A 57,515-nucleotide genomic window follows, 5' to 3' on the forward strand; every position below is an offset into this window, starting at 1 on the left:
GATGAACGTGAAAACGGACTGCGCGCCTTGCTGAATCTGGGCCATACTTACGGCCATGCTATTGAAGCAGAAATGGGTTACGGTAACTGGTTACATGGCGAAGCTGTGGCAGCTGGAATGGTGATGGCTTGTTATACGGCCCATCGCCTGGGGCAGTTCAGTCTGGGTGATATCGCCCGGGTGAAAGCCCTGCTGACCCGCGCAGGTTTGCCTGTGACGGGCCCCGAAGTTATGGACGCGCAGTCTTATCTGCCGCACATGATGCGTGATAAGAAAGTACTGGCTGGCGAGCTGCGTCTGGTTTTACCGAAAGCAATTGGTCAGTCTGAAGTACGCTCCGGCGTATCGCATGAAATGGTGCTGGCTTCGATTGAAGATTGCCGTTAAGACTGTGGCCATAATGATGGCCAGATAACGACCGATTTTACGTTTGCCAGCAAAGCTTTATATTTTTAGTCAGGATAGTTGCTCCGCGTAAAGCCTCTTGAGGCTTTTGCCGGGTTGGAGGTTTTAGATGGATGATTTAACACCGGAAGACGATCTCAAACCAGACACCAGCGATCGCCGCCCACCGCGCGCGCGCAAACCGTCTCCTTCCATTCCAAAAGTCGCTGTATCCCGTCAGTACGTGATGATCGGCATCGGGATTGTGGTGCTGGTATTGCTGATTGTCGGTATCGGCTCAGCCATGAAGTCACCTTCCTCCAGCCAGCCTGCTCAGCAGACCAATGGTCCGAAAGACATCAGTCTCTCAGGTAACGATGCTGCGGCACCTGCTCAACCTTCTGCTCAGGCTCAGGCTAATACGGCGCAAGCCGTAGACGGTCAACAGCCAGCTGATGGCCAGCAACCGAAGAGTATCGGTTTACCGCCAGTTTCCCCGACACCAACCGAAGCCGAGCCTGTTCCCAATAATGGTCAGGCGAAAGAACGTGTCGATTTGCCGGGTGATATGAGCGATGCGCTTTCTTCCCAGCAAAATCAGGTCGATGGCGTGGCACAAGGCAGTATGGCACCTGCGGCTCAGTCACTGACTTCTTTGCCGACCGCACCAGCGACCGTCAACGGTTCAGCTCATACTCAGGCGCCGGCAGGTTCTCAGCCGTCAGCCACCCATGTACGTCCGGCACAGTCTTCGCGTAATGCGCAGCCTGCTCATACCTCGAAACAGGCTGAGCATAAGACATCAGCAACGGCGTCGCATACCGCGAAAACGCCGGCAACCAAATCCTCCGCGTCACCTGCTCCGGTTGCCTCTGCACCGGCAACAGCTTCTGGCAGCACATCTGCCATTAAGTCTGCGCCAGGTACGCACTTTACCCTGCAACTGAGCGGCGCTTCTCAGTCCAATACACTGAATGCGTTTGCAAAACAGCAGGGCCTGAAAAATTATCTGGTTTATCAGACCGCCCGCGACGGGAAGCCGTGGTTTGTACTGGTGAGTGGTAACTACGCTTCTTCTGCAGAAGCCAAACGTGCTATTTCCAGCTTGCCTGCGGAAGTTCAGGCGAAAAAACCGTGGGTCAAGCCTGTACATCAGGTACAGCAAGACCTGAAAAAATGAAACTGATCTCAACGCGATTTGCTGTCTAAAAACAGGATACAATCCGCGGCTGTGAATTGTATATAAGTAGCTAACTGACGGCATGAAGAAGAACCGCGCGTTTTTGAAGTGGGCTGGCGGCAAATACCCGCTGATTGATGACATCAAACGTCATCTTCCTGTGGGAGATTGTCTGATTGAGCCTTTTGTTGGCGCGGGCTCCGTATTTTTGAATACCGAGTATGACGCTTATATTCTGGCGGACATCAATAGCGACCTGATCAATCTCTACAACATTGTGAAGACACGCACTGAAGAATTCGTGCGTGATGCTCACGTGCTTTTTACGCCAGAGTTTAACGAATCAGATTGTTTTTACGGCCTGAGGGCTGAGTTTAATGCCAGCAGCGATACTTATCGTCGCTCGGTACTTTTCCTCTATCTTAACCGCCATTGTTACAACGGCCTGTGTCGTTATAATCTCAGTGGCGCGTTTAATGTGCCTTTCGGGCGTTATAAAAAGCCTTATTTTCCTGAAGAAGAACTCTACTGGTTTGCTGAAAAAGCGAAGAATGCAGTATTCGTGTGTGAGCATTATCAGGACACGTTGCTGAAAGCGCAGTCTGGCTCGGTGGTTTATTGTGATCCGCCTTATGCCCCGCTTTCTGCGACAGCAAATTTTACGGCGTACCACACCAACAGTTTTAGTATGGATGATCAGCGTAATCTGGCTCGTCTGGCGTATCAGCTTTCCAATGAGAACGATGTGCCGGTGCTGATTTCCAACCACGAAACACCACTTACGCTGGAATGGTATGCACAGGCGAAACAGCTGCACCGCGTGTCAGCGCGCCGCACTATCAGCAGTAAAGTTGCCCAGCGCAGCATGGTGAATGAACTTTTAGCGCTATATCGCTGATTACCGGCCAAGCGGTGATCATCGGATAAACCTATCGTTTGGAGAAGCGGATGAAACAGTTTTTGATTGCACCGTCCATTCTGTCTGCTGACTTTGCCCGTTTGGGCGAAGACACAGCGAAAGCTCTGGAAGCGGGCGGAGACGTGGTCCATTTTGATGTGATGGATAACCACTACGTCCCCAATCTGACGATGGGGCCAGCCATTCTTAAATCGCTGCGTAATTACGGCATTACCGCGCCGATCGATGTTCACCTGATGGTCAAACCGGTTGATCGTCTGATCCCGGATTTTGCCGAAGCCGGTGCCTCTTACATTACTTTCCATCCCGAAGCGTCCGAGCATGTCGACCGCTCACTGCAGCTGATTAAAAGCCATGGCTGTAAAGCCGGTCTGGTGTTTAACCCGGCAACCTCCCTGAGCTACCTCGAATACGTGATGGATAAACTCGACGTGATCCTGCTGATGTCGGTGAATCCTGGCTTCGGCGGGCAGTCGTTTATTCCAGGCACACTGGATAAACTGCGTCAGGTTCGCAAGATTATTGATGCCAGCGGTTATGACATTCGTCTGGAAGTAGACGGTGGTGTGAAAGCCGAAAATATCGGCGAAATCGCCGCTGCCGGTGCAGATATGTTTGTCGCCGGTTCCGCTATCTTCAATCAGCCGGATTACCGCACGGTGATTGACCATATGCGCAGTGAACTGGCTAAGGTCTCCCATGGCTGACATCCTCGCCGCCCGCGGTTTAGGTTTTGACCTCGACGGTACGCTGGTCGACAGCGCGCCGGGGCTCTCTGAAGCCATGGATATGGCGCTGCGTGATTTCAATTTACCTGTCGCAGGCGTTGAGCGTCTCAGTACCTGGATTGGCAATGGTGCTGACGTGATGGTTCAACGCGCCGTTCGCTGGGCCGAAGGCGATTTGTCGCCAGAGTTTCTGCAGAAAGTGCGCGATAAATTCGATCACTACTATGCCGATACTGCCGCAGGTGGCAGCCGTTTATACCCGCAAGTCAAAGAGACGCTGGCTGCACTGGCCGCTACCGGGCTGCCAATGGGGCTGGTGACCAACAAACCCACGCCTTTCATCGCGCCTTTGTTGCAATCGTTGGGTATCGACAGCTATTTCACGGTCGTGATTGGCGGCGACGATGTTGTGGCGAAAAAACCGCATCCGGCACCGGTCTACATGACCCTGGCACTGCTCGGATTGCGCGCCAGTGAAATGGTTTTTGTCGGTGATTCTCGCAATGATATTCATGCTGCGCAGGCCGCTGGTTGTCCGTGTGTGGGCATGACTTACGGCTATAACTACGGTGAAACTATCGCGCTGACCAAACCCGATCGCGTACTGGATAATTTCGCCGACCTTTTGCCCACTTTAGGGCTGTTATCTTTAAAAGATCAGGAAGCATAAAATGAGTAAACCCATCGTATTTAGTGGCGCACAGCCCTCAGGCGAATTGACCATTGGCAACTACATGGGTGCGCTGCGTCAATGGGTCAAAATGCAGGACGATTACGAATGCATTTACTGCATCGTCGATTTGCACGCGATCACCGTGCGTCAGGATGCGGAAAAGCTGCGCAAAGCGACGCTGGACACCCTGGCACTGTATCTGGCGGTCGGCATTGATCCGAAGAAAAGTACCATCTTCGTGCAGTCTCATGTTCCTGAACATAGTCAGCTAAGCTGGGCGCTGAATTGCTACACCTATTTCGGTGAGCTGGGTCGTATGACGCAGTTTAAAGACAAATCAGCGCGCTATGAAACCTCCAACAGCGAAAGCATCACCGCTGGCCTGTTTGATTATCCGGTGCTGATGGCGGCGGATATTCTGCTGTACCAGACCAATCAGGTGCCGGTTGGTGAAGACCAGAAACAACATCTGGAACTGAGCCGCGATATCGCCGCACGTTTCAACGCGCTTTATGGCGATGTGTTTACCGTGCCGGAGCCGTTCATTCCGAAATCCGGTGCACGCGTGATGTCATTGCAGGAACCGACCAAGAAGATGTCAAAGTCGGATGACAACCGTAAAAACGTGATTGGCCTGCTGGAAGATCCGAAAGCGGTGACCAAAAAAATTAAAAGCGCGATGACGGATTCTGAAGAGCCGCCTGTCATCCGTTACGATATTAAAAACAAACCAGGCGTTTCTAACCTGCTGGATATCCTTTCTGGTGTGACGGGCAAAGCCATTCCTGAGCTGGAAGCTGAATTTGAAGGCCAGATGTATGGTCATCTGAAAGGTGCCGTTGCTGAAGCGGTTTCAGGCATGCTCACTGAAGTGCAGGAACGTTTTAACCGTTTCCGCAGTGACGAAGCTTATCTGCAACAGGTCATGAAAGAAGGGGCTGAGAAAGCCCGTGCCCGTGCCAGCGTGACGCTGAAGAAGGCCTACGAAGCTATTGGCTTCGTCAGCTACGAATAAGTCAAGCCCGGCACTCCATCAAAAAGCCACGTCTTTTAAGACGTGGCTTTTTACTTTCAGGATTTCACGAGCCGGTGTTGAAGTTATAGGTAAAGGTCGCGTTATAGCGCCAGTCGCGGGACGAACTGTCGAGCGGCACATCGCCAATCGGTCTGGCGGCTTCCACGGATAATGAATAGTGACGGTTATCGCCAAACATCACGCCAATGGCGTAAGACGACAGATTTTGTTTGGGCAGCCCCGGCTGGTTAAATCCGGTATGTGCGGCATCTACCACGGCGTAAGGCTGAATGGTTTTCAGCCACACTCCCTGTTCCAGTGTATGGATATAACGCATTTCCACTTGTCCGCCGACACCGTAATCCCCCTGGGCATCACTGTCCGGATAACCGCGCCCGTAATGCAGGGCACCGAAATTCACCCGCTCCGGTTCAGGTAAATCATTATCCGACCAGTCACCTTCCACGGATGAACTTAACCGCCATTTTTTATCGAACAGATAGGCCGCATCGCCGTTAAATTTCCAGCGGGTAAACGTCAGATCTGCATTGGGTGTGGAGTTCGTCGCCCCCAGACCGTCGATCCCCTGACGGACATTGAAGGTGGTATTCCAGTAAGCCTGATCATATTCCCGGTAGCCGGTCAGTGACAATTCTGCGGCCGGATAGCGGATCCGCTGGCTGACCTGCGGCAGGTCAATCTGCCGATTGCCCAGCCTTGCCCGCAAATCGTATTGGTATTTTTTATCGAGATAATCCAGACCGCCGCTGACCGTCCATTGTTTTTTCCGCGTCAGCTGCAACGGATAGCTGAATACCACGCCGCCGTTATATTGTGTCTGGGTGTTTTGCGCCCCGACGTCGATGCCGTTGGGCAGCAGTAATATGCTGTTGTAATCCTTATCTTTCTGCTGGTAATAACTGCCTTTCAGCTGCATCAGCAACCCGTCGTCGCCAAGATATTGCTGATAGTTCAGACCGGCGTAGGTCTTACGGGTATCGCTTTCCAGCGGGATTAAGGTCGCAATGCCGAACTGCTCGCCGTAGGTGCTCAGGCCGCTTAGCGTGGCGTTAACCACGGCAGAACTGTCACCTTTGCGGGTATCGACCGCTGTCGCAATATTCCAGTTCCGCTGGCGTACCGCGTCGACATTCAGCGTGGTCGCGCCGTAAATGTTGTTCGGATTATTGGCCGAGGCGCTGACTTTGGTATCCGGCGTGCGTCCCATCAGAAGGGTGTACCGTTCAAAGGCATCCTGCGTCAGCGGCTTCTCCGCCATGATGTGCTGCGATAATTTACTCAGCCAACGGCCCACCTGCTGATTGTCGCTGCGGATTTGCGTACCGGAAATGTATCCCTCCACCAGACCGATGCTGAGCACGCCCTCTTTAAAGTTATCGGCCGGAATATAGGCGTAAGAGAGAATAAAACCGTCGCGGTGATAGCGTTGGGTGATCGTGTCGGTGGCCGCCAGTAATGCCGAAAGCGGCACCTGTTTGCCGATAAAGGGGGCGAAGGGCGCGGCCAGTGAATCCAGCGGATACTGAGTGCCGCCGACAAACTGAATGTGTCTGACGTCAATCAGGGTCTGGGGTGTCAGGCTGGGAGGAGACTTTTGTGCGGGTAAGGCGATATTTTGCGTTTTGGCCGGAGGCTGGGAAATCGGCTGCGCCAGTTTGGCCGGGTTATTCGGGTCGATCAGGGGAGGAAACATATCTGCCGAGCTGTAGCCAATGGCAGAACCCAGTAAAGCCACTATGCAGGATTTTATTCTCATAAACATTCCTTTGAACGCACAGGGAAAAGTTACCACTCAGAGATGCCAGCCCGCTCTCCGCCAGAACCGGAGAGCGGGCTTTTTCTACCAACGCTCATTAACAGATTTACGGCGTGGTTTTGACTTTCAGACCCAGGCCGCCGGTCAGTCCTCCCACTGTGGTGCCTACCCCGGCCAGTAAACCGCCGGATTGCGTGACGGATGCGCCAGCGCCCGCCGAAATGCCGCCGGAATTGCTGGCGGTAGAGGTGGTCGTGCTGCTGGCAGGAACCAGAATGGTCCCGGTTTTAGACACGGCCTGTCCGGTGCCGGTGACCACCTGTCCGAGACCAGCCAGCGCCGGTGTGGTGGTTGCCAGTTGCGTCCCTGCGCCGCTGACGGTAGTGCCCACCTGATTCAGCAAGCCATTAACCGGTGCGCCCAGCCCTGTTGCGCCGCCGACGGCTTGTGTGGTGCCCTGAACTTTGGCGACAACGGGCGTCACGATACCGGTGGTCGCCGTGGTGACTTTAGAAAGCTCACCGGTTTGCACGTTTGTCGCTAATCCGTTACCCGTTGTGGTGACCACTTTCCCGACGTTATTGACCAGCCCGCCTGCTGCGGATGTCACGCCGCTGACCGGTGTTCCTGTGGTATTGGCAGCCAGCGAAGTCCCCAGCCCTGACACGCCGGTGCCCAAATCCGCCACGGCAATGGGGACGCCGGCGACGGTGGTGCCGACGGCGTTCGGATTGGTGCCGAGTTGTCCCAGCCCGTTTTTCACGCCGCTGCCCACGTCAGTCACCGCTTTACCGGTACTGTCGATGATGGTCACGACGCCAGTCCCGGCGACCGGAATATTACTGATCGGTGTCTGGGTGGCGATGCTGCTGACCTGCGTACCCAGACCACTGACCGCGGTGCCTGCGCTGCTCAGGATCGTCGCGCTGGCAAGCGTGGTTGACGGTGTTGTCCCTGTTCCGCCGCCAGTCCCGGTTCCTCCACCGCTACCGGTGCCTGCCCCGGTACCCGATCCTGTGCCGCTTCCATTCCCGGCGGTGGAGGTTCCGTCACCGCCCGTTGAAGTCCCGGTCCCTGAACCTGTGCCATCGCCGGTGGTTGCTGATCCGGTAGTGGATGTTTTTGCCGTATGAGAAGAACCGCCGCCGCCGCTGCCGCTACAGGCAGCCAGTGACAGGGCGACTAAGATTGCCAGGGCAATCTTGTTAACATGACCAACATGAATGGTATGGCGCATGATTTGACCCTCCACGGGAGATTACGCCACAGTTGGCGTAATTAAAGTTTAAGTTGAAGATTCTGAATATTCCATTTGAGTGCAGTGATTATTTTGAATTTTGACTGATTCAGGTGAGATAACAGGAATTATGTTCTGTTATAAGATTTATCTTATAAGTGCGGGGAGAGAAGTGAATCTGAATTCACTTCTCTGAATTGATTAATAAAATAAATGGAGTTTTTTTGAACAGAAGGGCATCACAGACAGGTGTCGCTGGCAAACCAGTTGAGTTTCTGACGTAAGCTCACCACGCTGCCGACAATAATCAGACTGGGGCTTTGCACCTTTTTCGCCAGATTTTCGAGCTCTGTGAGCTTCCCTGTCACCACTCGTTGTTGCTGGCTGGTGCCGTTTTCTACCAGTGCGACAGGCGTTTCTGCTGCCAGACCATTCTCCAGCAACCGGCGCTGGATCTCTCCGGCCTGCGTAAGCCCCATATAAAACACCAGTGTTTGCTGAGTTTGCGCCATGCAGGCCCAGTCTAAAACTCCATCCTGCTTCGCATGGCCGGTGATCAGCCGCACGCTTTGCGCGTGGTCGCGGTGGGTCAGCGGAATACCGCTGTAAGCGGAACAACCGGAGGCCGCCGTGATGCCAGGTACCACGGAGAACGCGATGCCTGCGGCTTTCAGTGCTTCCAGTTCTTCGCCGCCACGACCAAAGATAAACGGATCGCCCCCTTTGAGACGGACAACGCGTTTGCCCATCTGCGCCTGTTCCAGCAGGATTTCATTGATGCGCTCCTGCGGCACACAATGGTGTCCGGCACGTTTGCCCACGAAAATCCGCTCCGCGTCGCGACGTGCCAGATTCAGCACGCTGTCAGAAACCAGCCGGTCGTAAACCACCACGTCGGCCAGTTGCATCTGTTGCAAGCCTTTGAGCGTCAGTAATCCGGCATCCCCCGGTCCGGCGCCGACCAGAATCACTTCGCCATGTTTGTCCACAGGTTCGCGGAATAACTCTTCAAGATATTCGTGGCTTTGCGCGTTGTCATTGTTCGCCAGCGACTGCGCCAGGCGATGATGATTAAACAGTTTTTCCCACCAGCGACGGCGCTCAGAAGCATCAGGAAAATGTGTTTTGACCCTCGCCCGCAATCCGCCCGCGACCTGTGCCAGTTTGCCCAGATGCTGCGGCAGAATGGATTCCAGACGTTCGCGCAGCAAACGCGCGAGTACCGGCGCATTACCGCCGGAAGACACCGCGATCATCAGCGGAGAACGGTCAATGATCGACGGCATGATCACGCTGGCACTTTCCGGCGCATCGACCACGTTGCAGAACACGCGGCGGTGATCTGCGGCTTCGCTGACTTCCTGATTCACCAGATCGGAATCGGTCGCAGCGATCACCAGCCATTTTTCATCCACCAGCAGCGGTGAGAATTCACCGCGTAACAGGCGGACTTTGCCTTCATCTGCCCAGATCTGAAATTGCGGCGTAAAGGTGAGGGCGTTCACCGTTAGTTTTGCGCCAGCTTCCAGCAGCAAACGCGCTTTACGCTCTGCAACATCACCGGCACCGACCAGTAAGCAGGCTCTGTTTTTTAACTGACAAAAAAGGGGCAGGTAATCCATAGATAATATTCTCTGAGGCGGCGTTCTTTGAAATAGCGTTCTTTGGAATGAATAATAACGCCGCCCGGAGGCGGCGTGGAAGGCGCGGAGTTTAGCCGATTTCAGCCCGAAGCCTGGCGGTGTTGATTTCCACATTTCCGTTCTGTACGCGGACCTCGTAAGCCGGAATCGAATACTGCTCGTCTTCCATGCAGACACCGTCGGTCAGGCGGAAATGCTGTTTTTTCAGCGGACTGGCTACCCAAAGCTCGCCCTGATGTTCAGCGATAATCCCGCGTGACAGCACGCTGGCCTGTGCGAAAGGGTCGATGTTCGACAGCGCAAAAATCTGCTCATCAGCATAAGGACGAAACAGCGCGACCTGCTGATCGCCTGCCAGTGCGCAAACACCGCAGGCAGGCAGGATCTGGTCGACAGAACAAAGCGTTAACCATTGGCTCATAATACTTCCTCCCCGTCGGCGATTTGTCTTACCGGGATACGTTCGTCAGGACGCGCCGGACGATGCTGCTGACGCTCACCGACGAACTGCACGTTCGGGTCACGCTGGCTGCTGTTGATAAAGTGACTGAAGCGGGTTTGCGCCGCCGGATCGTTCAGCGTTTCCTGCCATTCACAAACCGCTGAGTCGCGCAGGCGTGTCAGTTCGGCTTCAAGCTGGTCGTTAAGTCCCAGTTTGTTATCGATGATGACTTTACGCAGGTAGTCGATACCGCCTTCGAGATTGTCCATCCAGACCGAGGTACGTTGCAGTTTATCGGCAGTGCGGATGTAGAACATCATGAAACGGTCGAGATAACGCAGCAGGGTGTCGTTATCCAGATCGGCGGCCAGTAAATCACCGTGCCGTGGTTTCATGCCGCCGTTGCCGCAGACATACAGGTTCCAGCCGTTTTCCGTCGCGATAATCCCGACATCTTTGCCCTGTGCTTCCGAGCATTCACGGGTACAACCGGACACGCCAAATTTCATTTTGTGGGGCGTGCGGATGCCTTTGTAGCGGTTTTCCAGGCTGATGCCGAAACCGAGGCTGTCGCCCACGCCGTAACGGCACCAGGTGCTGCCGACGCAGGTTTTTGCCATACGCAGGGCTTTGGCATAGGCCTGACCGGTTTCGAAGCCGGCGTTAATCAGTTTCTGCCAGATGGCGGGTAAATCGTCCTTTTGCGCGCCGAACATGCCGATACGCTGCGAGCCGGTAATTTTGGTGTAGAGATTATATTCAGCTGCGATTTCACCAATTGCCTGCAAGCCTTGCGGTGTGATTTCACCGCCCGGCGAGCGCGGTATAACGGAATAGGTACCGTCTTTTTGCATGTTAGCAAGGAACACATCGTTGGTATCCTGCAATGGCGTGTGCTGCGGTTTCAGCACGTAATCGTTCCAGCAGGAAGCCAGCAGCGATCCGACGGTCGGTTTACAGACTTCACAACCGTAGCCTTTGCCGTATTTATTCAGCAAATCGTCGAATGAGCGGATACCTTCCACGCGGATCAGGTGATAAAGCTCCTGGCGCGAATAGGCGAAGTGTTCGCACAGATGATGGTTAACTTCGATGCCTTGTTTGCTGAGTTCAGCATTTAGCACCTGCGTTACCAGCGGGATACAGCCGCCGCAACCGGTACCGGCTTTGGTCGCCGATTTCAGTGCTGCCACAGTGTGACAACCGCCCTGAACCGCTTTGATGATATCGCCTTTGGTGACGTCAAAACACGAACAGATTTGCGCGCTTTCCGGCAGGGCATCGGTGCCAATCACCGCGCCACCGCTGCCTGCGTGAGCGGGCAGGATCAGCGCATCGGGATTTTCCGGCAGTGGAATACTGTTCAGCACCAGTTGCAGCAGATTGCCGTAATCGCTGGTATCACCGACCAGCACGGCACCGAGCAGCGTTTTATTGTCTTCGCTGACCACCAGGCGTTTGTACAACGCTTTGGTTTCATCCAGATAAACGTAGCTGCGTGCGCCCGGCGTGCGGGCATGCGCGTCGCCGATACCGGCCACATCCACGCCTAACAGTTTCAGTTTGGCGCTCATGTCTGCGCCGGTGAAGGCGTTATCGCGACCGAGTAAATGATCAGCGGTGACCTGCGCCATTTTGTAGCCCGGTGCCACCAGACCGAAAGTACGCTGATTCCACGAAGCACATTCGCCGATGGCGTACACATCCGGGTCACTGGTCTGGCACTGGTCGTTAATCACAATGCCACCGCGCGGAGCGATCTCTAAATCACACTGGCGCGCCAGTTTGTCCTGCGGACGGATACCGGTGGAGAATACGATGAAATCGACTTCAAGGAAGGTGCCGTCGGCGAACTCCATCGTTTTACGGGCAGACGTGCCGCCCTGAACAATCTGTTGAGTATTTTTGGCGGTGTGGACGCGTACGCCCATGCTTTCGATTTTCTGGCGTAGCTGGCTGCCGCCCTGCGTATCGAGTTGTTCCGCCATCAGGCCGGGGGCGAATTCTACCACGTGGGTTTCAACCCCGAGGTTTTTCAATGCACCGGCGGCTTCGAGGCCGAGTAAACCGCCGCCGACCACGGCACCGCGTTTGCTACGACGGGCGCAGGATTCGATGGCATGTAAGTCTTCAATGGTGCGGTAAACGAAGCAATCCTGACTGTCAGAACCCGCGATCGGCGGCACCCACGGGTAGGAGCCGGTGGCGATAATCAGTTTGTCGTAATACACCGTGCGGCCGCTGCTGGAATGAATGACTTTTTCACTGCGGTTGAGCGTAATCGCCCGTTCGCCAATCAGCACATTGACGTTATGTTTTTCGTAGAATCCTTCGCGAACCAGCGACAGTTCTTCGGCAGTATGATGTGAAAAATAAGAGGAAAGATGGACGCGGTCATAGGCCACGCGCGGCTCTTCACAAAATACCGTGATATCGAACTGGCCCGGTTCTGCTTTATCCAGTAAATCTTCGATAAAGCGATGGCCGACCATGCCGTTGCCAATAATCGCGATTCTGACTTTGCTCATAATTGCCTCAATATTGATTTTCTGAGGCTAAACATAACCCGCGCGTAACAGGGGGTATTGATGCAAATCAAGCCAGTTCCAATATACTCCTTAGGGGGTATTTGACTGATTTTATTGGGTTTTTGCGTAACCTTTCGATTTATAAACACTTTCAGGCTATTGTTCTAAGATTGGCTTTAACATCACCGACAACGCAGTCTTACTAAAAATGATGAGGTAACGCGTGACGAAAACTCTTTTGCGTACCGTGAAAAATGTACGGTTGCCTGACCGGGAAGGGTTGTGGCAGATAGATATCGAAGGCGGCGTGATACGCCAGATTGTCCCTCAATGGGATAATGCCGACTATGGCGAGCATATCCTGGATGCTGAAGGGGGGTTGGCAATCCCTCCTTTTATCGAGCCGCACATTCATCTCGATACCACTCAAACCGCCGGTCAGCCAGCATGGAATCAGTCCGGTACGTTATTTGAAGGCATTGAACGCTGGGCAGAACGCAAGGCGCTGTTGTCGCATGAAGACGTCAAACAGCGCGCCTGGCAGACGCTGAAGTGGCAGATAGCCAACGGCATCCAGCATGTGCGCACCCATGTGGATGTGTCTGATCCGACGCTGACGGCACTCAAAGCCATGCTGGAAGTGAAAGCTGAAGTCGCGCCGTGGGTCACGCTGCAAATTGTGGCGTTTCCGCAGGAAGGCATCATGTCGTACCCGAACGGCGAAGCCTTGCTGGAAGAGGCGCTGAAGCTGGGCGCTGACGTCGTCGGTGCGATTCCCCATTTCGAGTTCACCCGCGAATACGGTGTGGAATCGCTGCATAAAACCTTCGAACTGGCGAAAAAATACGACAAGCTGATCGACGTCCATTGCGATGAAATTGACGATGAGCAGTCGCGTTTTGTCGAAACTGTGGCCGCGCTGGCCTTGCGTGAAAATATGGGCGCGCGCGTTACCGCCAGCCATACCACCGCGATGCATTCCTATAATGGCGCGTACACTTCGCGTTTATTCCGCTTGCTGAAAATGTCAGGTATCAACTTTGTCGCCAATCCGCTGGTCAATATCCACCTGCAGGGACGGTTTGACACCTATCCGAAACGCCGCGGTATTACGCGTGTGAAAGAAATGCTGGAGGCGGGGATCAACGTCTGTTTCGGCCATGATGATGTGTTTGACCCGTGGTATCCGCTCGGCACCGCCAATATGTTGCAGGTACTGCACATGGGGCTGCATGTCTGTCAGCTGATGGGATATCAGCAAATTAATGACGGGCTGAAGCTCATCACCACCTACAGCGCCCGCACGATGAATCTGCAAGGTTACGGTCTGGAAAGTGGCTATGCTGCCAGCCTGGTGATCCTGCCTGCACAAAATGGTTTCGACGCGGTGCGCCGCCAGACACCGGTACAATATTCTCTGCGCGAGGGCGTACTGATCGCGCAAACACAGCTGGCAAAAACCCTCATCCATCTTGATGAAGATCACGCTGTGGATTTCAACAGCTAAGGCAGTGAAAAATATGATGTAATATTCTGAAATAATTGGAATATTTATTCCCAAGCGTAAATAAAGGTAAAGGTCTGGCGCTAAGCGTAAAGCCTCTTTAGAATCAGTGGGATCTGTTGTTTGTATTCTGAAGAAAGGAACCGTCATGTTTAAACGTACTTTAGTGGCCCTGACTGCGCTGCTATCCCTGACTGCAATGGAGCCTGTTCTTGCGGCCGCCCAAACCCATGTCATGCTGACCACTTCAGCAGGGAATATCGAATTGGAACTCGACAGTGCGAAGGCACCGGTTTCTGTGAAGAATTTCGTTGATTACGCTCAGAGCGGCTATTACAACAACACCATTTTCCATCGCGTGATCCCGGGCTTCATGGTGCAGGGTGGCGGTTTTACGGCTGACATGCAGCAAAAAGCGCCCAAAGAGCCGATCAAGAACGAAGCGGACAATGGCCTGCGTAACCTGCGCGGCACCATCGCCATGGCGCGTACTGCCGATAAAGACAGCGCGACCAGCCAGTTCTTCATCAACGTGGCAGATAACGCCTTCCTCGATCACGGTCAGCGTGATTTCGGCTATGCCGTATTCGGTAAAGTCATTAAAGGGATGGATGTGGTAGACAAAATGTCTCAGGTCAAAACGGATAATGTCGGGCCTTACCAGAACGTGCCGACGACGCCGATTGTGATCCTGTCTGCGAAAGTGCTGCCTTAATTTTTCAGCCCTTCCTCCAGAATACTGTTTTTCTAAGCCTCCGGTTCCGGGGGCTTTTTGTTGCCTATTTATTGACGCTCCTTTGATGAGACTTATAGTTTTATAGAAAGCTCCCCGCCTCCCACTTTCAAGGACAATGAAATGAGTGAAGCCCGTCTGATTGCCAAAGCCATGAATGAAGGTAAACCGGTACAGGATCTGGTGATCCTTCCTGCGCTGGCGAACCGACATGGACTGATTACCGGCGCGACCGGTACCGGTAAAACCGTCACGCTGCAACGAATGGCCGAGCAGTTTTCCCGTATCGGTATTCCGGTTTTTCTGGCCGATGTGAAAGGGGATTTATCCGGTATTGGTGCTGAAGGTGTGGCGTCGGAAAAACTCGCCGCGCGGTTGAATGATATTGGCGTGACGGACTGGCAGCCGCAGGCATGCAGTATTATCCCGTGGGATATCTTTGGTGAAAAAGGCCATCCGATCCGCGCGACGATTTCTGACCTCGGGCCGCTGCTGCTGGCGCGATTGCTCGATCTTAATGACGTGCAAAGCGGCGTGCTGCAACTGGTGTTTAAGATTGCCGACGACAACGGCTTGTTGCTGCTCGATATGAAAGATTTGCGTGCCATGGTGCAGTTTACCGGTGATAACGCTAAACAGTTCCAGACGCAGTACGGCAATATTTCTTCCGCTTCCATCGGCGCCATTCAGCGAGGCTTGCTGACGCTGGAAGGTCAGGGCGCAAATCAGTTCTTCGGTGAGCCGATGCTGGATATTAATGACCTGATGAAAACCGACAAGAAAGGCCACGGTATTATCAACCTGCTGGCCGCGGATAAGCTGATTAATCAGCCTAAACTCTACTCCGTTTTCCTGCTGTGGCTGCTGGCTGAACTGTTTGAGCATCTGCCGGAAGTCGGTGACCCTGAGCAGCCCAAACTGGTGTTCTTCTTTGACGAAGCTCATCTGCTGTTCAATGACGCCCCGCAGGCGCTGCTGACAAAAATTGAACAGGTCGTGCGGCTGATCCGCTCCAAAGGCGTGGGAATTTACTTCGTGACGCAAAACCCGCTGGATATTCCTGACAGCGTGCTCGGACAGCTCGGTAACCGCGTACAGCATGCCTTACGCGCCTTTACGCCGCGTGATCAGAAAGCGGTCAAAGCGGCGGCGCAAACACTGCGCGCGAATCCGGCTTTCGACGCTGAAACGGCGATCACTGAACTGGGCGTTGGCGAGGCGCTGGTGTCATTTCTGGATGAAAAGGGGCGTCCTGAAATCGTTGAGCGGGCGATGGTGATAGCGCCGGAATCGAAAATGGGCATGACTGGCGACGACGAACGTAACAAAGCGATCAACCAGTCGCCTCTGTATGGTCGCTATGAAGACAGCATAGACCGTGAATCTGCCTACGAAAAAATCACCGCACAAGGTTTCGGCACGATCAACACGCCGCAATCCACAGGCCCGGCCAAACCGGCGGCGCAAACCCCTTCCGGCGGTGGGCTGATGGGTGGACTGAATGAAATATTGTTCGGCAGCACCGGACCACGGGGGGGTAAACGTGACGGTGTGGTACAGGTTGCGGCAAAAAGCATGGCGCGTGATTTAGGACGTCAGATCCTGCGTGGGGTTCTCGGTTCCATTATGGGAGGCCGTAAAAAGTAACATCCTTCTGCTAACGCGCATGAGCTGAAACGCATCAGCTTATGCGCGTCTCTTCCTGCCTGATATCTCAGTTTCATTTGCAATTTCTCTCTGAAATTACGATTTTTTGCGAGGTCTGGCACGTTACTGCCTGTCATTTAGCATAAAAACCGCCCAACTTGAAGGCTGTCACGTTTTTCGCCTGCCGGACTTTGTAGGCTGAATTGCTTTTGGGCTAAATCAATTCAGCAAAAAGGGGTTATTGTGAAAAAATTACTCGTTACCGGGATCGTTCTGGGGCTTTTTTCGTGGCAGGCCACTGCACAAACCATCGTGCTGACGGATGCTGAAGCCGGTACAGAACTGGGAAACTGGAAGACTGACAACAAAAAGCTGAACATCGCGGGCGCGGATTTCAGCATCGAACAAAAAGTGCTTCACGGTGGCAAACAGGAAGGGTCAAAAGTCATTACTATTACCAGCAAAGGGCTGACGATTGCACTGAGCCCGACGCGCGGGATGGATTTACTGCACGTGACCGGCGATAACATCCGCTTAGGTTGGGATTCTCCGGTTCAGGAGGTGGTGAATCCGGCCTATATCAACCTTGAAAGCCGTAACGGCGTGGGCTGGCTGGAAGGTTTCAACGAAATGATGGTGCGTTGCGGCTTTGAATGGACCGGACATCCTGTTACTGCTGACGGCATGATTTACACGCTGCACGGTCGGGCGGGCAATACACCAGCCTCGAAAGTGGTGGTTGATATTGCCGATAAAGCCCCTTATGAAATCACGGTGCGCGGCTTGCTGAAAGAAGACACCTTTAAGAAAGCCAAGCTGGAAACCTGGACTGAGCTGCGTTACGTGCCGGGTAGCCATTCGTGGACCATCCACGACACCCTGACTAACCAGTCGGATTATCCACACGACTACCAGATTATTTATCACAGTAATTTCGGTCAGCCGATCCTTGAGCAGGGCGCCCGTTTCATTGCGCCGCTGAAATCAATTTCTCCGTTCAATGATTACGCCAAAAAAGGTTTAGCAGACTGGCAGACTTACGCCGGGCCAACCAAAGGCTTCGACGAGATGGTCTTTAACATGGTTCCGCTGGCGGATGCACAGGGTAAAACCATTGCTGGCGTAGTGAACAAAGCGGGCAACAAAGGAGCATCGATTGAATTCGATACCCATCAGTTGCCGCTGCTGACGCTGTGGAAAAACACCGACACTCTGAAGCAGGGTTATGTTACGGGTATTGAACCGGGCACCAACTATGCGTATCCGGTCACTATCGAACGTAAACAAGGCCGCGTGAAACAACTGCAACCCGGCCAGAGCACGGTGTTTGAACTGAAATATTCACTTCTGCCGGATGCGCAGGCGGTGAAACAGCTTGAGGATCGCGTGAAAACGCTTCAGGCAGATCATAAAACAGACGTGAACGAAACCCCTATCGCTGTTGAATAATCCGAGTTTAGGGCGCTGAAGCTGGCGCCCTTTTTTCTCTGTCTATACTTAACTCCACAAGGTATGTGCCCGAATGGCTGTACCCGGGGAGGAAATAATGGCGAAGAAACTGACACTCAGGCAGCAGGAAAAACTTTTTCGCGAACGTCAGCGGCAGAACTTTCAGGCCAGTAGCGCGCTGGATGGTTTGCAGGTTGAGGTTATCACGTTAGACAACGAACAAATTTCACAACGTCTCACCGAACTGAGGAAGCACTATGAACGATAAACTCGTGCCCGGTGCCGACCCTTACTATTATACCGGCATCAATGTGCTGAAAAACCGGCAGGAAATCCGTGAAGAACATCGTCTGTTGCAGGCCGAACTCGCATTTACTGCCCTGCGCGCGTCAGCGATGCCGCTTGGGCCTGCGGTGATGGGACTGCCGCATCTGTGTGCGGTGCATCTGTCTTTGTTCCAGGATATTTACGCCTGGGCAGGCGAGTTCCGTGAAATCGATATCTACAAGGATGACACTCAGTTTTGCCATTTCGAATACATCGAAAAAGAGGGCAACGCGCTGATGCAGGAGCTTGAAGAAGAAGAGTTTCTGGTCGGGTTACCCCTGGATAATCTCGGTGAGCGTCTGGCTCACTATTACACCGGCCTGAATCTGCTGCATCCGTTCCGCGAAGGTAACGGACGTGCGCTGCGGATCTTCATCGAGCAACTGGTCATTCATGCTGGCTACGATATTGACTGGTCCAAAGTGGATCGTGAGCGCTGGCTGGCGGCCAATAAAACGGCGGTGTTTGGTGATGAATCCGGGCTGGTGGCAATTTTTAATACTGTTGTCAGTGAAATCCCGGAAGAACATTGATCGACAAAATACTGAGCCCGAGCTGAAAAATGCGTAGAATTGCCCGGTAAATTTTCCGACTTTTACCGGGTACACTATGCTGCTGCTGATCGACAACTACGATTCCTTCACCTACAACCTCTATCAATATTTTTGCGAGCTAGGTGCAGAGGTGAAAGTGATGCGTAATGATCAGCTGACGCTCACCGACATTGAACAGCTTTCCCCCTCACATCTGGTGATTTCTCCCGGCCCGTGTACGCCTGATCAGGCTGGCATTTCCCTGCAAGCGATTGCCCATTTCTCCGACCGTTTACCGATACTTGGCGTGTGCCTCGGGCATCAGGCGATGGCGCAGGCGTTCGGCGCGAGCATCGTCCGCGCCCGGCAGGCCATTCACGGCAAAACATCCCCTGTCCGCCATACCGGCAGGAGTGTCTTTACCGGGCTGAATAATCCGCTGACCGTGACGCGCTACCATTCGCTGGTGGTCGCGCCACAGACGCTGCCCGATTGTTTCGAGGTTACTGCATGGACAGAACGGGATGGTGGTCGTGACGACATTATGGGCATCATGCACAAAACCTTGCCGCTGCATGGCGTTCAGTTCCATCCTGAAAGCATTTTGAGCGAGCAGGGGCATCAGCTTTTGGATAATTTCCTTAAAATCTAATCAGTTAATATTGCTGAAAAAATTACTTACCCATCAGATGCGATTTCTGTTTGCCTGTGTGTGATTTTTTATGCATATTTTGTGATTATATTTTCATATCAATGGTCGTGAGGGAGAAGGGTAATGGCGGAAAAATCATCGGTAGATCGGGGCACATTCGATAAAGTTATTTTGCCGGTTTATTCACCTGCGAAATTCATTCCCGTGAAAGGTAAAGGCAGTCGCGTGTGGGATCAGCAAGGGAACGAGTACGTTGATTTCGCCGGGGGTATCGCTGTGACGGCGCTTGGACATTGCCATCCGGCACTGGTGAAAGCGTTGCACGAGCAGGGCGAAACCCTGTGGCATGTCAGTAACGTATTTACCAATGAACCCGCCCTTCGACTGGCGCAGAAGCTGATCGACGCCACCTTTGCCGACCGCGTATTCTTCGCCAACTCCGGCGCTGAAGCCAACGAAGCGGCCTTTAAACTGGCGCGCTATTACGCCTCGCACCGTCACAGCCCGTACAAAAGTAAGATCATCGCTTTCCATAATGCCTTCCACGGTCGCACGCTGTTCACGGTTTCCGTGGGTGGCCAGCCGAAATACTCCGACGGCTTCGGCCCGAAACCCGCTGATATTGTGCACGTGCCGTTCAATGATCTGGATGCCGTAAAAGCGGTGATCGACGACCACACCTGCGCCATTGTTGTCGAGCCTGTGCAAGGGGAGGGCGGTGTCACACCTGCGACCAAAGCGTTTCTGCAAGGTCTGCGCGAGCTTTGTGACAAACATCAGGCGCTGCTGGTGCTGGATGAAGTACAAAGCGGCATGGGGCGCAGCGGCAAGTTGTTCAGCTACATGCATTACGGCGTGACGCCGGACATCCTGACCACTGCCAAAGCGCTCGGCGGCGGTTTCCCGGTTTCCGCCATGCTGGCAACCGAAGACGTGGCCTCGGTGATGGAACCGGGCAAACATGGCACCACCTACGGCGGTAACCCGCTGGCCTGCGCCGTCGCTGAAGCCGCGCTGGATATCATCAATACGCCAGACGTGCTGGCCGGGATCAACGAGCGCCGCGAGAAATTCATCAGCGCGCTGGAGGCCATCAACCAGAAATATCACATCTTCAGCGAGTTCCGCGGTCAGGGGTTGCTGATCGGCGCCGAGCTTTCTGATGCGTATAAAAACCGCGCCGGAGAATTCCATGCCGCTGCAGCAGAATTCGGGTTGATGATGCTGGTCGCCGGACCGAATGTCATGCGGTTTGCGCCATCGCTTGTGATCGACTTCGCGGATATTGAAGAGGGGATGGAAAGGTTTGAGAAAGCAGTGGGGAAAGTTTGTGGGGGGTGAGCCCCACGGCCCCGTCTTTAAACGCTTGATCGAGACAATTTCGGTTTCTCACTAACATTTATCACATGGCCTCTCGCGCCGAAACCGACCAAGAGGGAAAAGTGCTTTTTCCCTCTTGGATCTCCCTTCGCTTTTTCACTGCGCGCTGTCGCGGGCACGGTGGACATGTTCTGGCTCATTAGTGTGTGGCGCAAAATGTCATCGCTGCGCGATTCCCGAATTTCAGGCTTCGAGCCATAGGTCTCGAACCGTTCATTCGGTGCCATTTTTGAGCACGCCAATCGACATTTCTAAAAGATAAAACCATTCTGCTTTGAATTTAGAATCCTGCGGGCGATTCAGAAATCTTGCCGAACGGAGCGGCCTGAAGACCCAGGGCTTCAGGACCGAGAGAGGGAACCGCAACGCGGCAAGATTTCAAGCCTGTCACCGCGGTTGCTGAAACATAGCCAGCAAGCGGAGCGCGTGTTGAAAAAGCGAGGAGGAATCCAAAGGAGGAAAAGCACTTTCCTCCTTTGGTCGGTTTCGGCGCGGTGAGTTAAGCGAACACGGCAATTGAGAAACCGAAACTTTCTCAATCCGTTTAAAAGAACGCCAGTACACGGCATCCGTACTTGAGAAACCGAGATATTCGCAATTTCAAAAAGCAGTCTGGCTGCAAGCCAGTAAAACGGGGATTTGAAAGGGGCATCCCCCTTCACGCCCGCCGCGTCAGCCAGATCCCATGATGCGGCCTCTGCTTCCACGCCAGTGACGAGATGGTATGCATCACGCTGAGATGTGAAATTACGCGCCGCAGATGGCGTTCCATTTCGGTCAGTGGCATATCCGGGTGAAGTTCCGGCGCATTAAACAGGTTGTTCTCGCTGCCCGGCCCGTCGTAGAGCAGTCGTTGCTGACAGCTTTGCAGCGCGATTTCGCAGGTCTGTAAATACTCCGTCGCCAGTTTTTCCGGCAGCATGTAATGCTCGCGGGCGAGGATCGTCATCGCGTTGATATGCTCAACCACAAACTGACTGTGCGTCACCCACAAACGCATATCCGCCAGATAATGTGAGTTAAAACCCGGCTCCTGCATCGCCTGATTTAGCGAAGTGAACAGCTTATTGTGCGCCTGATTGACCTGCATACGGGTGTACGCCAGTTTGGCGGTGTCGGGGCTTTCCTCAAGCAGCAGGCGGATAGCGTCCTGATAGATTTCCAGCGCCTGGTGTGCATTCTGGCGCAGCAAACCGCTTTGCCATTGCGGCCACAGCCAGATAGTGCCACCAAAGGCCAGCGCGCAGCCGATCAGGGTATCCACCAGTCGTGGTACCAGAAAATGCACGCCGTTCATCGCCAGCAATTGCAGGGTATACACTGCAGTCACCGTCATGCCGACCATCGCCAGTCCGTAGTTTTTGCGCAGAACGGTATAGGACAACAGGGTGATCAGCAACATGCACAGCAGCGTGGTGCCTTCCGGCAGTTCCAGTTTGAGCAAGCCTGAGGCAATCAGCAATCCGGCCAGCGTACCGAGTGCACGGTGCTGGATCCTCACCCGCGTGGCGTTATAACCGTTCTGGCTGACCAACATGATAGTCAGCAAGATCCAGTAGGGTTTGGGCAAATTGAAGAACAGACCCAGACTGCTGCCAATCGCCAGAATAATGCCCAAACGTGCGGCATTACGCAGTGCCACGGATTTGAAGGAAAGATAGCTTTTCAGCGCGGGCCAGAAGGGCAAACGCGGCTGGGTGTTCATCAGGTCACGTTTGTACAACGGCCGCTGTGTGCGTAACAGACGGGCAATGCGGCTGAAATGGTAATAACAAAACTGACCTACCGGATTGTCCGGGTTACGCGCGGCGATTTTCTCCAGCGCGGTCAGCTCATTGGCCATCGTAAAGCGCCCGGATAAACGATGATAAAGAATATCGTCGGCAATCACCCGAAGACGGGTGGAAATCACCTGCGCATTTCGGCGGATAACCGCTTCGGCATGGCTTTCCTCCACCAGTTTCTGCACTTCTTCCGGCTGATGCAGGCTCACTGTAATGTGCTCCTGCAAATCGAGCGCCACCTGAAAACGCTGAAACAGCCGTTTATGGTGATGATGATGTCCGTGCTGGGGCAACATGTGTAATTGCTGATAAAGCAGGGCAATCAGGTCGATAACCTGCTGCTGGCGGGTTAGCAGTGGGGGTAACGCAGTTTCGGGATCGGTGTGTTGCGTCAGCAGGCTGTACTTGGCTTCGAAATAATCCGCGAGTTGCAGATAGAGCTGGCTGAGCGTTTCGCGCATCGGCTGTTCTTCCGAAATACGAAACCACGCCCAGTTAAACAATCCGTACCAGGCTGTGCCAGCGGCGAACAACACCGGGGCCTGCCACATCGGGCGCACACCCACCATACTCAGCGTGAAGATAGTCGCCACCAGCGCACCGGGCAACAGGCGCGCATGCAGCGGGCTGATTTCACCGGTGACGCCCAGCAGTAACGCCAGCGACAGCATGATCAGCGGCAGCGGTATATGCCAGCTTTCGAGCATCAGTTGCAGCAGAAGGCTGCTCACGGCAAAGAGTGAACCGCCGACGAGCAGGCGTTTGAAAAAGCGTTTATGCGGGGTATCCAGACCGGCGATGTTACAACAGGCCGGGCAGAGGGAAAACAGCAGGCCCATTTGCAAATTGCCAAACAGCCAGCAAATGCCAACAGGTAAGCACAACACCAGCGTCTGGCGCAGCGCGTAGTTCACTTCAGGATGGTAAAACAGTCTTCGCCATAGCGTCATGGGTAAAGCTTAGCCCATAAAAAAGGCGCGACAGTGTTTTGCCGCGCCAATTTTTGAGGGATTAACGTGTGCCGTAAACGACAATCGTTTTACCGTGTGCGGAGATCAGGCTCTGATCTTCCAGCATTTTGAGAATGCGTCCGACTGTTTCACGTGAACAACCGACGATTTGGCCAATTTCCTGGCGGGTGATCTTGATTTGCATCCCGTCCGGATGGGTCATTGCATCAGGCTGTTTAGCCAGATTGAGCAAGGTTTGAGCGATGCGACCGGTAACGTCAAGGAAGGCAAGGTTGCCGACTTTCTCTGACGTCACTTGCAGACGGTTGGCCATCTGCGCGGAGAGACGCATCAGAATATCCGGGTTAACCTGAATCAGCTGGCGGAATTTTTTATATGAAATTTCAGCCACTTCACAGGCAGTTTTAGCACGTACCCAGGCACTGCGTTCCTGACCTTCTTCGAAGAGTCCCAGCTCACCGATGAAGTCACCTTGGTTAAGGTAGGACAGTATCATTTCCTTGCCTTCTTCATCTTTAATCAGGACAGCAACTGACCCTTTCACGATGTAGTAAAGCGTTTCGGCTTTTTCACCCTGGTGAATCAGCGTACTTTTAGAAGGATACTTATGTATATGACAGTGAGACAGGAACCATTCAAGAGTCGGGTCTGTTTGTGGCTTGCCGAGAACCATTTGCTATTATCCTCTGTTGTTATCGCTGCCCAAAATCACAGGGCTCAGAGTTCCCTGTACGGCACTTCAAATCCAAAGCGCCCTTTCAGCATATAACTCTCCAGAAATGCTGCAAGCGGATGTCGGAGTGCAACAGCCTGTTTATTGCTGTCATCACCGTGGGTTCTGTACTTAAACCGCAAAAACCGTCACCGCAATTTACTGGAAAGTATGTTTCGGCTTTGTTTGTAGCACAGGTTTGAGATGCTGTCTTCTGTTGTCTCGCTTCAGCATGATGGCGATCGGGTTACGTTGCCAGATTTTAGGTGAAAGGGTACTCTGAGAGCAGATTTCGACAAGTTTATTCACCGGGAGAATAGTTCATGCATGCACGTGTCAAATGGGTTGAAGGACTGACATTTTTAGGTGAGTCTGCATCGGGTCATCAGATTTCAATGGATGGAAACGCGGGTGATAAAGCCCCAAGCCCGATGGAAATGTTACTGATGTCCGCAGGGGGGTGTAGTGCAATCGACGTGGTGTCAATTTTGCAAAAAGGTCGTAATGACGTGCGTGATTGTGAAGTGAAGCTGACCTCACAACGCCGCGAAGAAGCGCCGCGTCTGTTCACTCACATCAATCTGCATTTTATCGTCACCGGTAAGGATCTGACCGATAAGATTGTTGAACGCGCAGTCAGCCTGTCTGCCGAAAAATACTGTTCTGTGTCTCTGATGCTGGGGAAAGCGGCCACAATCACCCACAGCTTTGAAGTGATTGCAGCCGAATAAAGTTTACTCGATCTTCTTGCCTTCCATCAGGCGCTGCACCAGCGGCGCCATGATCAGCTCCATCGCCAGCCCCATTTTGCCGCCCGGCACCACCAGTGTTTTGATGTGCGAGATAAACGACCCTTGCAGCATGGCCAGCAGATACGGGAAATCGATGTCATCCAGTCCCTGAAAATGAATCACCACAAAGCTTTCATCCAGTGACGGAATGGCTTTGGCGGCAAACGGGTTCGAGGTGTCGATGGTGGGTACCCGCTGGAAATTGATGTGCGTGCGGGAAAACTGCGGGGTAATGTAATTGATATAGTCATCCATCGAACGCACGACGGAATCCATCACCGCTTCACGGGAATGCCCGCGCTCGCCGGTATCGCGCACCAGTTTCTGGATCCATTCGAGGTTGACGATAGGCACTACGCCGACCAGCAGGTCGACCTGCGCGGCAACGTCAATTTTGTCCGCCACCACACCACCGTGTAACCCTTCGTAAAACAAAATATCCGTCGGTTCCGGCAACGCCTGCCACGGCGTAAAGGTACCCGGCACCTGATTGTAGGGAACGGCTTCGTCATAAGTATGCAGATACTTACGTGAACGGCCAGTGCCGGTTTTACCGTATTCGATAAAGCTTTTTTCCAGCAAACCAAAGTCGTTGGCTTCCGGCCCGAAGTAGCTGATATGACGTCCCAGATCGCGCGCCTTGCGTATTGCCGCATCCATTTCAGGACGGGTGAAATGATGAAAACTGTCGCCTTCCAGTTCCGCCGCACGCAAACCAAGCTGCTGAAATATTTTACGAAATGCCACGCTGGTGGTCGTGGTGCCTGCACCGCTCGAACCGGTCACGGCAATAACAGGATGTTTGGCTGACATAATGCGCTGTTCTCCATAAAGGTGATGCAGGCAGGCGAGACGCGGTCTTTTCTGTGGTCGAAGATCTGGCGTCAAGGCTGCGCATAATTAAGCCTATTGTTACCATATTTATTCGCGAAGCCAAAGAGGGCTTCACTATTCTAAACCCGCCAGCAACGGTTGGATCAGCGGGTCTTTCTGGTGGAACAGAGAAACAATGTCATGCAGCGCCTTGCCTGTGTACTCCTTTTTCCACGCCAGACTGAGCGGGGAAGGGGCGCGCGGATAGCGGATTTGCCGGGCGATCAGCTCGCCGCTGTCGAGATATGGCTGGCACAGATGGCGCGGCAGAAAACCGATACCCATTCCCTTCAGGTGACAGGCCAGTTTAGTCGCCACATCTGCCACGATGATCTGCCGTTGCCCGGTCAGCAACCAGGCCACCCGCTTGTTCAGATGGCGCGAGGTGTCTTCCACATTGATGGCAATGTACTGACGCAATACCGCTTCTTCCAGCACACCAGTGATGTGCTGCAGCGGATGAAAGGGCGCATGAACAAAAACCCAGTCCACTTCACCCAGCGGCAGCAGATTCACGGCGTTAGAAAGGGATTCGGTGCCGGTCACGCCAATCGCCAGCTGAAAATCTTCGTACAGCAGCGTATCCCATACCCCCATGTAAATCTGCCGTGTGAAAGTGAACTGCGTGAACGGGTAGCGCTGCGTCAGAGAGCTTAATAACGCTGCCAGAGCTTCAGGGCAGTACATCAGATTGTTCACCACCACATTCAGCTGGCGCTCAATGCCGTCGTTAATCTGCTGCAGTTCTGCCGGTACACCCTCCAGCCAGGTTAGCCACTGGCGACATCGTTCAAGCAGATGCTGTCCGGCGGGCGTCAGCGACACCGTGCGGGTCGTGCGGTTGAGCAATAACGTCCCGGCACTGTCTTCCAGCATCTTAATTCGATAGCTGATGGTCGCAGGCGTTTTATGCAGCATCTCTGCCGCGCGGGAAAAGCTGCCTGTTTGTGCGACGTGCATAAAGGTTTTAATCGACTCCTCATCCAGCATAGGTCACCCGAAGTAATGTTAATGCATTGAATGAAAAAGATTTTATAGATTTAACCGGATGAGAATTGTGGACTTCATCAATTTTATGGAATCTTTTTCCATATTTCGATTGAGCAAGTTGGAAAAAGTTTCTACAGTAATTGCATTGAGGATAAATCCGCCAATCTGGCGGGCTTATCTCACCGGTTTTATTTTAAATGCAGGGATGAATGCCATGGAACTTCCGGTTTACCCGCTGACCCAGGCGGCCTTCGCGGCTTACGGTGATGTGATTGAGACGACAGGTCGCGATTTTTTTCATATCAACGACGGCAAGGTTGAGCGGTACCACGATCTGACCAACGTGGAGATCCTCGGGCAGGATCGTCCGCTGGTCAGCATCAACCGCGCCCAGCCAGCACCGTTGCCCATTGTGGTGACGCAACTCGAAAAACACCCGCTCGGTTCACAGGCGTTTGTGCCGATGCAGGGCGAGCGCTTTATCGTGATTGTTGCGGCAGGGGGCGAGACGCCGGACATCTCCACGCTGAAAGCCTTTATCACCAACGGCCTGCAGGGCGTGAATTATCACCGGAATGTCTGGCACCATCCGCTGTTTGCGTTTGAGACGGTGACGAATTTTCTCACCGTCGATCGTGGCGGCGCAGACAACTGTGATATCAGTCAGTTACCTCAGGGCTATCAGCTTATTTTACCCGTTGCGGCGGGATTAAAGTCGTGACGCTATAAAGCATCTTGCATAAGATACAAGCATCTGAAAACAAGCGAAACGCGGGCGCTCAGCGCCTGATGCTGGAGAAATGTGAGATGGCCGAAGTAAAAAAACGGGGGCGTCCTAGCCAGCCTGGTTCTGGTTCGCAAAAGGGCGCTCAGGCCTTAGAACGCGGCATTGCGGTGTTGAATTATCTGGCGCAGTCCGGCGGCAGTTCTTCTGTCAGCAACATTGCAGAGAATTTGTCGCTGCCCCTTTCCACCACCTTTCGACTGCTGAAAGTGCTGGAAGAGGCCGATTTTGTTTATCAGGATGCGCAACTGAGCTGGTGGCACATTGGCTTACAGGCGTTTACGGTCGGATCGTCTTATATCCATAACCGGGATGTATTGTCAGTCGCCGCGCCTTATATGCAGCGCCTGATGTTGTTGTCGGGCGAAACGGCCAATCTGGCGATCCGCAACGGTTTCGAAGCGGTACTGATCGGCCAGCGGGAATGCCAGTCGATGGTGCGGATGTGCGCGCCGCTTGGCAGCCGTCTGCCGCTGCATGCCTCCGGTGCCGGGAAAGCGTTGCTGTATTCGCTGGATGACGAGGCGCTGATGAGCCTGATGATGCAGGCGGGGTTGAAGAACTTTACGACGCACACGCTGGATAATCTGAATGCGTTGAAAAAGGATCTGCAACACGCGCGTCAGCAGGGTTTTGCACAGGACAGCGAAGAGCATGTGACAGGGCTGAACTGCCTGGCCTCGGCGATTTTTGACAGCAATAACAATGCGGTGGCGGCGATTTCGATCTCCGGCCCCAGCTCCCGCTTAACGACGGAGCGTTTTACCGATTTAGGCGAACTGGTGCGGGATACCGCGCGTGACATCAGTCTGGCCCTGGGCCAGCGCCACTAACCGGTTCGTCCTGCGATCCCCGCTCTGTCGTGAGCGGGATTTTTTTCAGTCAAATTAAAGTTGGAAACTTTTTCCGTTATTTTATGCAAAGCGGAATTACCTGAGGATTTAGCTATGGCTCGTATGACAGCTGCACAGGCAGCAATGTATGTGTTGGAAAAAGAAGGGATCACCACCGCGTTTGGTGTACCGGGCGCAGCGATTAACCCGTTTTATAACGCCATGCGCCTGCATGGAAAAATCCGTCATGTGTTAGCCCGTCATGTGGAAGGTGCATCGCATATGGCCGAAGGTTATACCCGTGCGAAAGCCGGGAACATCGGCGTGTGCCTGGGGACGTCTGGCCCGGCGGGTACCGACATGATCACCGCGCTGTATTCCGCCTCGGCGGATTCCATTCCGATCCTGTGCATTACCGGTCAGGCACCGCGCGCCCGTCTGCATAAAGAGGATTTTCAGGCGGTGGATATTCAGGCGATTGCCGGGCCGGTGAGCAAAATGGCGGTGACCGTGCTGGAACCTGCGCTGGTGCCGCGTGTCCTGCAACAGGCGTTTCATCTGATGCGCTCCGGTCGCCCCGGTCCGGTACTGGTCGATCTGCCGTATGACGTGCAGACCGCCGAAATCGAATTCGATCCGGAAACTTATGAATCGCTGCCCGCTTACAAGCCTGCCGCCACCGTTGCTCAGGCCGTCAAAGCGATGGAAATGCTCAACGCCTGTGAACGTCCGCTGATTGTGGCCGGTGGCGGTGTGATTAACGCTGATGCCGCCGCGCTGTTGCAGCGCTTTGCTGAAATAACCCAAGTGCCGGTGATCCCGACGCTGATGGGCTGGGGCGTGATCCCGGACGATCACCGCCTGATGGCTGGCATGGTCGGATTGCAGACCGCGCACCGCTACGGTAACGCCTCACTGCTGGCGTCGGATCTGGTATTTGGCATCGGTAACCGTTTTGCCAACCGTCATACCGGCTCGGTAGAGAAATACACCGCAGGCCGCAAAATCATCCACGTTGATATCGAACCGACACAAATCGGCCGTGTACTTTGTCCTGATTTAGGCATTGTGTCTGACGCCGGAGAAGCCCTGAAACTGCTGATAGAAGTGGCGGAAGAGCAGAGAAAAGCCGGCAAACTGCCATGTCGTGAAAGCTGGATCCAGGAATGTGAAGAACGCAAACGCACCATGCTGCGCAAAACCCACTTCAACGATGTGCCGGTCAAACCGCAACGCGTCTATGAAGAAATGAGCAAAGCCTTTGGCCGCAATGTGAATTACGTAACCACGATCGGCCTGTCGCAAATTGCGGCGGCGCAGATGCTGCACGTGTTTGAGCCGCGCCACTGGATCAACTGCGGCCAGGCGGGCCCGCTGGGCTGGACCATTCCTGCGGCACTCGGCGTCTGCATTGCTGCGCCGGAACGTCAGGTGGTCGGGATTTCAGGCGATTACGATTTCCAGTTCATGATCGAAGAGCTGGCGGTCGGTGCGCAATTCAACATTCCTTACATCCACGTCCTGGTGAACAACGCTTATCTCGGCCTGATCCGCCAGTCGCAGCGCGCCTTTGATATGGATTACTGCGTCCAACTGGCGTTCGAAAATATCAACTCTGAAGACGTGAAAGGTTACGGCGTCGATCACGTGAAAGTGGTGGAAGGGTTGGGATGTAAAGCGATACGCGTCTTCAAGCCGGAAGATATCGCCCCGGCGTTTACAGAAGCTAAACGTCTGATGAAAAAACATCAGGTGCCGGTGGTGGTGGAAATCATGCTGGAACGCGTCACCAATATTTCCATGGGCGGCGAAATTGACAGTGTGAATGAGTTTGAACCGGTTGCCGATAATGCGGATGACGCACCGACGCACGTCAGCTTCATGAAATATGAATAAGCCAGGAGGCTGAAAATGCTCAAGTTCTCTGCGAATTTATCCATGCTGTTTCTGGAGGTAGATTTCCTTCAGCGCTTTAAAGCGGCGGCTGACAGTGGGTTTACGGCGGTGGAGTTTATGTTCCCTTACGACTATCCGGCTGACACCCTGAAGGCGTTACTGGCGCAAAATAAGCTGCAACATACGCTGCACAATCTGCCCGCGGGCGACTGGGCGGCGGGCGAGCGCGGTATTGCCTGCCTGCCGGGGCGTGAAGCGGAGTTTCGCGAAGGCGTAGCACAGGCCATCGCTTACGCCAAAGCACTCGGCAACCGCAAAATTAACTGTCTGATTGGCAAAACTCCGGCGGGTTCGGATGCCGTCAGCGTGACGCCTTTGGTGGTGGAAAATCTGCACTATGCCGCACAGGCGCTGGCGAAAGAGGGGCTGATGCTGCTGATTGAGCCGATCAATCACTTTGATATGCCGGGATTTTATCTGACCGGTACGCAACAGGCGCTGGATCTTATTGAACGCGTCGGCTGTGACAACCTGTTTATCCAGTACGACATTTACCATATGCAGCGGATGGAAGGGGAACTGGCGAATACCCTGATCCGCCATGCGGACAAAATCGGTCATTTGCAGGTGGCGGATAACCCGAACCGTAATGAACCGGGTACCGGTGAAATTAATTACGACTTTATTTTCAACCTGATTAAAAACTCGGATTACGACGGTTGGGTCGGTTGTGAATATAAGCCACGGGCGCGCACGGAAGAAGGATTAGGCTGGCTTAACGCCTACCGCTAATCGTTATAAAACGCGAGAAACAGACATTATTCACCCTCGCGGTGAGGGATTTCTGTACGCCAAATTTCAGTCACATTGAAAGGGAATTAGCATGAAAATTGGATTTATCGGCTTAGGAATTATGGGCGCACCGATGGCGCAACATCTGGTGGATGCCGGGCACAGTCTGCATTTCTCCACACTCGGCAACGTGCCTGCTTCACTGACCGATGCCGGTGCCAAAGCCTGTGCGACACCGGCAGAAGTCACCGTTCACGCCGACGTCATTATTATCATGGTGCCGGATACGCCAGACGTGGCAACGGTGCTGTTTGGTGACAACGGCTGCGCCAGCGTGCCGCTGAAAGGCAAAACCATTGTCGATATGAGTTCCATCTCACCGATTGAAACCAAAACGTTTGCGCAGCGTGTGCAGCAACTGGGGGGTGAATATCTGGATGCGCCGGTTTCCGGCGGTGAAATTGGCGCGCAGCAGGGCACGCTGACCATCATGGTGGGCGGTAAGGAATCAGTCTTCAACGATATCAAACCGCTGTTTGAGCTGATGGGTAAGAACATCACGCTGGTGGGCGATTGCGGAGCCGGGCAAACCTGCAAAGTGGCGAACCAGATCATTGTGGCGCTGAATATTGAAGCTGTCTCGGAAGCGCTGTTGTTTGCTTCCCGCGCCGGTGCCGATCCTGCCCGTGTTCGTCAGGCTTTGATGGGCGGATTCGCCTCCTCGCGCATTCTGGAAGTGCACGGTGAGCGCATGATCAAGCGTACTTTTGCGCCGGGCTTTAAAGTCGCGCTGCACCAGAAAGATCTCAACCTGGCGCTGCAAAGTGCCAAAGCCTTATCAATCAGCCTGCCTAATACGGCGACCTGTCAGGAGTTATTCAATGTCTGTGCAGCAAACGGCGGATCGCAGTTAGATCATTCGTCATTAATTCAGTCGCTGGAAATGATGTCGAATCACAAAATCGGTTAATTAAATCAGGCTGGCATCAATGTCAGCCTTTTTTAATCCACAAGCACGTCCCTAACGTATTATGAGGAATTAAGGATGAATGAATCAGAATGCACTCAGCAAGAACGTTATCGTGAAAGAGGATACAGCAACGATCTTCTGCCAAAATTAAAAGAAAAAAGAAACTGGAAAGGATTTAATTATTTTACGCTGTGGATGGGTTCGGTACACAACGTGCCGAATTATATTGCGGTCGGCGGATTTCTTATTCTCGGGTTGTCTACGTTTAGCGTGATGATGGCGATTATTATCAGCGCGCTGTTTATTGCGGCGGTGATGGTATTAAACGGGGCGGCAGGTTCGAAATACGGCGTACCTTTTGCGATGATCCTGCGCGGTTCTTACGGTATCCGCGGCGCATTATTTCCCGGCATTCTCAGAGGCTGTATCGCGGCGATTATGTGGTTCGGTTTGCAATGCTATGCCGGTTCACTGGCCTTCCTGATCCTGATTGGCAAAATCTGGCCGGAGTTCCTGACCCTCGGCGGTGATTTCAATCTGCTGGGTATTTCCATGCCGGGGCTGATCGCCTTTATGATTTTCTGGGCAATCAACGTGATGATCGGTTTTAGCGGCGGCGGGGTGCTGAATAAATTCACCGCCATCCTTAATCCGTGCATTTATGTTGTTTTCGGTGGCATGGCGGTTTGGGCTATCTCGCTGGCCGGGCTGGAAAATATCCTTAACTATGTGCCCGCCAATGCCGAGCAATCGGGTAATCCGCTGTTCCTGTTTCTGGTGGTGATCAATGCCGTGGTCGCGGTGTGGGCGGCACCGGCGGTGAGTGCTTCGGACTTTACCCAGAATGCCAGCAGTTTTAAACAGCAGGCGTGGGGACAAACGCTGGGTCTTATCGTGGCGTACGTGCTGTTTGCCGTTGCCAGCGTCTGTATTCTGGCTGGGGCAAGCATTCACTACGGCGTTGATACCTGGAACGTGCTGGATATCGTACAGAAATGGGACAGCCTGTTCGCCTCGGTGTTTGCTGTGTTAGTGATCCTGATGACCACCATTTCGACCAACGCCACCGGTAACATTATCCCGGCCGGTTTCCAGATTGCCGCTATCGCACCGAAAAAGCTGACCTATAAAAAAGGTGTGCTGATTGCCAGCCTGATAAGCGTGGTGATTTGCCCGTGGAAACTGATGGAGAATCAGGAAAGTATTTATCTGTTCCTCGATATTATCGGCGGGATGTTAGGGCCGGTCATTGGCGTGATGATGGCGCACTATTTTATTGTGGTACGCAGTGAGCTGGATCTGGATACGCTGTATACCGCACCGGGAAATTATAACTATTACGATCGCGGATTTAATACCGTGGCATTCGCCGTGACATTAATTGCCGTCGTCCTTTCACTGGGCGGAAAGTTTATTCCTGTGCTGGAACCTTTATCGCGGGTTTCCTGGTTTGTGGGTGTCATTGTGGCTTTCGTTTTGTATTCCGTTTTTATGAAAAGGGAACCGTCACTTCAGCCGCAAAATGTGTGAGCCGGTAAACCGGCATGAAATAAACGAATAATAAATCCAATAATAAAATCTTATCTCTGTACTTTCATAAGGAAATATAACCATGTCATATGATCTGATCATTAAAAAAGGCACTGTTGTTCTGGAAAGTGAAGCCGTTATTACGGATATCGCGGTGAAGAATGGCAAAATTGTCGCCATCGGCGATGACCTGACTGGCGCAGAAAAAATACTCAGCGCGGAAGGGTTGATCGTTGCGCCGGGAATGGTGGATGCCCATACGCACATCTCCGAACCGGGTCGCAGCCACTGGGAAGGCTACGCCACCGGTACCCGTGCGGCGGCCAAAGGCGGGATCACCACCATGATCGAAATGCCGCTTAACCAGTTACCGGCCACGGTGGATCGCGCGTCCCTGCACATGAAATTCGATGCTGCCGAAGGCAAGCTGACCATCGATGCCGCGCAGTTTGGCGGGCTGGTGTCTTACAACCTTGACCGTTTGCATGAGCTGGATGAAGAAGGCGTGGTGGCCTACAAATGTTTCGTCGCTACCTGCGGCGACCGCAGCGTCAGTAACGATTTCCGTGACGTGAATGACTGGGAATATTTCAAAGGCCTGCAAATTCTGGCAAAACGCGATCAGTTAGTGGCGGTTCATGCGGAAAACGCGCTGATCTGCGACGAACTGGGCCGCGAAGCCAAAGACGCCGGACGGGTGACGGCACATGATTATGTTGCCTCACGCCCGGTCTTCACTGAAGTGGAAGCCATTCGCCGCGTGTTGTATCTGGCGAAAGTAGCGGACTGCCGTTTGCACGTCTGCCATATCTCCAGCCCGGAAGGTCTGGCGGAAGTGCTGCGCGCACGTCACGAAGGCCAGCGTGTGACCTGTGAATCTTGCCCGCATTACTTCGTACTGGATACCGCACAGTTTGAAGAGATCGGCACGCTGGCAAAATGTTCGCCACCTATCCGCGACAAGAAAAATCAGGACGGCATGTGGGAACACCTGCTGAAAGGTGACTTTGACTGTCTGGTCTCCGACCATTCGCCGTGCCCGCCGGATATGAAAGCCGGCAACGTCATGCAGGCGTGGGGCGGTATCGCCGGACTGCAAAACTGCGTCGATGTGATGTTCGACGAAGCCGTGCAGAAACGCGGTATGTCGTTGCCGATGTTCTCAAAGCTGATGTCTTCCAACGCGGCGGATATCTTCGGGCTGAAGCATAAAGGCCGTATCTCCATCGGCAAAGATGCCGATTTCGTGTTCATCAAACCGAACAGCAGCTATGTGCTGAAAGCGTCAGATCTGGAATATCGCCATAAAGTCAGTCCGTATGTTGGCCGCACCATCAATGCGCAGGTCGTGAAAACTATTCTGCGCGGCGAAACCATCTATGACATCAAAGATGGTTTCCAGGATAAGTGCATCGGTAAATTCGTACTGAAACACCAGCAGTAATCTCTGCATCTGCCCGCTGTGTAAACGGCGGGCTTTTTCTTTTTGAGGTCAGCCAGATTGTCATGATGTTATTTCCCAGAGCGCAAATCCTGCCGGGTATCCAGTGGTTCTTCTTCATTTTCTGCAACACGGTGGTTATCCCGCCGACGTTACAGTCTGCGTTTCAGCTTTCCGATGCGGCCACGCTGTGCCTGATGCAATACTCTTTTATCGCCACCGGGCTGGCGTGCGTGGCGCAGGCGGCGCTCGGCCACGGCCGCGCCATTATGGAAGGGCCGACCGGATTGTGGTGGGGCGTGATCCTCACCGTGACGCTGGCGGAAGCCGCGCAAGGGACGCCGCTGCCGGTGATCGGCGGCAGTCTGGCTGTGGGTATCGCACTTTCCGGTGTGATCACCGTGCTGATTGGCCTGAGCGGGCTTGGTCATCGTATCGCCGTGTTGTTTCGTCCGGCGGTGATGATGGTGTTTATGTTTTTACTCGGTGCCCAACTGCTGTCGCTGTTTATTAAAGGCATGCTGGGGCTCCCTTTTGGCGTGCCGCAGGGGCCGGTGGCTATTGATTTTCCGGCGTTCCTGCTGGCGCTCGCCGTGGCGGCGCTGGTGGTCGGTATTGTGGTCTGGCTGCCGTCACCGTGGAATAAATATGGCCTGCTGGCTGGTACGTTGCTCGGTTGGGCGGCATATCGGATCATTTTCCCGCAGGCCGTCAGCCCGGGCACCGGCACAGACTGGCAGTGGTTTCCGCTGGGCGCGCCGCAGGAATTACGCGGTGGTATTATCCTGACCGCCACGATGACCGGGATGCTGAATATTTCGAATACTTTTGGCGCGCTGCGCGGCACCCAGATTTTTTACCCGCAGCAGACCCCGCAATATCGCCGCAGTTTTGTGGTTTCCGGCCTGTTTACCCTGGGATCGGCTGTTCTGGGCATCGTGCCTTTTTCGCCGTTTGTCTCATCGATTGGCCTGCTGACGCAAACCAATGACAACCGCAAAGCACCGTTTATTCTCGGCGCGCTGGTGGTGGTTGCCATTGGTCTGTTTACGCCGCTGACGGCGTTTTTCGCCCGCATCCCGTTGAGCATCAGCAGCGCCGTGTTGCTGGTGTCTTATCTGCCTCTGCTCAGTTCGTCGCTGTCATTTCTGCCCCACATCAGGCTCAGCAGCCGCAATGTTTACCGTCTGGCGATCCCGCTGTTTGCCGGGATTTTCCTGATGGGGCTGCCTGCCGGATATGTGCAGCAGGTGCCGCTGTGGCTGCGTCCGCTGCTGAGTAATGGTTTGCTGACCGGCGTGATGCTGGCGATTGCGCTGGAAAATTTATTGCCCTGGGACCGGGTTCACTGAGTCCCCATTACCGAAGGATTGAAGATGAAAATTATTATTGCGCCCGATTCATTCAAGGAAAGTTTAAGTGCGGAATGTGCGGCGATGGCGATTGAAGACGGGTTTCGCGCTGTGTTCCCGGAACTCGAGGCTGTCCGTCTGCCGGTTGCTGACGGCGGCGAAGGCACGGTGGATGCGCTGATTGCCGCGACCGGCGGGCATCGCATTGATATTGAGGTGACAGACCCGCAGGGACATCGCGTGCGTGGTTTTTACGGCGTGAACGGCAAAGGTGATTGTGCGGTGATTGAAATGGCCGCCGCCAGCGGTCTGATGCTGGTGCCCGCCGGACAGCGTGACCCGCTCGCGGCCACCAGTTTCGGCACCGGTGAGTTAATCCGTCATGCACTGGACGGCGGTATCCGCCATATCATTTTAGGCATTGGTGGCAGCGCGACCGTTGATGGCGGCATTGGCATGGTACAGGCGCTCGGCGGCCGTTTTACCGATGCGCAGGGCATTGATCTGCCGTGGGGCGGCGCCGCGCTGGCGCAACTGGCGGCTATTGATCTGAGCGCACTGGATCCGCGTTTAGCGCAGTGCCGGATTGAAGTGGCGTGCGATGTGGAAAATCCGCTGACCGGCCCGTGCGGTGCGGCGGCAGTATTCGGCCCGCAAAAAGGCGCGTCGGCACAAGATGTTCAGGTTCTGGACGCGGCGCTGGCCCATCTGGCGGCGGTTATTTTCCGCCATCTCGGCGTTAACGTGCTTGAGTGGCCAGGCGGCGGCGCGGCGGGCGGAATGGGTGTGGCGGCTCGGTTGTTCCTGCGTGGCAACATGCGTTCCGGTATCGACATTATTATGGATGCCATCGGGCTGGATGAGGCGATGCAAGGTGCTACGCTGGTGATCACCGGCGAAGGGCGGCTGGATCAGCAGACCATTAACGGCAAAGCACCGGTCGGTGTGGCGCGGCTGGCACAACGCTACCATGTGCCGGTGATCGGGCTGGCGGGCATTCTGGGCGAAGGAGTGGAAGTCGTGCATCAGCACGGGCTGGAAGCGGTATTCAGTATTCTCCCACGCCTCGCGCCACTGGAAACGGTGCTGGAGCAGGGGGAGGAAAACCTGCGTTACGCTGCGCAAAATCTTGCCCGAGTTTACCGGCTGGGCATGAAGGCCTCTTCCTGACGTTATCGGTTTCTCAAAACACAAAAACCGCCAGCGATGGCGGTTTTCTTATTACATTCACGAACCGTTAAAGTTCGACGTCGCGGTTACAGTCTTTCGAATAGATATAGCTCAGCGGCTCATCGCGCCCCACGGCATAACAGGCCTGCGGACAGTACGCCCCCATAAAGATATAGTCGTTTTTCTTCACCGGGATCCAGTGGTTATCCAGGTTATACATGCCTTCACCGCTGAGGATCAGCGCACCATGCTCCTGCACGTGCGTCTCCACATAGCCGTGGCAGGCACCTGGCGCAAACGTCAGAATATGAATGTTCATATCGAACCCCAGATCCGCAGGGAGTAAATCCTGCACAATCACATCCGACATGCCTTCGTAGTGGATTTTTTCCAGCTGATGCACGTTGTTGCTCACCACATGCGGCTGGAAACCACTGACCGGCGTATAGCGTTTTTTATAGAGGAATAAGCGGCTGTTCTGGCCGCCGTTGGCATTCACCAGCGTCATGCTCACGCCCGGCGGGCAGTAAAGATATCCGCCGCTTTCCAGCCGGTAATCCTGACCTTCGGCATTCGCAGTGATGTTACCGTCGATCACGTAGACGAAGGTTTCGATATGCGCGTCGCCGCCGAAGCCCGCCAGGTTTTTCCCCCCTTCCAGCATGTTGACCAGATAATCCACAAAGGTCGCGCCCAGTTTCGGCGTCGCCAGAATGGTGATTTCACAGCGCTCAAAACCGGGCAGGGTATTTTTGACCAGACCGTCGGGTTCAATCAGCGCATAATTCCCGCGTTTGATGATGGAACGGTTAGAAAGTAAATCATTGATATAGCCTGTGTTTTGGTTGATATAACCCATTGTAAACTCCCTTTAAGACAGATTAATAAGCCAGTTGATGCAGCATTTTCGCCAGCATTTCCACGCCCGCGGCCAGATCGGCAACAGCGGTGTTTTCTGCCGGGTTGTGGCTGATACCCGCAATGCTGGGAACGAACAGCAGGCAGGTCGGTACGCAGGCGGCGAAAATCTGCGCGTCGTGCCCGGCGCCGCTGTGCATCACGCGGTAACGGCTGTTTTGTTCACGGCACAGGGCGTCGAGTTGCACCACCAGTTGTTTGTCCATGGGCACCGGCGCTTCATCCATCCATAAATCAATGTCGATGCCGATGCCGCGTTCCTGGCAAATCCGCCGCATGGTGGCTTCCAGTTCTGTGGTAAACGCCAGCAGCGCCTGCTGATCGGTGTGACGGCAATCAATGCTGAACACGGTTTTACCCGGCACGACATTAACGGTACCCGGCACCGGCACCACTTTGCCGAAGGTCAGCACCAGCGGGTCGCCGTGCGATTCGGCGCTTTCGGTGGCCGTCACGCAAATCTGACTGAATGCCTGAAGGGTATCTTTGCGGTAACTCATCGGCGTAGTGCCCGCGTGATTGGCGGTGCCGGTCAGGGTCACGGTATAGCGGCGCTGACCGACAATCGCATGCACCACGCCGAGTTGCTGCTGATTGCGTTCGAGCACGCTGCCCTGCTCGATATGCAGTTCGACAAAGGCTTTGATATCGCGGCGGGCGGGCAACGGAGAACCGGGCAGCGTGAAACCACATTGCTGCATCGCATCGGTAAATTTCACGCCCTGCGCATCGGTGATGTTGCGCACATCGGCAGGATCGGCCTGTCCGACAATGTTTTTACTGCCCCAGAAAACATAGGGAAAACGGCTGCCTTCTTCTTCGGCCAGTGACACCACTTCCAGCGTGCGGCGCGGCGTGCCAAAGGTGTCTTTCAGATAGCGCATGGCGATAAAGGCGGCGAGCACACCGAACTGTCCGTCGAGATGGCCGCCGCTGACCACCGTATCGATATGCGAGCCGGAGAGAATGACCTCGTCTTTGCGGTCACTGCCTTCGATGCGGCCATATAAATTGCCGACGGCGTCGAAACGGGTGGCGAACCCATTCTGCGCCATCCGCTGTTTTAACTGATTTTGCGTTTCCAGCCATTCGGGGGAATAAAGCAGGCGGGAAATACCGCCAGCCGGATCTGCGCCAAATACCGATAACCAGTCGAGCTGACTTTCTACGTGCTGATAAAAGGGCGACATAGCATATTCACCTTTAAATAAATAATTAATGTGCGAAAGGAGATTGTGTTTGATAAGTGTGGGTATAAAGCTCATCGGAAATTAAATAACGATAAATGTCATCTATCAGTTCTATTCCATTGGCTTTCGTATGCTCTTCATAAATATCCAGGTTCTGGCCCGGATACAGCACTTTTTCAAAACCCGGCGCCGGACGAAGTGCCACTAATTCGGCCAGCATCTGGCTGATATTTTTTCTGAATATCTGAGAAGAGGTAAAGAACGCCGGATTAATCACAATGTGCAACTGGCCGAGGTCACGACCGGCGGTGAGGTCTTCATACATCGAGCTGACGGAGCGCCCGAACGGCAGACCGAGTAAAATACCGGACAACACATCGACCATCATCATCAGGCCGTAGCCTTTCGGGCCGGACATCGGCAGAAGCGCTTCGACGGCATAAGGATCGGTGGTGGGATTGCCTGCGCCATCTACCGCCCAGGTGTCAGGGATTTTTTCATTGCGCGCCCGGGCATCAAGGATTTTCCCCCACGCCTGCACGGTGGTCGCCATGTCAAAGGTGATGATTTGCTCCCCTTCGCCGGGTGCGGCAAAGGCAATCGGGTTGGTGCCGTAATAGATGTCGGCGGAGCCAAACGGCACCACCATCGGGTCAGACTGGCAAACGGAAACCGCGATCAGACCGGCTTTGGCCGCGCGGTGAACGAAATAAGACAGCGCGCCGCAATGCCCCATCTGTCGGATTCCCACCACGGCGACACCTTTAGTTTTTGCCATGTCGATGGCATGTTCCATCGCCAGGTTTGCTGCGACATGGCCAGGTCCGTTATCGGCATGCAGAATGCCGCTGCACGGCCCGGTTTCTTCCCACTGCAACGCCGGAGAGGTGTTGGTGCCGCCTCTGGCAATACGTTCGGCATAATATTCAACCCGCACCGCGCCGTGAGAATGGATGCCTCTGGCATCAGCATAAGAGAGCACGTCGGCCACCACGGCGGCATGTTCCGGCGTTAAACCGGCGGTGGTGAGTTTGCGGGCAATAAGCTGGTGTAATTCTTCGCGACTGACCTTCATCTGGCGTTCCTTATTTGCAGCGAATGAGGCGTTGAATAGCGAAGAAAATACGGGATATCCCGCGTGAGAATGTGATCTGAATAACTAATCAGGGATAGCGAAAATCAATTTGCTAATGCGCATTTTTTCTTATTAATTTTTTATTTAATCGTTATTCATTATTTAATTTCTTCACATGTAAATCAGCGTGGTTATTTAATTAAACCTGACAATAAATCAAGTGTGAGCCAGTTCACCTTGCGAGGTTTTATTTCTGCGTAGCCTGCGTCTCACCGTCTGAAAATATAAGGGAAGCAGATGATCCACGCCTGTATTAAAAAAGGAAGTTTTCAGGATTCCGTCAGCCTGATGATTATTTCCCGCCAGCTCAGTGAATCACCGGACGTTGACGATGTATCGGTGATGATGGGGACACCCGCCAATAAAGCGTTATTAGAAGCCACCGGTTTCTGGCATGCCTGTTTTGAACAGGCGACGCCGAATGATATCTGCGTGGCGGTGCGTAGCGAAAGTCGCGAAGCAGGCATTATTGCTGCGATTACCGCACAGCTTGAAGACGCCTTAAAAGCCATGTCAGCCGGGCAACGCGGCGGGCGATCTCTGCCGGTAGCGCGCCGTTTTTCCAGCGCGGAACAACGCCTTCCTGACGCTAATCTGATGCTGATTTCCATTGCGGGCGAGTATGCCGCCGGGCTGGCGCATCAGGCGCTCGACAGTGGCCGCAACGTGATGATTTTCTCTGATAACGTCACGCTGGAAGACGAAATCGCGCTTAAACAAAAAGCCTGTGAGAAAGGGTTGCTGGTGATGGGGCCGGATTGCGGCACCGCCATTATTGCCGGTGCACCGCTGGCGTTTGCCAATGTGTTGCCGCAAGGCGTGATTGGCGTGGTCGGCGCATCCGGTACCGGCATTCAGGAACTGACGTCGCAAATTGCGCTGAACGGACAGGGCATTTCGCAGGCTATCGGCCTCGGAGGACGCGATCTTTCCGCGCAGGTCGGCGGCATCAGTGCGCTGACGTCGCTGAAGATGCTGGCGGAGGATCCGCAAAGTCAGGTGCTGGCCTTTGTCTCCAAACCCCCGGCAGACGCCGTTCGCCTGAAAGTGATGGCGGCGATGAAAGCTATTCGTAAGCCAGTGGTGGCGCTGTTTCTCGGTGCGCCGGTCAGCCAGGCGCGTGACGGCAATGTCTGGCTGGCATCGACCCTCGATGAAGCGGCACGCATCGCCTGCCTGCTGGCGCGGGTGGTTCAGGTTGCCGCATCACAACCTGATGTCACGGGTAAAAAAATCGCCGGATTGTTTACCGGTGGCACGCTGGCCGCCGAGGCCGCAATGGTGCTGGCCGGTCTGCTGGACGTGGAAGCCGATCATGTCCATGAGCACGGCACCATGCTTGACCACAACGGACACCGCATCATTGATTTGGGCGACGATTTCTACACCGTTGGCAAACCGCATCCGATGATTGACCCGACCTCGCGGGAACAGCTGATTCTCGGGCTGGCCGGTAAATCTGAAACCGGCGTGCTGCTGCTGGATGTGGTCATTGGTTATGGCGCGCAGCGCGATCCGGCCGGTTCGGTGGCAACGGCTGTCAGGCAACTGATGACGCAGCGCGCCCGACATGCGCCGCTGGTGGTGATCGCCATGGTGACGGGCAGTGAGCAGGATCCGCAGTGCCGTTCGCAGCAAATCGCCCTATTGCGCGAGGCGGGCATTTTAGTGGTGCAAACCCTGCCGGAAGCCACGCTGCTGGCACACACCTTATGTACCCAAACTGCCGTGACACCTGCGGCATCAACTTGCCCGCTGTTGTCGCAGGTCGCGGTGATCAACGCCGGACTGCGCAGTTTTGCGCTGGATTTGCAATCGGCTTCGGTGCCGGTCGTGCACTACCCATGGTCGCCCGTTGCGGGTGGCAATCTCCGGCTGGCCAGCTTGTTAAAACAACTGGGCTGAGCCGCTTCCCCTCTTCGGATAACGAGACATCTTATGAAAAATACCCTCGAACAGGCCAATACCGCCGTTATCGAACGCATTCGTCAGGCGCGCCCGCACTGGCTTGATGTTCAGCCCGCCCGTCAGGTGATCCCGGTGCTGAATCAGGGAAAAACCCTGCTGCATGCAGGCCCGCCTGTCTGCTGGGAAGACATGACCGGCCCGGTGCGCGGTGCCTGCATCGGCGCCTGTCTGTTTGAAGGCTGGGCGCAGGATGAACAACGTGCGTTGCAATTGCTGAATAGTGGCGAAATCCGGTTTGTGCCTTGTCATCACGTCAGTGCGGTCGGGCCGATGGGCGGTATCACGTCGGCGAACATGCCGGTGCTGGTGATCGGCAATCTCACTGACGGCAACCGTGCTTTCTGCAACATGAACGAAGGTATCGGCAAGGTGATGCGTTTCGGTGCCTATGGCCCGGATGTTCAGATGCGTTTGCGCTGGATGCGCGACGTGCTGGCACCGGCACTGAGTGGCGCGTTGCATCGTCTCGAGCGCGGTATCGATTTAACGGCGATGATGGCGCAGGGCATTACGATGGGCGATGAATTCCATCAGCGCAATATCGCCACTTCGGCGTTACTGATGCGTACGCTGGCACCGCAACTGGCGGCAGGCAATCTGGATAAAACCACGCTGACTGACGTTTTGCATTTTCTGAGTACGACCGATCAGTTCTTCCTCAATCTGGCGATGGCTTACTGCAAAGCGGCGATGGATGCCGGTGCGGCCATCGGCAAAGGCAGTATCGTCACCGCCATGACCCGCAACGGCAAAGAGTTTGGTATCCGCGTCAGCGGCCTCGGCGATCGTTGGTTTACCGCACCGGTGAATATGCCGCAGGGATTGTTCTTCAGCGGCTACAGCCAGGAGGATGCCAACCCGGATATGGGTGACAGCGCCATCACGGAAACCTTTGGCGTCGGCGGCGCAGCGATGATTGCCGCGCCGGGTGTGACCCGTTTTGTCGGCGCGGGCGGGATGGATGCCGCCATCACCGTGTCTGAAGAGATGGCGGAAATCTTCCTCGAACGCAACATGATGCTGCAAATTCCCGGCTGGGATTTTCAGGGCGCCTGCCTTGGACTGGATGTGCGGCGTGTGGTGGAAACCGGCATCACGCCGCTGATTAACACCGGCATTGCTCACCGCGAACCGGGGATTGGTCAGATTGGTGCCGGCACGGTACGTGCGCCGCTGGCCTGCTTCGAACAGGCGCTGGAGGCTCTGGCGGAACACCTCGGGGTGCATCCTCAGGTATGAATATTCCCGCACCGCTGGCGGTCAGCGCTCACGCACCGGTATGTCCCGGTGACTGGCAGGTTGTTGGTTTGTTTTCCCGCGCCATCAACCTGAGCAATGAGCGGGGCGAATGGCTGACACTGCATCGATACGGCAAAGGGTTGAGCCCGATGGGATGGCTGTTGCGGGCGCGGGATTTTGAAGGGCTACTCAGTCGTCTGACGTTGGGCGATGTGATGCGGGCGGGTGCTGAAAACCCGCCCGCGCGCAGGCTGGATTTGCACGTAACACAAGGCTCGCGGCAGCTTTACGACTATGTGCACGGTGTTCTGACCGGATGCCCGCAGCTTACGGGGCTGTTCGGTGAGCTTCGTCAGGTTGTCCGTGAACCGCCCGGCGGAGAACTGGCGCATATTCAGCATCAGTTATTGCGGCAGTTGCAGGGGCATCGCGTTGACTGGCAGAACGTAGTGGGTAAAGGCGCGGGGCTGACACCGAGCCACGACGACACGCTGACCGGCATGTTGCTGGTGTGTGCGGCGCGCGGGTTGCCGGTCGGTGACTTTTTTGATCATACACCGGACCTGCGCACGCTCACGTCATCGGTCAGTTGCGCCTATCTGCATCATGCGGTGAGAAGACAATTTTCCACCCCATTGCTGCATCTGATTCGTGCCCGGCGCGCAGAGCAGGTTCTGGCGCTGGGGCACACGTCGGGTGCCGATACGCTGCTTGGCGTCTGGCTGGCATTGACGCTTTTCAGGGAACACTTTCTTTAAGGAGGAAACATGGAAACTTTAGTGGTCGCACTGGGCGGTAATGCGCTTTTACAACGTGGCGAATGCCTGTCGGCTGAAAATCAGTATCGCAATATTGCGACGGTGGCCGGTGCGCTGGCGCGTCTGGCGACGCGCTACCGTCTGGCGATTGTTCACGGCAACGGCCCCCAGGTCGGATTGTTGTCATTACAAAATCAGGCGTATACGGAGGTGCCCGCCTATCCGCTGGATATTCTGGTCGCAGAAACACAGGGCATGATCGGGTTTATGCTGGCGCAAATGCTCGGGCAGCAGACGGGCATGCCAGAGGTGTCCACCGTGCTGACGCGCATTGAAGTCGACAGCCGCGATCCGGCGTTTGCCTCTCCCGAAAAATTTATCGGGCCGGTGTACCCGCCGGGATCTCAGCAGGAACTGGAAAACCTGCATGGCTGGAAAATGAAAGCCGACGGGGCTTATTTGCGCCGCGTGGTGGCGTCACCCGTGCCTAAGCGGATTGTGGATATCGACGCTATTCAGCAATTGCTGGCGCGCGGGCACGTGGTGATTTGTAATGGCGGTGGCGGCATTCCGGTGTTTGAAGACGGCAACGGCGCGCAGGCGGTAATCGACAAGGATTTGTCGGCAGCGCTGCTGGCGCGTCAACTGAAGGCGCAAAAGCTGGTGATCCTGACCGATGCCGATGCGGTGTATGAACACTGGGGCACGCCGCAGCAACGGGCGATCCGTCGTGCGACGCCCGCGCAGCTCGCGCCTTTTGCGCAAAACGACGGTTCGATGGGCCCCAAAGTTGCGGCGGTCAGCGCGTTTGTGAATTACAGCGGCTATCCGGCCTATATCGGCGCGCTGGATCAGATCGAGGCGGTGCTGGCGGGAGACGCCGGAACCTGTATTTCGGCAACGGCGTAAGAAAACGGCTCCGCATCGACGGAGCCGTGAGTTACCAGTCCTGCGGGGTTTCTTCCTGCCCGGCGCGGAACTGACCACGCGGCATAATGTTCAGCGTTTCATGCAGTTCTGACCAGACCAGCACAACCTCGCCGCTTTTCAGCTGACGTTTCACGTCATCGACTTTTTGTTCCAGCGATCGTTCCTGCTCGCCGTAATCGGTGCCTTCGCGCAATACGAAGGATTCCACCACGCTGGTGAGCAGTTCAGCGTCCAGTTCCTGCCAGGGAATAATCACTCTGTTGTTTCCTTAGTCTTATTTTCTAAATACGGGGCGATCCAGGCCGGAATGCGCTGTTCCAGCCACATCTGCGGATGACGTAAGCTGCCGGAAACAAACCCGACATGTCCGCCATGTTCTGTTAACTGATATTCCACGCAATCCGGTAAATTTTCTGCTTTCGGGATGACCTCCGGCGTCATAAACGGGTCGTCTTTGGCGTGGATAATCAGCAACGGCGTTCTGATCTGCGCCAGTAACGGCAGGCCGCTGCACCGGCGGTAATAATCCAGCGCGTCGGTAAATCCGTGCGCTTTTGAGGTGATGGCGTCATCGAATTCACGAAGGTAACGCATGGCTTTTAGCTGCTCCAGCGTGACGGGCAATGTGCCCGGATATTTCGCCAGTTTGCGCGAGGCATTGCCTTTGAGCTGATCGAGCAGATAGCGCTGATAAATCCGTGATGAACCTTGTTCCAGCCGGTAAGCGCAAGGTTCCAGCATCAGCGGCGCGGAGACCACCACGGCGGCGCTCAGCGTACACGTTTCCCCTTCCTGCCCGAGATAGCAGGCCAGCATATTGCCGCCGAGCGACACGCCCACCGCGCCGGTCGGGACTTCGCCATAAGTTTCATTGAGCCAGCGAATGAAAAAACGGGCGTCTTCGGTTTCGCCGGAATGGTAAATACGTAGCAGTTTATTGGGTTCACCGCTGCATCCGCGAAAATGCATCACGACGCCGAGCCAGCCTTTGTCTTTCCAGGCCTGCAATAGACCGTGGGCGTAAGGGCTGAAGAAACTGCCTTCCAGTCCGTGAAACAGGATCATGCGTGGTTTATGTCGCGCCTGTTCCGGGTCTTCAGTCCAGGCTAAATCCAGAAAATCACCGTCCGGCGTATCCAGCCTTTGCCAGTGAGGTTTGAGTTTTGCGTGCCGCCGAACGAGCCGCGGTAACAGCGTCTGGATGTGAGGATTACTGGCCCCGCGCAGGGGGCGAAAGGATTCAAACATAAGATGAATAAATTTCTCTTAAGAGACTCTTGTGCGATCAATATCACGCTGTTAGCTTCAATGCTATCGCACATCTTTCGGGTCGGAGAACCCAAATTAAATGGAACCTGGTTTATTTTTCTCGATGCTCGGATTTTTATGGGTCGCCGCTATCACCCCTGGCCCGAACAATATGTTGTTAACCACGTCTGGCGCTAACTTCGGGTTCTTCCGCTCACTCTGGCTGATGGTCGGCATTATGCTTGGCATGCAAAGTATTTTGCTGCTGGTGGCGTTTGGGGTCGGCGGGCTCATCACGATTTATCCTGCGTTACATCTGTTCCTCAAAATCGCCGGTAGCCTGTATCTGCTGTGGCTGGCGTGGAAGATTGCGACATCTGCCTATGAAAAACTGGAAACCGGCGCCCCGCCACCCAGGCCGATCCGCTTGTATCAGGGCTGGTTGCTGCAATTCCTCAACCCGAAAGCGTGGCTGATGGGGCTGGGCGCGGTCGCGAGCTTCAGTCTGGCCGGTGCCGCCTATAACCACTCTATTGCCGGTATCAGCCTCGGGATGTTCCTGGTCAATCTGGTGTCCGGGATCATCTGGCTTGGCTTCGGTACCGTAATTGGCCGCCTGCTGCGCAGCAGGCGTGCGTGGTATACCTTTAATATCGCGATGGGGATTCTGACCGCCGCCTGCGTATTGCTGATCTGGCACTGATTTGCAGACAAAAGAAAGGCGCCGTCGTGGCGCCTTTCTCATTTCTTACCGAACGATCTTCTAGTCGAGATCAAAGGCTTTCGACATGTCTTCCAGTTGTTCCTGTGCATCGAGCCAGGTCATTTCGGTCTCTTCCAGCGCGCCTTTCACTTTGGTCTGCTGTTGCAGACATTCGGTGAGATCGGCTTTACGGCTGTTGTCGTAAATCGCGGAATCAGTCAGACGCTCTTCAATGGTCGCCAGTTCTGTACTTAATTTTTCCATCTGCGCTTCAAGTTTGGTGATTTGCTTACGCAGCGGTTGGGTCTGATTGCGGAAATCGGCTTCGCGACGTTTCTGGTCTTTACGCGACTGCGCGCTGTTAACGCCGCCGTCTTTGGCCGGTGCGTCCTGCTGGCTTTCCTGACGCTGAACGTCCACCAGCCATTGCTGATAATCTTCCAGATCGCCGTCGAACTGTTCCACTTTGCCGCCGTGTACCAGATACAAATCGTCAGTGGTGGAGCGCAGTAAGTGGCGGTCATGCGACACGACAACCATCGCGCCCTCGAAGTCGATCAGCGCTTCGGTCAGCGCCTGACGCATATCGAGATCCAGGTGGTTGGTCGGTTCATCGAGCAACAGCAGGTTAGGGCGCTGCCAGACAATCAGTGCCAGCACCAGACGCGCTTTTTCACCGCCGGAGAATCGCCCGGTAGGATCCGTCACTTTATCGCCGTGGAAACCAAATCCGCCGAGATAATCGCGCAACTGCTGTTCGGTTTCTTTGTTCGCCAGGCGTACCAGATGTTGCAGCGGCGAATCTTCTGCGCGCAGGAACTCCAGCTGATGCTGCGCGAAGTAACCGAGTTTGACGCCTTTCGCCAGACCAATGTCACCGTGAAGCGGCGGCATGGTGCCAGCCAGCAGTTTGATCAGCGTGGACTTCCCGGCCCCGTTACGGCCGAGTAAGCCGATACGTGAACCCGGCACCAGATTCAGTTTGATCGACTCCAGAATCGTGGTGTCGCCATAACCGGCGCTGACTTTTTCCATCCGCAACAGCGGATCGGGCAAACTTTCCGGCGAGCGGAAGCTAAAATGAAAAGGATTGTCGACGTGCGCCGGGGCTATCAGCTCCATGCGTTCCAGCATTTTAATACGGCTTTGCGCCTGCTTGGCTTTGGTCGCCTGCGCACGGAAACGGTCAATATAACTTTGCAGATGCGCCACTTTCTCCTGCTGACTTTCAAACAATGCCTGCTGTTGCGACAGTTTGGTCGCACGCTGGCGTTCGAAAGACGAGTAGTTACCGGTGTATTCGTTCAGCGTCTGCTGTTCGATATGCAGTATTTTATCGATGATCGGATCGAGAAAGTCCCGGTCATGGGAAATCAGCACCAGCGTGCCGGTGTAGCTTTTCAGCCATTTCTCCAGCCAGATGACGGCGTCGAGATCCAGGTGGTTAGTCGGTTCATCGAGCAGCAGTAAATCAGAACGGCAAATCAGCGCCTGCGCAAGGTTGAGACGCATGCGCCAGCCGCCGGAGAACGATTTGACTGGCTGCTGCAACTGATTCTGAGTAAAGCCCAACCCGCTGAGCAGGCTCGCCGCGCGCGCCGGAATGGTCCAGGCGTTGATGGCGTCGAGTTTACCGTGCAGCGTGGCGATGGCGTGGCCGTCATCACGCTCGTTAGCGTGCTGCAATTGCGCTTCCAGTTGGCGAAATTCGCGGTCACCGTCGATAACATACTCTATCGCAGGCTGGTCCAGAGCGGGTGTTTCCTGATTGACCCAGGCCAGCGCCCAGTTGGACGGAAACGTCAGGTTGCCTGCATCGGCGCTCATTTCACCTTTAAGCAGCGAAATCAGGGTGGATTTACCGCAGCCATTTTTGCCCACCAGCCCGACTTTCTGGCCGGGATTGATGGTCGCAGACGCGTTGTCCAGCAGCACGTTAGTGCCGCGTCGGATTTGTAAGGAGGAGAAAACAATCATAAAGCGCCGTGTTGAGAGTATGTTAAATTGTCATGATAATGATTTAAACAAGACGTATCGCGTCCCATTTTGTCTTTGCGAAGCATGGTAACGGAAAAACCGCACCCTGACGACGCTTTGGAGGTATTGATGTCGCAGCCACCAAAGGTTTTGCTGCTGTACGCCCACCCGGAATCACCCGATTCAGTCGCCAACCGCGTTTTGTTACAGCAGGCACAGCAACTTGAGCATGTCACCGTGCATGATTTGTACGCCCACTATCCTGATTTTTTTATTGATATCCACCGCGAACAACAACTGCTGCGTGAACACAAAGTGATTGTCTTTCAGCATCCTCTTTATACCTACAGTTGCCCGGCGCTATTGAAGGAATGGATGGATCGCGTGCTGGCCCGGGGGTTTGCCAGCGGTGCTGGCGGGAATGCGCTAAACGGCAAATACTGGCGTTCGGTCGTTACCACCGGCGAGCCGGAAGGCGCATACCGTGCGGGCGGTTATAACCGTTATCCGATGTCCGATATTATGCGTCCGTTCGAGCTGACGTCGGCGATGTGTCATATGCACTGGATGACGCCAATCGTTATTTACTGGGCACGACGTCAGAAACCTGATGTGTTGCAGAGCCATGCCGAAGCGTACGGCGAATGGCTGCAATCCCCGTTGCCGCATGGGGGGATCGTCTGATGGACGTTTCAAGTATTCCTACGGCAATCCTGCTGTTTTTATTCGCTGCGGTGGTCGCCGTGCCTCTGGCGCAACGTTTAGGTATCGGCGCGGTGCTCGGCTATTTGCTGGCGGGCATTGCCATCGGTCCGTGGGGCTTAGGTTTTATCCGTGACGTGGATGAGATCCTGCACTTCTCCGAACTGGGCGTGGTTTTCCTGATGTTTATCATCGGGCTGGAACTGAATCCCGGTAAGTTGTGGGCGCTGCGGCGGCAAATCTTTGGCGTGGGTGCCGGGCAGGTGATCCTGACCGCGCTGGTGCTTGGCGGTTTGTTGTATCTCACGAAGTTTTCCTGGCAGGCGGCGGTGATTGGCGGTATCGGGCTGGCGATGTCATCCACGGCGATGGCACTGCAACTGATGCGCGATAAAGGCATGACGCGTAACGAAGGCGGCCAGTTGGGTTTTGCCGTGCTGCTGTTCCAGGATATCGCGGTGATCCCGGCACTGGCCCTGATCCCGATTCTGGCGGGGGGCTCCGAAGGCAGCAATAACTGGGAAATGATCGGCCTGAAAGTGCTGGCCTTTGGCGGGATGTTGATTGGCGGACGCTATCTGCTGCGGCCGATTTTCCGGCTGATTGTGGCCTCCGGCGTGCGTGAAGTGTTTACCGCCGCCGCGTTGCTGGTGGTGCTCGGCTCGGCGCTGTTTATGGATACGCTGGGCTTTTCGATGGCGCTCGGGACGTTCATCGCCGGGATTTTACTGGCTGAAAGTGAATATCAGCACGAACTGGAAATCGCTATCGAGCCATTTAAGGGTTTACTGCTCGGGCTGTTCTTTATTTCTGTCGGCATGGCGCTGAATCTGGGTGTGCTTTATACCCATATTTTGCTGGTGCTGGCGGGCGTGATTGTTCTGGTGACTGTAAAAGGTGCCTTGTTGTACGGGCTGTCCCGTGTATTTGGTTTGCGCACCTCGGTCCGGCTGCAATTTTCCGCCGTGCTCAGCCAGGGCGGTGAATTTGCTTTCGTGCTGTTCTCGGCGGCGGGCGCGCAGAAAGTGATTTCTTCGTCGCAGCTTTCGCTGTTGCTGGTGGTGGTGACGTTATCAATGATGACCACGCCGCTGCTGATGCAGTGGGTTGACCGGATTCTGGTGCGACGCTACAACGACGGCGAAGAAAGCGACGAAAAGCATTTTGTTCAGGATGACGAACCGCAGGTGATTATTGTCGGGTTCGGGCGTTTCGGGCAGGTGATCGGACGTTTGCTGATGGCGAATAAAATGCGCATTACGGTGCTGGAGCGTGATATCAGCGCCGTCGGGCTGATGCGAACTTACGGCTACAAAGTCTATTACGGCGATGCAACCGAACTGGAGTTACTCAGGGCGTCCGGCGCGGAAAAGGCAAAGTCGATCGTTATTACCTCCAATGAGCCGGAAGATACGATGGCTATCGTGCATTTATGCCAGCAGCATTTTCCCCATCTGAATATTCTGGCGCGTGCCCGTGGCCGTGTGGAAGCGCATGAGCTTTTGCAGGCCGGCGTAGTGAATTTTTCCCGCGAGACGTTTTCTAGTGCGCTGGAGCTTGGGAAGAAAGCACTCGTGACGCTGGGCATGCATCCGCACAGTGCGTATCGCGCGCAGCAACATTTTCGCCGGCTCGACATGCGGATGTTGCGTGAACTGGTGCCGCAAAACCGCGGCGACGTTGCGCAGATTTCCCGCGTGAAAGAGGCCCGGCGAGAGCTGGAAGACATCTTTCAGAGTGAAATGCATAACGAACGTCGCCAGCTTGATGGCTGGGACGATGACGAATAGCCCGGTAGCAGAAAAATAATTTCGGTGGTTGATCGAAAACTGACCGGACGCAATATCGGAAATTTCAGGAGAAGTAACATGGCTACAACCCGTAAACGGTTCATCGCTGGTGCGGTGTGTCCGAAATGTAAGGCGATGGATACACTGGCTTTATGGCAGGAAGATCAGGTTGAAGTGGTGGAGTGTGTAAAGTGCGGACACCATCAGCGTCAGACTGACGCGCAGGTCAGCAAGAAGCTTCGCCCGGAAGAGCAGGTGATTGGTATTTTCGATCCGAAGTAGCGTTATGGCTCGTGTTTTTTTATGCTGGTAGTACAGAGACGCGGATTTCCGCTACACTCTTCGCCAAATTTATCCGATCGCGCTTTTCAGGATGATCTCATCGAAAAGTGGCCGTCACTGAATTAGCCTTAAGCGAAGTTGCGTGCGTTATGCAACGCCCGCAGACAACAAATTGAGTTTCCAACGGTAGGAGTTATCATGAAAGTAGCAAAAGACCTGGTCGTCAGCGTGGCATATCAGGTACGTACAGAAGACGGTGTGTTGGTTGATGAATCTCCGGTGAGCGCACCGTTGGATTACCTGCACGGCCATGGTTCCCTGATCTCCGGTCTGGAAACTGCACTTGATGGTCATGCAATTGGTGACGTATTTGACGTGCATGTTGGCGCGAACGATGCTTACGGCAACTACGACGACAACCTGGTTCAGCGCGTGCCTAAAGACGTGTTCATGGGTGTTGATGAGCTGGAAGTCGGTATGCGTTTCCTGGCTGATACCGATCAGGGCCCGGTTCCTGTCGAAATCACTGAAGTTGATGGCGACCACGTTGTGGTTGATGGCAACCACATGCTGGCTGGCCAGAACCTGAACTTCCACGTTGAAGTGGTGGCAATCCGTGAAGCGACCGAAGAAGAACTGGCTCATGGCCACGTTCACGGCGAACACGGCCATGATCACGACCATGAACACGGTGACGGTTGCTGCGGTGGTCACGGCCACGACCATGATCACGACCACGGTCATGATCACGGCAAAAAAGGCGGTTGCGGCGGTAACGGCGGCTGCGGTTGTCATTAATCGCCCGCACAGTGATATAACAGTGATATAAACGAAAGGCGCCGCAAGGGCGCCTTTTTGTTGCGTCGCAATCCGTATCAATAATGCGGTGGCGGCGTTTCTTCCGACTGATCGGCAATCATTGATGGCTGGCTGGCACGCAGTTTGTCTGTCAGCAGGCGCAGGTGATCGTGCAGTCTGCTCATTTCCAACTGATGCTGTGTGACAATCATGTTCAGCTCTTCAATGGTAATTTCCTGAAAAGCCAGTTTGTTTTCCAGCATCTCCAGACGTTGTTCAATGGTATTTGAGTTCATCATCATTACCTCACTGTATGGCTCGTGTTGATCATGTTGTGCACTGACCTGAACCTCATCCTGTATTGTAGACCGGCGATTCTACCCGTAAAGCCGCAGGATTACCTGACCTCCCTGACGCTTTATCCGTATATCCCGATCGTGTGACGAAACTTATTGATGTAAAAAAGGTCGGAATAAGACGCTAATGGCGTGTATAGAGATTGTTTTGTCGTGAGACGGACAGTTATAGTAACCGCCGAACTTTCGTAATTATTACCAGAGGTCACAGATTTCTGGTCCTGGAGAAATGGATGAAATCACTGTTTAAAGTAACTCTGCTGGCAACCACCATGGCTATCGCCCTGAATGCCACTCAGGTTATGGCTGCTGAAGCCACAGCACCGGCCGCTGCTGCAACTGCGCCAGCCGCTGCCCCTGCTGCAACTGCTCCGGCAGCAACAGATACGGCCAAATTCAAAAGTGATGATGAGCAGGCTGCGTATGCTCTGGGTGCATCGCTGGGTCGCTACATGGACAACTCCCTGAAAGAGCAAGAAAAGCTGGGCATCAAACTGGATAAAGACCAGTTGATCGCCGGTGTTCAGGACGCGTTCGCGAACAAAAGCAAACTGTCTGATCAGGAAATCGAGCAGACTCTGCAAACCTTCGAAGGCCGTGTGAAAGCATCAGCACAGGCTAAGATGGAGCAGGACGCGAAAGCTAACGCTGACAAAGGCGACAAATTCCGTGCTGATTTCGCCAAAGAAAAAGGCGTGAAGAAAACTGAGTCAGGTCTGTTGTATCAGGTTGAAAAACCAGGTGCTGGCGCAGCGCCTAAAGACAGCGATACCGTTGTCGTTAACTACAAAGGTACCCTGACCGACGGTACAGAGTTTGATAATTCTTATACCCGCGGTGAGCCGCTGTCCTTCCGTCTTGACGGTGTAATTCCTGGCTGGACTGAAGGCCTGAAACACATCAAGAAAGGCGGCAAAATCAAGCTGGTCATCCCACCGGCACTGGCTTACGGTAAAACTGGCGTTCCGGGGATCCCGGCTAACTCCACTCTGGTGTTCGATGTTGAACTGCTGGATGTGAAAGCGGCACCTAAGGCTGACCCGAAAGCAGCTGAAAAACCTGCTGAAGCAGCACCAAAAGCAAACTAAGTTGCTGCTGAGCTGTTGCAGAAAACCGTCGCTAAATGCGGCGGTTTTTTTTCGCCTCTCACTTTTCTTGCCGCCCGTCCTTCATTTTATTGAGGTTACTCTATGATGATAACTTGACGCTTTTGTTTCCCCGGCATAACGTCACAGATCCATATAATCGTAAGGCCGTTTTTTCTGTGTCTTTGATACAGTAACGACCGTGGAATGATGAATAATGCGTCCTGACTCCCGTTGGAAGGCGCGATAGAGAGGGTGGTAGCTTCGATGTCTAATTCGCTTATAACTGGCGAAACCGGTGAACTGGATTTGCTGGACCAACGTCCGTTCAGCCAGGTCGATCATGAGATTTTGTCTTCATACGAGGCCGTGGTGGACGGGCTTGCGATGCTGATCGGTGAGCATTGCGAAATTGTTCTGCATTCACTGGAAGACCTGAAATGTTCAGCGGTCCGTATTGCTAATGGTGAGCATACTGGTCGTAAAATCGGCTCGCCAATTACGGATTTAGCGCTGCGCATGTTGCATGACATGACCGGTGCGGACAGTAATGTGTCCAAAGCTTATTTCACCCGCGCGAAAAGTGGTGTGTTGATGAAGTCAGTCACCATCGCTATTCGCAACCGTGAGCAACGCGTGATTGGCTTGCTGTGCATCAACATGAATCTTGACGTACCTTTCTCGCAAATCATTCAGACCTTTATGCCGCCTGAGACGCAGGAAGTGGCATCGTCCGTTAACTTCGCGTCATCCGTAGACGATCTGGTGGCTCAGACGCTGGAATTCACCATTGAAGAAGTCAACGCTGACCGCAACGTATCTAACAATGCGAAGAACCGTCAGGTGGTTCTGAATCTTTATGAAAAGGGTATTTTTGATATCAAAGACGCGATTAATCAGGTTGCGGATCGCCTCAACATTTCTAAGCACACGGTCTACCTGTATATCCGCCAGTTTAAAAGCGGTGATCTGGTGGGGAACGAACGTTGAAACTGCGTTACTGCCTGCTGGTCACCGGCCCTGCATACGGCACTCAGCAAGCCAGTGCCGCGTATCAGTTTGCACTGGCGCTGATCGCCAGCGGTCATCATCTCGACAGCGTGTTTTTTTATCGTGAAGGTGTGCTCAATGGTAATTTGCTTTCCGCGCCGGCATCCGATGAATTCGATTTAGTCCGATCCTGGCAGCGCATGGCGGCAGATTACCAGGTGGCACTCAATGTGTGCGTCGCTGCCGCATTACGTCGCGGTGTGATAGATGAAACAGAAGCCCATAATCAGGGGCACGGGCAGACTAACTTGCAGCCGGGTTTTACCCTGACCGGACTGGGCAGTCTGGCTGAAGCTTCGTTGACCTGCGATCGTTTGGTGCAGTTCTGATGTGTGAATGCAGGGAGCAATAATGAAGAAGATCGCGTTTGTATTCACCCAGGGTCCGCACGGAACGTCTGCAGGACGGGAAGGGCTGGATGCGTTGCTGGCAACGTCAGCGCTGACCGAAGATATTGGTGTATTTTTCATTGCTGATGGTGTTTTCCAGTTAATGCCAGCGCAGCAGCCGGAAAAAATTTTGGCGCGTAATTATATTGCCACGTTCGGTGTGTTATCTCTTTACGATGTCGATCAGTGTTTCGTTTGTGAAGAGTCATTAAAGACACGGGGCCTGTCGGCTGGCCATGAATGGGTTCTGGATGTTGAGCCGTTGCCCGTGACTGAAATTCGCCAGCGGCTGGCCGAATATGATGTGGTAATGACGTTTTAAATCAGGAAACTCCATGCTTTTTACTCTTGCCAATTCCCCGCAACATTGTGATTTTTCATTGCTTATTCACATGATCGCCCAGGACGATGCGCTTCTGCTGATGCAGGATGGCGTGCTGGCTGCACTTGATGGCAGTGAGGCATGCAACCTGATGAGTCAGCATGTGCAGTCCATTTATGTTTTAAGTGAAGATTTGGCGGCTCGTGGTCTGGTTGGTCAAATTTCACACAGAATCACATTGATCGACTATACTGGTTTCGTCGCGCTGACTGAGAAACATGCCCAGCAAACAGCATGGTGAAACAACGATGTGCTGTATATTTCTTGACACCCTCTTAGGTCAGCCCTAAAATTCTGCGTCCCCATATTAGCTAATGCTTTTTATGGGGAGATTTATCACGCGTTTACAAAGTAGTTTATGAACCAAAATCCAGGAGCTTTTTAATGGCAACAATTAATCAGCTGGTACGCAAACCACGCTCTACGAAGGTTGCTAAAAGCAACGTTCCAGCGCTGGAAGCTTGCCCGCAGAAACGTGGCGTATGTACTCGTGTATATACCACCACTCCTAAAAAACCAAACTCCGCACTGCGTAAAGTCTGCCGTGTGCGTTTGACTAACGGTTTTGAAGTTACCTCCTACATCGGCGGTGAAGGTCACAACCTGCAGGAACACTCCGTGATCCTGATCCGTGGCGGTCGTGTAAAAGACTTGCCAGGTGTGCGTTATCACACCGTCCGTGGCGCACTGGACTGTTCAGGCGTTAAGGATCGTAAGCAATCTCGTTCTAAATACGGCGTTAAAAAGCCGAAGTCTTAATGGTTCTCCGTTAAGTAAGGCCAAACATTTTCACTTTACTGTCAAAATAAACTCTTAGAGTTTTGGACAATCCTGAATTAACAACGGAGTATTTCCATGCCACGTCGTCGCGTCATTGGTCAACGTAAAATCCTGCCAGATCCTAAGTTCGGATCCGAACTGCTGGCAAAATTCGTCAACATTCTGATGGTAGATGGTAAAAAATCTACTGCAGAA

At 54.1% G+C, this 57,515-nt stretch carries 56 protein-coding genes (2 of these 56 running past the window's edge); 40 read left to right on the forward strand and 16 right to left on the reverse strand.

What is annotated here, in order from left to right; genetic code table 11:
• From aroB to trpS, 6 genes are all read left to right on the forward strand, one after another.
• Positions 1-387, forward strand: partial view of a 3-dehydroquinate synthase gene (aroB, locus tag AACU55_RS02215; RefSeq protein ID WP_013573616.1) — the final stretch only. Its footprint begins 696 nt before the window's first position; 387 of the gene's 1,083 nt are visible here — the last part of the coding sequence; its start codon lies beyond the left edge, outside the window; its stop codon occupies positions 385-387.
• 127 nt (positions 388-514) lie between these two features.
• On the forward strand, positions 515-1,564 hold the full coding sequence (locus AACU55_RS02220) for an SPOR domain-containing protein (protein ID WP_112151928.1): 1,050 nt from the start codon (positions 515-517) through the stop codon (positions 1,562-1,564).
• Between the two features lie 82 nt (positions 1,565-1,646).
• Positions 1,647-2,462 (forward strand): adenine-specific DNA-methyltransferase, encoded by an 816-nt coding sequence (dam, locus tag AACU55_RS02225; protein ID WP_037033658.1) that lies wholly within the window; start codon positions 1,647-1,649, stop codon positions 2,460-2,462.
• A 50-nt stretch (positions 2,463-2,512) separates the two neighbouring features.
• Complete coding sequence (gene rpe / locus AACU55_RS02230; protein ID WP_134706573.1) at positions 2,513-3,190, forward strand: ribulose-phosphate 3-epimerase; 678 nt, start codon at positions 2,513-2,515, stop codon at positions 3,188-3,190.
• Positions 3,183-3,881 (forward strand): phosphoglycolate phosphatase, encoded by a 699-nt coding sequence (locus tag AACU55_RS02235; protein ID WP_134706574.1) that lies wholly within the window; start codon positions 3,183-3,185, stop codon positions 3,879-3,881. Before rpe ends, AACU55_RS02235 begins: the two co-directional genes overlap by 8 nt.
• A 1-nt stretch (position 3,882) precedes the next feature.
• Positions 3,883-4,899, forward strand: coding sequence for a tryptophan--tRNA ligase (gene trpS, locus AACU55_RS02240; RefSeq protein WP_037033655.1), 1,017 nt, complete (start codon positions 3,883-3,885; stop codon positions 4,897-4,899).
• Positions 4,900-4,963: 64 nt separating this feature from the next.
• On the opposite strand, the gene AACU55_RS02245 is transcribed toward trpS, so the two are convergent.
• The 5 genes from AACU55_RS02245 to nirB all read right to left on the reverse strand — a co-directional run bounded on the left by AACU55_RS02245 (position 4,964) and on the right by nirB (position 12,526).
• Complete coding sequence (locus AACU55_RS02245) at positions 4,964-6,676, reverse strand: ShlB/FhaC/HecB family hemolysin secretion/activation protein (protein ID WP_134706575.1); 1,713 nt, start codon at positions 6,674-6,676, stop codon at positions 4,964-4,966.
• A gap of 106 nt (positions 6,677-6,782) precedes the next feature.
• Entirely contained in the window at positions 6,783-7,913 is a 1,131-nt protein-coding gene (locus AACU55_RS02250; protein ID WP_037033653.1) for a collagen-like triple helix repeat-containing protein, read from the reverse strand.
• Between the two features lie 239 nt (positions 7,914-8,152).
• The gene (gene cysG / locus AACU55_RS02255; RefSeq protein WP_134706576.1) at positions 8,153-9,535 is read right to left on the reverse strand and encodes a siroheme synthase CysG; all 1,383 of its coding nucleotides are present in this window, start codon (positions 9,533-9,535) and stop codon (positions 8,153-8,155) included.
• Between the two features lie 91 nt (positions 9,536-9,626).
• Positions 9,627-9,977 carry a nitrite reductase small subunit NirD gene (gene nirD, locus AACU55_RS02260; protein WP_112198416.1) on the reverse strand — a complete coding sequence of 117 codons (351 nt, stop codon included), beginning with the start codon at positions 9,975-9,977 and terminating at the stop codon, positions 9,627-9,629.
• On the reverse strand, positions 9,974-12,526 hold the full coding sequence (gene nirB, locus AACU55_RS02265) for a nitrite reductase large subunit NirB (protein WP_013573624.1): 2,553 nt from the start codon (positions 12,524-12,526) through the stop codon (positions 9,974-9,976). Before nirB ends, nirD begins: the two co-directional genes overlap by 4 nt.
• 223 nt (positions 12,527-12,749) lie before the next feature.
• On the opposite strand from nirB, the gene AACU55_RS02270 reads away from it, so the two are divergent.
• From AACU55_RS02270 to argD, 8 genes are all read left to right on the forward strand, one after another.
• The gene (locus AACU55_RS02270; protein ID WP_134706577.1) at positions 12,750-14,033 is read left to right on the forward strand and encodes a cytosine deaminase; all 1,284 of its coding nucleotides are present in this window, start codon (positions 12,750-12,752) and stop codon (positions 14,031-14,033) included.
• A gap of 145 nt (positions 14,034-14,178) precedes the next feature.
• The gene (ppiA, locus tag AACU55_RS02275; RefSeq protein ID WP_013573626.1) at positions 14,179-14,745 is read left to right on the forward strand and encodes a peptidylprolyl isomerase A; all 567 of its coding nucleotides are present in this window, start codon (positions 14,179-14,181) and stop codon (positions 14,743-14,745) included.
• Positions 14,746-14,886: 141 nt separating this feature from the next.
• A complete protein-coding gene (locus AACU55_RS02280) occupies positions 14,887-16,410 on the forward strand; it encodes a helicase HerA-like C-terminal domain-containing protein (protein ID WP_037033645.1) in 1,524 nt (507 codons plus the stop codon).
• A gap of 243 nt (positions 16,411-16,653) precedes the next feature.
• Complete coding sequence (locus tag AACU55_RS02285; RefSeq protein ID WP_013573628.1) at positions 16,654-17,859, forward strand: aldose 1-epimerase family protein; 1,206 nt, start codon at positions 16,654-16,656, stop codon at positions 17,857-17,859.
• 97 nt (positions 17,860-17,956) lie between these two features.
• The gene (locus AACU55_RS02290) at positions 17,957-18,127 is read left to right on the forward strand and encodes a YhfG family protein (RefSeq protein ID WP_013573629.1); all 171 of its coding nucleotides are present in this window, start codon (positions 17,957-17,959) and stop codon (positions 18,125-18,127) included.
• On the forward strand, positions 18,117-18,719 hold the full coding sequence (locus AACU55_RS02295; RefSeq protein WP_134706578.1) for a putative adenosine monophosphate-protein transferase Fic: 603 nt from the start codon (positions 18,117-18,119) through the stop codon (positions 18,717-18,719). The genes AACU55_RS02290 and AACU55_RS02295 overlap by 11 nt, the downstream gene beginning before the upstream one ends.
• A gap of 76 nt (positions 18,720-18,795) precedes the next feature.
• Positions 18,796-19,371: an aminodeoxychorismate synthase component II gene (locus AACU55_RS02300; RefSeq protein WP_013573631.1), complete on the forward strand. Its 576-nt coding sequence runs from the start codon at positions 18,796-18,798 to the stop codon at positions 19,369-19,371.
• A gap of 123 nt (positions 19,372-19,494) precedes the next feature.
• Positions 19,495-20,712 (forward strand): bifunctional acetylornithine/succinyldiaminopimelate transaminase, encoded by a 1,218-nt coding sequence (gene argD, locus AACU55_RS02305; RefSeq protein WP_013573632.1) that lies wholly within the window; start codon positions 19,495-19,497, stop codon positions 20,710-20,712.
• A gap of 697 nt (positions 20,713-21,409) precedes the next feature.
• Here the strand turns inward: argD and AACU55_RS02310 are convergent.
• Both AACU55_RS02310 and crp read right to left on the reverse strand, forming a co-directional pair.
• Complete coding sequence (locus AACU55_RS02310) at positions 21,410-23,485, reverse strand: YccS/YhfK family putative transporter (RefSeq protein ID WP_013573633.1); 2,076 nt, start codon at positions 23,483-23,485, stop codon at positions 21,410-21,412.
• A 61-nt stretch (positions 23,486-23,546) separates the two neighbouring features.
• Positions 23,547-24,179: a cAMP-activated global transcriptional regulator CRP gene (gene crp, locus AACU55_RS02315; RefSeq protein ID WP_013573634.1), complete on the reverse strand. Its 633-nt coding sequence runs from the start codon at positions 24,177-24,179 to the stop codon at positions 23,547-23,549.
• Positions 24,180-24,541: 362 nt separating this feature from the next.
• Between crp and AACU55_RS02320 the strand changes: the two genes are divergently transcribed.
• Positions 24,542-24,949, forward strand: coding sequence for an OsmC family protein (locus tag AACU55_RS02320; protein ID WP_013573635.1), 408 nt, complete (start codon positions 24,542-24,544; stop codon positions 24,947-24,949).
• Between the two features lie 3 nt (positions 24,950-24,952).
• On the opposite strand, the gene AACU55_RS02325 is transcribed toward AACU55_RS02320, so the two are convergent.
• Together AACU55_RS02325 and allS are read right to left on the reverse strand one after the other, a co-directional pair.
• Positions 24,953-25,822, reverse strand: coding sequence for a phosphoribulokinase (locus AACU55_RS02325; RefSeq protein WP_013573636.1), 870 nt, complete (start codon positions 25,820-25,822; stop codon positions 24,953-24,955).
• 135 nt (positions 25,823-25,957) lie between these two features.
• A complete protein-coding gene (gene allS / locus AACU55_RS02330; protein ID WP_037033636.1) occupies positions 25,958-26,872 on the reverse strand; it encodes an HTH-type transcriptional activator AllS in 915 nt (304 codons plus the stop codon).
• 214 nt (positions 26,873-27,086) lie between these two features.
• On the opposite strand from allS, the gene AACU55_RS02335 reads away from it, so the two are divergent.
• From AACU55_RS02335 to AACU55_RS02375, 9 genes are all read left to right on the forward strand, one after another.
• Positions 27,087-27,593: an ureidoglycolate lyase gene (locus AACU55_RS02335; protein WP_037033635.1), complete on the forward strand. Its 507-nt coding sequence runs from the start codon at positions 27,087-27,089 to the stop codon at positions 27,591-27,593.
• A gap of 86 nt (positions 27,594-27,679) precedes the next feature.
• The gene (gene allR / locus AACU55_RS02340; protein WP_013573639.1) at positions 27,680-28,489 is read left to right on the forward strand and encodes an HTH-type transcriptional repressor AllR; all 810 of its coding nucleotides are present in this window, start codon (positions 27,680-27,682) and stop codon (positions 28,487-28,489) included.
• 114 nt (positions 28,490-28,603) lie between these two features.
• A complete protein-coding gene (gcl, locus tag AACU55_RS02345) occupies positions 28,604-30,385 on the forward strand; it encodes a glyoxylate carboligase (RefSeq protein ID WP_013573640.1) in 1,782 nt (593 codons plus the stop codon).
• Between the two features lie 15 nt (positions 30,386-30,400).
• The gene (gene hyi, locus AACU55_RS02350; protein WP_134706579.1) at positions 30,401-31,177 is read left to right on the forward strand and encodes a hydroxypyruvate isomerase; all 777 of its coding nucleotides are present in this window, start codon (positions 30,401-30,403) and stop codon (positions 31,175-31,177) included.
• A 91-nt stretch (positions 31,178-31,268) separates the two neighbouring features.
• Positions 31,269-32,147 carry a 2-hydroxy-3-oxopropionate reductase gene (glxR, locus tag AACU55_RS02355; RefSeq protein WP_013573642.1) on the forward strand — a complete coding sequence of 293 codons (879 nt, stop codon included), beginning with the start codon at positions 31,269-31,271 and terminating at the stop codon, positions 32,145-32,147.
• Positions 32,148-32,222: 75 nt separating this feature from the next.
• Positions 32,223-33,677 carry an allantoin transporter gene (locus AACU55_RS02360; RefSeq protein WP_134706580.1) on the forward strand — a complete coding sequence of 485 codons (1,455 nt, stop codon included), beginning with the start codon at positions 32,223-32,225 and terminating at the stop codon, positions 33,675-33,677.
• A gap of 82 nt (positions 33,678-33,759) precedes the next feature.
• Positions 33,760-35,121, forward strand: coding sequence for an allantoinase AllB (gene allB, locus AACU55_RS02365; RefSeq protein WP_014411522.1), 1,362 nt, complete (start codon positions 33,760-33,762; stop codon positions 35,119-35,121).
• Positions 35,122-35,183: 62 nt separating this feature from the next.
• Entirely contained in the window at positions 35,184-36,470 is a 1,287-nt protein-coding gene (locus AACU55_RS02370; RefSeq protein WP_134706581.1) for a uracil/xanthine transporter, read from the forward strand.
• A 24-nt stretch (positions 36,471-36,494) separates the two neighbouring features.
• Positions 36,495-37,640: a glycerate kinase gene (locus tag AACU55_RS02375; RefSeq protein ID WP_134706582.1), complete on the forward strand. Its 1,146-nt coding sequence runs from the start codon at positions 36,495-36,497 to the stop codon at positions 37,638-37,640.
• Positions 37,641-37,707: 67 nt separating this feature from the next.
• Here the strand turns inward: AACU55_RS02375 and allE are convergent, their stop codons facing one another.
• Genes allE through allD form a run of 3 tightly spaced genes read right to left on the reverse strand, consistent with a single transcriptional unit; the run spans position 37,708 to position 40,823 of the window.
• Complete coding sequence (gene allE, locus AACU55_RS02380; RefSeq protein WP_119261131.1) at positions 37,708-38,499, reverse strand: (S)-ureidoglycine aminohydrolase; 792 nt, start codon at positions 38,497-38,499, stop codon at positions 37,708-37,710.
• A gap of 22 nt (positions 38,500-38,521) precedes the next feature.
• A complete protein-coding gene (gene allC, locus AACU55_RS02385; RefSeq protein ID WP_134706583.1) occupies positions 38,522-39,748 on the reverse strand; it encodes an allantoate deiminase in 1,227 nt (408 codons plus the stop codon).
• Positions 39,749-39,773: 25 nt separating this feature from the next.
• Entirely contained in the window at positions 39,774-40,823 is a 1,050-nt protein-coding gene (gene allD / locus AACU55_RS02390; RefSeq protein ID WP_013573649.1) for an ureidoglycolate dehydrogenase, read from the reverse strand.
• A 297-nt stretch (positions 40,824-41,120) separates the two neighbouring features.
• Between allD and fdrA the strand changes: the two genes are divergently transcribed.
• From fdrA to AACU55_RS02410, 4 genes are read left to right on the forward strand one after another with little or no spacing between them, the layout of a single operon-like run.
• A complete protein-coding gene (gene fdrA, locus AACU55_RS02395) occupies positions 41,121-42,788 on the forward strand; it encodes an acyl-CoA synthetase FdrA (RefSeq protein ID WP_134706584.1) in 1,668 nt (555 codons plus the stop codon).
• Positions 42,789-42,821: 33 nt separating this feature from the next.
• Complete coding sequence (locus AACU55_RS02400) at positions 42,822-44,090, forward strand: YlbE family protein (RefSeq protein ID WP_037033614.1); 1,269 nt, start codon at positions 42,822-42,824, stop codon at positions 44,088-44,090.
• Positions 44,087-44,848 carry a DUF2877 domain-containing protein gene (locus AACU55_RS02405; RefSeq protein ID WP_134706585.1) on the forward strand — a complete coding sequence of 254 codons (762 nt, stop codon included), beginning with the start codon at positions 44,087-44,089 and terminating at the stop codon, positions 44,846-44,848. Before AACU55_RS02400 ends, AACU55_RS02405 begins: the two co-directional genes overlap by 4 nt.
• A 9-nt stretch (positions 44,849-44,857) precedes the next feature.
• Positions 44,858-45,757: a carbamate kinase gene (locus tag AACU55_RS02410; RefSeq protein WP_013573653.1), complete on the forward strand. Its 900-nt coding sequence runs from the start codon at positions 44,858-44,860 to the stop codon at positions 45,755-45,757.
• 31 nt (positions 45,758-45,788) lie between these two features.
• Here AACU55_RS02410 and AACU55_RS02415 read toward each other — a convergent pair whose 3' ends face one another.
• Entirely contained in the window at positions 45,789-46,034 is a 246-nt protein-coding gene (locus AACU55_RS02415; protein WP_013573654.1) for a YheU family protein, read from the reverse strand.
• Positions 46,031-47,026, reverse strand: coding sequence for a hydrolase (locus AACU55_RS02420; protein ID WP_037033612.1), 996 nt, complete (start codon positions 47,024-47,026; stop codon positions 46,031-46,033). The genes AACU55_RS02415 and AACU55_RS02420 overlap by 4 nt, the downstream gene beginning before the upstream one ends.
• Positions 47,027-47,126: 100 nt before the next feature.
• Here AACU55_RS02420 and AACU55_RS02425 point away from each other — a divergent pair, with 100 nt between their 5' ends.
• A complete protein-coding gene (locus AACU55_RS02425) occupies positions 47,127-47,729 on the forward strand; it encodes a LysE family translocator (RefSeq protein WP_013573656.1) in 603 nt (200 codons plus the stop codon).
• A 60-nt stretch (positions 47,730-47,789) separates the two neighbouring features.
• On the opposite strand, the gene AACU55_RS02430 is transcribed toward AACU55_RS02425, so the two are convergent.
• Entirely contained in the window at positions 47,790-49,706 is a 1,917-nt protein-coding gene (locus AACU55_RS02430; RefSeq protein ID WP_134706586.1) for an ABC transporter ATP-binding protein, read from the reverse strand.
• Positions 49,707-49,835: 129 nt separating this feature from the next.
• On the opposite strand from AACU55_RS02430, the gene kefG reads away from it, so the two are divergent.
• The 4 genes from kefG (at position 49,836) to slyD (ending at position 53,278) form a co-directional block, all read left to right on the forward strand.
• Complete coding sequence (gene kefG / locus AACU55_RS02435; RefSeq protein ID WP_014411531.1) at positions 49,836-50,390, forward strand: glutathione-regulated potassium-efflux system ancillary protein KefG; 555 nt, start codon at positions 49,836-49,838, stop codon at positions 50,388-50,390.
• The gene (kefB, locus tag AACU55_RS02440; protein ID WP_013573659.1) at positions 50,390-52,198 is read left to right on the forward strand and encodes a glutathione-regulated potassium-efflux system protein KefB; all 1,809 of its coding nucleotides are present in this window, start codon (positions 50,390-50,392) and stop codon (positions 52,196-52,198) included. The genes kefG and kefB overlap by 1 nt, the downstream gene beginning before the upstream one ends.
• 78 nt (positions 52,199-52,276) lie before the next feature.
• On the forward strand, positions 52,277-52,480 hold the full coding sequence (locus AACU55_RS02445; RefSeq protein ID WP_013573660.1) for a YheV family putative zinc ribbon protein: 204 nt from the start codon (positions 52,277-52,279) through the stop codon (positions 52,478-52,480).
• A 198-nt stretch (positions 52,481-52,678) separates the two neighbouring features.
• Positions 52,679-53,278: a peptidylprolyl isomerase gene (gene slyD / locus AACU55_RS02450; RefSeq protein WP_134706587.1), complete on the forward strand. Its 600-nt coding sequence runs from the start codon at positions 52,679-52,681 to the stop codon at positions 53,276-53,278.
• Positions 53,279-53,355: 77 nt separating this feature from the next.
• Here slyD and AACU55_RS02455 read toward each other — a convergent pair whose 3' ends face one another.
• Positions 53,356-53,574: a protein SlyX gene (locus tag AACU55_RS02455; RefSeq protein WP_014411533.1), complete on the reverse strand. Its 219-nt coding sequence runs from the start codon at positions 53,572-53,574 to the stop codon at positions 53,356-53,358.
• A gap of 293 nt (positions 53,575-53,867) precedes the next feature.
• On the opposite strand from AACU55_RS02455, the gene fkpA reads away from it, so the two are divergent.
• The 7 genes from fkpA to rpsG form a co-directional block, all read left to right on the forward strand.
• The gene (gene fkpA / locus AACU55_RS02460; RefSeq protein WP_037033606.1) at positions 53,868-54,722 is read left to right on the forward strand and encodes an FKBP-type peptidyl-prolyl cis-trans isomerase; all 855 of its coding nucleotides are present in this window, start codon (positions 53,868-53,870) and stop codon (positions 54,720-54,722) included.
• 264 nt (positions 54,723-54,986) lie between these two features.
• A complete protein-coding gene (locus tag AACU55_RS02465) occupies positions 54,987-55,709 on the forward strand; it encodes a helix-turn-helix transcriptional regulator (RefSeq protein WP_013573664.1) in 723 nt (240 codons plus the stop codon).
• Complete coding sequence (gene tusD / locus AACU55_RS02470; RefSeq protein ID WP_013573665.1) at positions 55,706-56,098, forward strand: sulfurtransferase complex subunit TusD; 393 nt, start codon at positions 55,706-55,708, stop codon at positions 56,096-56,098. Before AACU55_RS02465 ends, tusD begins: the two co-directional genes overlap by 4 nt.
• A 22-nt stretch (positions 56,099-56,120) precedes the next feature.
• Positions 56,121-56,480 (forward strand): sulfurtransferase complex subunit TusC, encoded by a 360-nt coding sequence (gene tusC / locus AACU55_RS02475; RefSeq protein WP_013573666.1) that lies wholly within the window; start codon positions 56,121-56,123, stop codon positions 56,478-56,480.
• A gap of 13 nt (positions 56,481-56,493) precedes the next feature.
• Complete coding sequence (gene tusB, locus AACU55_RS02480; protein WP_037033604.1) at positions 56,494-56,781, forward strand: sulfurtransferase complex subunit TusB; 288 nt, start codon at positions 56,494-56,496, stop codon at positions 56,779-56,781.
• Between the two features lie 143 nt (positions 56,782-56,924).
• Positions 56,925-57,299 carry a 30S ribosomal protein S12 gene (rpsL, locus tag AACU55_RS02485; protein WP_013573668.1) on the forward strand — a complete coding sequence of 125 codons (375 nt, stop codon included), beginning with the start codon at positions 56,925-56,927 and terminating at the stop codon, positions 57,297-57,299.
• Between the two features lie 96 nt (positions 57,300-57,395).
• Positions 57,396-57,515: the 5' portion of a 30S ribosomal protein S7 gene (gene rpsG, locus AACU55_RS02490; RefSeq protein WP_005969574.1), read on the forward strand. 351 nt of this gene lie beyond the right edge of the window; the window shows 120 of its 471 coding nt (coding positions 1-120); its start codon is at positions 57,396-57,398; its stop codon lies off the right edge, out of view.

It is taken from the genome of Rahnella sp. CJA17(1/100), from assembly GCF_963881615.1.
Taxonomy (GTDB): Bacteria; Pseudomonadota; Gammaproteobacteria; order Enterobacterales; family Enterobacteriaceae; genus Rahnella; species Rahnella aceris.

Bases quoted from the DNA above. Each gene is read 5' to 3' on its own strand.
- AACU55_RS02220 (WP_112151928.1), top strand. From the start codon at position 515: ATGGATGATTTAACACCGGAAGACGATCTCAAACCAGACACCAGCGAT.
- AACU55_RS02360 (WP_134706580.1), top strand. From the start codon at position 32,223: ATGAATGAATCAGAATGCACTCAGCAAGAACGTTATCGTGAAAGAGGA.
- allD (WP_013573649.1), bottom strand. From the start codon at position 40,823: ATGAAGGTCAGTCGCGAAGAATTACACCAGCTTATTGCCCGCAAACTC.
- AACU55_RS02300 (WP_013573631.1), top strand. From the start codon at position 18,796: ATGCTGCTGCTGATCGACAACTACGATTCCTTCACCTACAACCTCTAT.
- AACU55_RS02295 (WP_134706578.1), top strand. From the start codon at position 18,117: ATGAACGATAAACTCGTGCCCGGTGCCGACCCTTACTATTATACCGGC.
- AACU55_RS02445 (WP_013573660.1), top strand. From the start codon at position 52,277: ATGGCTACAACCCGTAAACGGTTCATCGCTGGTGCGGTGTGTCCGAAA.
- rpe (WP_134706573.1), top strand. From the start codon at position 2,513: ATGAAACAGTTTTTGATTGCACCGTCCATTCTGTCTGCTGACTTTGCC.
- crp (WP_013573634.1), bottom strand. From the start codon at position 24,179: ATGGTTCTCGGCAAGCCACAAACAGACCCGACTCTTGAATGGTTCCTG.
- AACU55_RS02245 (WP_134706575.1), bottom strand. From the start codon at position 6,676: ATGAGAATAAAATCCTGCATAGTGGCTTTACTGGGTTCTGCCATTGGC.
- kefB (WP_013573659.1), top strand. From the start codon at position 50,390: ATGGACGTTTCAAGTATTCCTACGGCAATCCTGCTGTTTTTATTCGCT.
- AACU55_RS02325 (WP_013573636.1), bottom strand. From the start codon at position 25,822: ATGTCAGCCAAACATCCTGTTATTGCCGTGACCGGTTCGAGCGGTGCA.
- fdrA (WP_134706584.1), top strand. From the start codon at position 41,121: ATGATCCACGCCTGTATTAAAAAAGGAAGTTTTCAGGATTCCGTCAGC.
- allS (WP_037033636.1), bottom strand. From the start codon at position 26,872: ATGCTGGATGAGGAGTCGATTAAAACCTTTATGCACGTCGCACAAACA.
- AACU55_RS02290 (WP_013573629.1), top strand. From the start codon at position 17,957: ATGGCGAAGAAACTGACACTCAGGCAGCAGGAAAAACTTTTTCGCGAA.
- AACU55_RS02405 (WP_134706585.1), top strand. From the start codon at position 44,087: ATGAATATTCCCGCACCGCTGGCGGTCAGCGCTCACGCACCGGTATGT.
- allC (WP_134706583.1), bottom strand. From the start codon at position 39,748: ATGTCGCCCTTTTATCAGCACGTAGAAAGTCAGCTCGACTGGTTATCG.
- AACU55_RS02320 (WP_013573635.1), top strand. From the start codon at position 24,542: ATGCATGCACGTGTCAAATGGGTTGAAGGACTGACATTTTTAGGTGAG.
- kefG (WP_014411531.1), top strand. From the start codon at position 49,836: ATGTCGCAGCCACCAAAGGTTTTGCTGCTGTACGCCCACCCGGAATCA.
- AACU55_RS02455 (WP_014411533.1), bottom strand. From the start codon at position 53,574: ATGAACTCAAATACCATTGAACAACGTCTGGAGATGCTGGAAAACAAA.
- AACU55_RS02410 (WP_013573653.1), top strand. From the start codon at position 44,858: ATGGAAACTTTAGTGGTCGCACTGGGCGGTAATGCGCTTTTACAACGT.
- AACU55_RS02465 (WP_013573664.1), top strand. From the start codon at position 54,987: ATGTCTAATTCGCTTATAACTGGCGAAACCGGTGAACTGGATTTGCTG.
- AACU55_RS02235 (WP_134706574.1), top strand. From the start codon at position 3,183: ATGGCTGACATCCTCGCCGCCCGCGGTTTAGGTTTTGACCTCGACGGT.
- allB (WP_014411522.1), top strand. From the start codon at position 33,760: ATGTCATATGATCTGATCATTAAAAAAGGCACTGTTGTTCTGGAAAGT.
- AACU55_RS02370 (WP_134706581.1), top strand. From the start codon at position 35,184: ATGATGTTATTTCCCAGAGCGCAAATCCTGCCGGGTATCCAGTGGTTC.
- trpS (WP_037033655.1), top strand. From the start codon at position 3,883: ATGAGTAAACCCATCGTATTTAGTGGCGCACAGCCCTCAGGCGAATTG.
- nirD (WP_112198416.1), bottom strand. From the start codon at position 9,977: ATGAGCCAATGGTTAACGCTTTGTTCTGTCGACCAGATCCTGCCTGCC.
- ppiA (WP_013573626.1), top strand. From the start codon at position 14,179: ATGTTTAAACGTACTTTAGTGGCCCTGACTGCGCTGCTATCCCTGACT.
- allR (WP_013573639.1), top strand. From the start codon at position 27,680: ATGGCCGAAGTAAAAAAACGGGGGCGTCCTAGCCAGCCTGGTTCTGGT.
- nirB (WP_013573624.1), bottom strand. From the start codon at position 12,526: ATGAGCAAAGTCAGAATCGCGATTATTGGCAACGGCATGGTCGGCCAT.
- AACU55_RS02335 (WP_037033635.1), top strand. From the start codon at position 27,087: ATGGAACTTCCGGTTTACCCGCTGACCCAGGCGGCCTTCGCGGCTTAC.
- allE (WP_119261131.1), bottom strand. From the start codon at position 38,499: ATGGGTTATATCAACCAAAACACAGGCTATATCAATGATTTACTTTCT.
- tusB (WP_037033604.1), top strand. From the start codon at position 56,494: ATGCTTTTTACTCTTGCCAATTCCCCGCAACATTGTGATTTTTCATTG.
- glxR (WP_013573642.1), top strand. From the start codon at position 31,269: ATGAAAATTGGATTTATCGGCTTAGGAATTATGGGCGCACCGATGGCG.
- fkpA (WP_037033606.1), top strand. From the start codon at position 53,868: ATGAAATCACTGTTTAAAGTAACTCTGCTGGCAACCACCATGGCTATC.
- AACU55_RS02250 (WP_037033653.1), bottom strand. From the start codon at position 7,913: ATGCGCCATACCATTCATGTTGGTCATGTTAACAAGATTGCCCTGGCA.
- tusC (WP_013573666.1), top strand. From the start codon at position 56,121: ATGAAGAAGATCGCGTTTGTATTCACCCAGGGTCCGCACGGAACGTCT.
- AACU55_RS02430 (WP_134706586.1), bottom strand. From the start codon at position 49,706: ATGATTGTTTTCTCCTCCTTACAAATCCGACGCGGCACTAACGTGCTG.
- slyD (WP_134706587.1), top strand. From the start codon at position 52,679: ATGAAAGTAGCAAAAGACCTGGTCGTCAGCGTGGCATATCAGGTACGT.
- argD (WP_013573632.1), top strand. From the start codon at position 19,495: ATGGCGGAAAAATCATCGGTAGATCGGGGCACATTCGATAAAGTTATT.
- hyi (WP_134706579.1), top strand. From the start codon at position 30,401: ATGCTCAAGTTCTCTGCGAATTTATCCATGCTGTTTCTGGAGGTAGAT.
- AACU55_RS02375 (WP_134706582.1), top strand. From the start codon at position 36,495: ATGAAAATTATTATTGCGCCCGATTCATTCAAGGAAAGTTTAAGTGCG.
- AACU55_RS02425 (WP_013573656.1), top strand. From the start codon at position 47,127: ATGGAACCTGGTTTATTTTTCTCGATGCTCGGATTTTTATGGGTCGCC.
- rpsL (WP_013573668.1), top strand. From the start codon at position 56,925: ATGGCAACAATTAATCAGCTGGTACGCAAACCACGCTCTACGAAGGTT.
- AACU55_RS02400 (WP_037033614.1), top strand. From the start codon at position 42,822: ATGAAAAATACCCTCGAACAGGCCAATACCGCCGTTATCGAACGCATT.
- AACU55_RS02310 (WP_013573633.1), bottom strand. From the start codon at position 23,485: ATGACGCTATGGCGAAGACTGTTTTACCATCCTGAAGTGAACTACGCG.
- cysG (WP_134706576.1), bottom strand. From the start codon at position 9,535: ATGGATTACCTGCCCCTTTTTTGTCAGTTAAAAAACAGAGCCTGCTTA.
- gcl (WP_013573640.1), top strand. From the start codon at position 28,604: ATGGCTCGTATGACAGCTGCACAGGCAGCAATGTATGTGTTGGAAAAA.
- AACU55_RS02420 (WP_037033612.1), bottom strand. From the start codon at position 47,026: ATGTTTGAATCCTTTCGCCCCCTGCGCGGGGCCAGTAATCCTCACATC.
- dam (WP_037033658.1), top strand. From the start codon at position 1,647: ATGAAGAAGAACCGCGCGTTTTTGAAGTGGGCTGGCGGCAAATACCCG.
- AACU55_RS02280 (WP_037033645.1), top strand. From the start codon at position 14,887: ATGAGTGAAGCCCGTCTGATTGCCAAAGCCATGAATGAAGGTAAACCG.